The organism is Moorena sp. SIO1G6, assembly GCF_010672795.1.
In the GTDB taxonomy this organism is placed as follows: Bacteria; Cyanobacteriota; Cyanobacteriia; order Cyanobacteriales; family Coleofasciculaceae; genus Moorena; species Moorena producens.
Window position 1 is genome coordinate 141,679 of record NZ_JAAHFZ010000013.1, and the last position, 57,671, is coordinate 199,349.

The 57,671-nt window shown below is 42.9% G+C and carries 49 protein-coding genes and 1 tRNA gene (1 of these 50 running past the window's edge); 35 read left to right on the forward strand and 15 right to left on the reverse strand.

Annotation, left to right across the window (positions count from 1 at the left end; all coding sequences use genetic code 11):
• Nucleotides 1–387 precede the first annotated feature (387 nt).
• Nucleotides 388–711, forward strand: a complete 324-nt coding sequence (locus F6K63_RS14980) for an antibiotic biosynthesis monooxygenase (RefSeq protein ID WP_008190297.1) — start codon at nt 388–390, stop codon at nt 709–711.
• 226 nt (nt 712–937) lie between these two features.
• Here F6K63_RS14980 and F6K63_RS14985 read toward each other — a convergent pair.
• Both F6K63_RS14985 and F6K63_RS14990 read right to left on the reverse strand, forming a co-directional pair.
• A tRNA-Gly gene (locus F6K63_RS14985) sits at nt 938–1,008 on the reverse strand.
• Nucleotides 1,009–1,177: 169 nt separating this feature from the next.
• Complete coding sequence (locus F6K63_RS14990) at nt 1,178–2,035, reverse strand: hypothetical protein (RefSeq protein ID WP_131826881.1); 858 nt, start codon at nt 2,033–2,035, stop codon at nt 1,178–1,180.
• 137 nt (nt 2,036–2,172) lie between these two features.
• On the opposite strand from F6K63_RS14990, the gene F6K63_RS14995 reads away from it, so the two are divergent.
• Entirely contained in the window at nt 2,173–2,349 is a 177-nt protein-coding gene (locus tag F6K63_RS14995; protein WP_287312557.1) for a hypothetical protein, read from the forward strand.
• Nucleotides 2,350–2,740: 391 nt separating this feature from the next.
• Here the strand turns inward: F6K63_RS14995 and F6K63_RS15000 are convergent, their stop codons facing one another.
• From F6K63_RS15000 to F6K63_RS15015, 4 genes are all read right to left on the reverse strand, one after another.
• The gene (locus tag F6K63_RS15000; protein WP_287312558.1) at nt 2,741–3,529 is read right to left on the reverse strand and encodes an ABC transporter permease; all 789 of its coding nucleotides are present in this window, start codon (nt 3,527–3,529) and stop codon (nt 2,741–2,743) included.
• A 253-nt stretch (nt 3,530–3,782) separates the two neighbouring features.
• Nucleotides 3,783–4,784, reverse strand: coding sequence for an ABC transporter ATP-binding protein (locus F6K63_RS15005; RefSeq protein ID WP_008190292.1), 1,002 nt, complete (start codon nt 4,782–4,784; stop codon nt 3,783–3,785).
• 217 nt (nt 4,785–5,001) lie between these two features.
• Nucleotides 5,002–5,241, reverse strand: coding sequence for a hypothetical protein (locus F6K63_RS15010; protein WP_165691821.1), 240 nt, complete (start codon nt 5,239–5,241; stop codon nt 5,002–5,004).
• 489 nt (nt 5,242–5,730) lie between these two features.
• The gene (locus F6K63_RS15015; protein WP_008190286.1) at nt 5,731–5,985 is read right to left on the reverse strand and encodes a hypothetical protein; all 255 of its coding nucleotides are present in this window, start codon (nt 5,983–5,985) and stop codon (nt 5,731–5,733) included.
• A gap of 1,040 nt (nt 5,986–7,025) precedes the next feature.
• On the opposite strand from F6K63_RS15015, the gene F6K63_RS15020 reads away from it, so the two are divergent.
• The 5 genes from F6K63_RS15020 (at nt 7,026) to F6K63_RS15040 (ending at nt 12,110) form a co-directional block, all read left to right on the forward strand.
• A complete protein-coding gene (locus F6K63_RS15020; RefSeq protein ID WP_008190285.1) occupies nt 7,026–7,196 on the forward strand; it encodes a hypothetical protein in 171 nt (56 codons plus the stop codon).
• Nucleotides 7,197–7,605: 409 nt separating this feature from the next.
• Nucleotides 7,606–9,369 carry a carotenoid oxygenase family protein gene (locus F6K63_RS15025; protein ID WP_287312559.1) on the forward strand — a complete coding sequence of 588 codons (1,764 nt, stop codon included), beginning with the start codon at nt 7,606–7,608 and terminating at the stop codon, nt 9,367–9,369.
• A 391-nt stretch (nt 9,370–9,760) separates the two neighbouring features.
• Complete coding sequence (locus tag F6K63_RS15030) at nt 9,761–10,246, forward strand: hypothetical protein (protein WP_287312560.1); 486 nt, start codon at nt 9,761–9,763, stop codon at nt 10,244–10,246.
• Nucleotides 10,247–10,514: 268 nt separating this feature from the next.
• Complete coding sequence (locus F6K63_RS15035) at nt 10,515–11,861, forward strand: IS200/IS605 family accessory protein TnpB-related protein (RefSeq protein WP_287312561.1); 1,347 nt, start codon at nt 10,515–10,517, stop codon at nt 11,859–11,861.
• Between the two features lie 96 nt (nt 11,862–11,957).
• Nucleotides 11,958–12,110 carry a hypothetical protein gene (locus F6K63_RS15040; RefSeq protein ID WP_287312563.1) on the forward strand — a complete coding sequence of 51 codons (153 nt, stop codon included), beginning with the start codon at nt 11,958–11,960 and terminating at the stop codon, nt 12,108–12,110.
• A 148-nt stretch (nt 12,111–12,258) separates the two neighbouring features.
• On the opposite strand, the gene F6K63_RS15045 is transcribed toward F6K63_RS15040, so the two are convergent.
• Nucleotides 12,259–12,519, reverse strand: a complete 261-nt coding sequence (locus F6K63_RS15045) for a hypothetical protein (protein WP_287312564.1) — start codon at nt 12,517–12,519, stop codon at nt 12,259–12,261.
• Nucleotides 12,520–12,805: 286 nt separating this feature from the next.
• Entirely contained in the window at nt 12,806–13,813 is a 1,008-nt protein-coding gene (locus F6K63_RS15050) for an IS701 family transposase (RefSeq protein ID WP_287312565.1), read from the reverse strand.
• 177 nt (nt 13,814–13,990) lie between these two features.
• On the opposite strand from F6K63_RS15050, the gene F6K63_RS15055 reads away from it, so the two are divergent.
• From F6K63_RS15055 to F6K63_RS15085, 7 genes are all read left to right on the forward strand, one after another.
• Entirely contained in the window at nt 13,991–16,117 is a 2,127-nt protein-coding gene (locus tag F6K63_RS15055; protein ID WP_287312566.1) for an alkyl/aryl-sulfatase, read from the forward strand.
• Between the two features lie 299 nt (nt 16,118–16,416).
• Nucleotides 16,417–16,548, forward strand: a complete 132-nt coding sequence (locus F6K63_RS15060) for a hypothetical protein (RefSeq protein ID WP_287312568.1) — start codon at nt 16,417–16,419, stop codon at nt 16,546–16,548.
• A 378-nt stretch (nt 16,549–16,926) separates the two neighbouring features.
• Complete coding sequence (locus F6K63_RS15065; protein ID WP_287312569.1) at nt 16,927–17,292, forward strand: hypothetical protein; 366 nt, start codon at nt 16,927–16,929, stop codon at nt 17,290–17,292.
• Between the two features lie 758 nt (nt 17,293–18,050).
• Nucleotides 18,051–18,845: a phage baseplate assembly protein V gene (locus F6K63_RS15070; protein ID WP_287312571.1), complete on the forward strand. Its 795-nt coding sequence runs from the start codon at nt 18,051–18,053 to the stop codon at nt 18,843–18,845.
• Nucleotides 18,845–19,168, forward strand: coding sequence for a hypothetical protein (locus F6K63_RS15075; RefSeq protein ID WP_287312572.1), 324 nt, complete (start codon nt 18,845–18,847; stop codon nt 19,166–19,168). The genes F6K63_RS15070 and F6K63_RS15075 overlap by 1 nt, the downstream gene beginning before the upstream one ends.
• 51 nt (nt 19,169–19,219) lie before the next feature.
• Nucleotides 19,220–19,414 (forward strand): hypothetical protein, encoded by a 195-nt coding sequence (locus F6K63_RS15080; protein WP_287312573.1) that lies wholly within the window; start codon nt 19,220–19,222, stop codon nt 19,412–19,414.
• Entirely contained in the window at nt 19,415–19,543 is a 129-nt protein-coding gene (locus tag F6K63_RS15085; protein WP_287312574.1) for a hypothetical protein, read from the forward strand.
• A 509-nt stretch (nt 19,544–20,052) separates the two neighbouring features.
• Here the strand turns inward: F6K63_RS15085 and F6K63_RS37840 are convergent.
• Complete coding sequence (locus F6K63_RS37840; RefSeq protein ID WP_287312575.1) at nt 20,053–21,576, reverse strand: GMC family oxidoreductase; 1,524 nt, start codon at nt 21,574–21,576, stop codon at nt 20,053–20,055.
• 56 nt (nt 21,577–21,632) lie between these two features.
• Nucleotides 21,633–22,193, reverse strand: coding sequence for an EF-hand domain-containing protein (locus F6K63_RS15095; RefSeq protein WP_287312576.1), 561 nt, complete (start codon nt 22,191–22,193; stop codon nt 21,633–21,635).
• A gap of 463 nt (nt 22,194–22,656) precedes the next feature.
• Here F6K63_RS15095 and F6K63_RS15100 point away from each other — a divergent pair, with 463 nt between their 5' ends.
• The 9 genes from F6K63_RS15100 (at nt 22,657) to F6K63_RS15140 (ending at nt 36,113) form a co-directional block, all read left to right on the forward strand.
• A complete protein-coding gene (locus F6K63_RS15100; protein WP_071102763.1) occupies nt 22,657–24,309 on the forward strand; it encodes an NAD(P)-binding domain-containing protein in 1,653 nt (550 codons plus the stop codon).
• Between the two features lie 64 nt (nt 24,310–24,373).
• Entirely contained in the window at nt 24,374–25,111 is a 738-nt protein-coding gene (locus F6K63_RS15105; RefSeq protein ID WP_287312579.1) for a hypothetical protein, read from the forward strand.
• 334 nt (nt 25,112–25,445) lie between these two features.
• Nucleotides 25,446–25,655: a hypothetical protein gene (locus F6K63_RS15110; protein ID WP_287312581.1), complete on the forward strand. Its 210-nt coding sequence runs from the start codon at nt 25,446–25,448 to the stop codon at nt 25,653–25,655.
• A gap of 298 nt (nt 25,656–25,953) precedes the next feature.
• Nucleotides 25,954–26,310, forward strand: coding sequence for a GPW/gp25 family protein (locus F6K63_RS15115; RefSeq protein ID WP_287312583.1), 357 nt, complete (start codon nt 25,954–25,956; stop codon nt 26,308–26,310).
• 2 nt (nt 26,311–26,312) lie between these two features.
• Entirely contained in the window at nt 26,313–27,422 is a 1,110-nt protein-coding gene (locus F6K63_RS15120; RefSeq protein WP_287312584.1) for a hypothetical protein, read from the forward strand.
• 231 nt (nt 27,423–27,653) lie between these two features.
• On the forward strand, nt 27,654–29,000 hold the full coding sequence (locus tag F6K63_RS15125) for an IS200/IS605 family accessory protein TnpB-related protein (RefSeq protein ID WP_502708033.1): 1,347 nt from the start codon (nt 27,654–27,656) through the stop codon (nt 28,998–29,000).
• Nucleotides 29,001–29,015: 15 nt separating this feature from the next.
• Nucleotides 29,016–30,458 carry a putative baseplate assembly protein gene (locus tag F6K63_RS15130; protein WP_137985273.1) on the forward strand — a complete coding sequence of 481 codons (1,443 nt, stop codon included), beginning with the start codon at nt 29,016–29,018 and terminating at the stop codon, nt 30,456–30,458.
• Nucleotides 30,459–30,965: 507 nt separating this feature from the next.
• Nucleotides 30,966–35,117 (forward strand): non-ribosomal peptide synthetase, encoded by a 4,152-nt coding sequence (locus tag F6K63_RS15135; protein ID WP_287312585.1) that lies wholly within the window; start codon nt 30,966–30,968, stop codon nt 35,115–35,117.
• Nucleotides 35,118–35,396: 279 nt separating this feature from the next.
• Nucleotides 35,397–36,113, forward strand: a complete 717-nt coding sequence (locus tag F6K63_RS15140) for a baseplate J/gp47 family protein (RefSeq protein WP_071102758.1) — start codon at nt 35,397–35,399, stop codon at nt 36,111–36,113.
• Nucleotides 36,114–36,239: 126 nt separating this feature from the next.
• Here the strand turns inward: F6K63_RS15140 and F6K63_RS15145 are convergent, their stop codons facing one another.
• Together F6K63_RS15145 and F6K63_RS15150 are read right to left on the reverse strand one after the other, a co-directional pair.
• A complete protein-coding gene (locus F6K63_RS15145) occupies nt 36,240–37,046 on the reverse strand; it encodes a Uma2 family endonuclease (protein ID WP_071102757.1) in 807 nt (268 codons plus the stop codon).
• 740 nt (nt 37,047–37,786) lie between these two features.
• On the reverse strand, nt 37,787–39,256 hold the full coding sequence (locus F6K63_RS15150; RefSeq protein ID WP_287312587.1) for an SGNH/GDSL hydrolase family protein: 1,470 nt from the start codon (nt 39,254–39,256) through the stop codon (nt 37,787–37,789).
• Between the two features lie 282 nt (nt 39,257–39,538).
• Between F6K63_RS15150 and F6K63_RS15155 the strand changes: the two genes are divergently transcribed.
• Both F6K63_RS15155 and F6K63_RS15160 read left to right on the forward strand, forming a co-directional pair.
• Nucleotides 39,539–39,718 (forward strand): hypothetical protein, encoded by a 180-nt coding sequence (locus tag F6K63_RS15155; RefSeq protein WP_287312588.1) that lies wholly within the window; start codon nt 39,539–39,541, stop codon nt 39,716–39,718.
• A 702-nt stretch (nt 39,719–40,420) separates the two neighbouring features.
• Nucleotides 40,421–41,326 carry a hypothetical protein gene (locus F6K63_RS15160; protein WP_071102753.1) on the forward strand — a complete coding sequence of 302 codons (906 nt, stop codon included), beginning with the start codon at nt 40,421–40,423 and terminating at the stop codon, nt 41,324–41,326.
• Between the two features lie 95 nt (nt 41,327–41,421).
• On the opposite strand, the gene F6K63_RS15165 is transcribed toward F6K63_RS15160, so the two are convergent.
• The 3 genes from F6K63_RS15165 to F6K63_RS15175 all read right to left on the reverse strand — a co-directional run bounded on the left by F6K63_RS15165 (nt 41,422) and on the right by F6K63_RS15175 (nt 44,601).
• Nucleotides 41,422–41,814: a hypothetical protein gene (locus tag F6K63_RS15165; protein WP_071102752.1), complete on the reverse strand. Its 393-nt coding sequence runs from the start codon at nt 41,812–41,814 to the stop codon at nt 41,422–41,424.
• A gap of 237 nt (nt 41,815–42,051) precedes the next feature.
• Nucleotides 42,052–42,654, reverse strand: a complete 603-nt coding sequence (locus tag F6K63_RS15170; RefSeq protein WP_287312589.1) for an NHL repeat-containing protein — start codon at nt 42,652–42,654, stop codon at nt 42,052–42,054.
• A gap of 843 nt (nt 42,655–43,497) precedes the next feature.
• A complete protein-coding gene (locus F6K63_RS15175) occupies nt 43,498–44,601 on the reverse strand; it encodes a hypothetical protein (protein ID WP_287312590.1) in 1,104 nt (367 codons plus the stop codon).
• A 302-nt stretch (nt 44,602–44,903) separates the two neighbouring features.
• Here F6K63_RS15175 and F6K63_RS15180 point away from each other — a divergent pair, with 302 nt between their 5' ends.
• The 10 genes from F6K63_RS15180 to F6K63_RS15225 all read left to right on the forward strand — a co-directional run.
• On the forward strand, nt 44,904–45,032 hold the full coding sequence (locus tag F6K63_RS15180) for a hypothetical protein (RefSeq protein ID WP_267875526.1): 129 nt from the start codon (nt 44,904–44,906) through the stop codon (nt 45,030–45,032).
• Nucleotides 45,033–45,063: 31 nt separating this feature from the next.
• A complete protein-coding gene (locus tag F6K63_RS15185; protein ID WP_071102749.1) occupies nt 45,064–45,498 on the forward strand; it encodes a MarR family winged helix-turn-helix transcriptional regulator in 435 nt (144 codons plus the stop codon).
• Between the two features lie 1,325 nt (nt 45,499–46,823).
• On the forward strand, nt 46,824–47,450 hold the full coding sequence (locus F6K63_RS15190) for a VWA domain-containing protein (RefSeq protein ID WP_071102748.1): 627 nt from the start codon (nt 46,824–46,826) through the stop codon (nt 47,448–47,450).
• Between the two features lie 125 nt (nt 47,451–47,575).
• A complete protein-coding gene (locus F6K63_RS15195; protein ID WP_287312592.1) occupies nt 47,576–50,173 on the forward strand; it encodes a P-loop NTPase family protein in 2,598 nt (865 codons plus the stop codon).
• Nucleotides 50,131–53,637, forward strand: a complete 3,507-nt coding sequence (locus tag F6K63_RS15200) for an acetate and sugar kinases/Hsc70/actin family protein (protein WP_071102746.1) — start codon at nt 50,131–50,133, stop codon at nt 53,635–53,637. The genes F6K63_RS15195 and F6K63_RS15200 overlap by 43 nt, the downstream gene beginning before the upstream one ends.
• Nucleotides 53,606–54,796 (forward strand): hypothetical protein, encoded by a 1,191-nt coding sequence (locus tag F6K63_RS15205; protein ID WP_071102745.1) that lies wholly within the window; start codon nt 53,606–53,608, stop codon nt 54,794–54,796. The genes F6K63_RS15200 and F6K63_RS15205 overlap by 32 nt, the downstream gene beginning before the upstream one ends.
• A 506-nt stretch (nt 54,797–55,302) precedes the next feature.
• On the forward strand, nt 55,303–55,533 hold the full coding sequence (locus tag F6K63_RS15210; RefSeq protein ID WP_137985269.1) for a hypothetical protein: 231 nt from the start codon (nt 55,303–55,305) through the stop codon (nt 55,531–55,533).
• Nucleotides 55,534–55,596: 63 nt separating this feature from the next.
• Nucleotides 55,597–56,289 (forward strand): Uma2 family endonuclease, encoded by a 693-nt coding sequence (locus tag F6K63_RS15215; protein ID WP_071102743.1) that lies wholly within the window; start codon nt 55,597–55,599, stop codon nt 56,287–56,289.
• Nucleotides 56,290–56,432: 143 nt separating this feature from the next.
• Nucleotides 56,433–56,633 (forward strand): hypothetical protein, encoded by a 201-nt coding sequence (locus F6K63_RS15220; RefSeq protein WP_287251310.1) that lies wholly within the window; start codon nt 56,433–56,435, stop codon nt 56,631–56,633.
• Nucleotides 56,634–57,075: 442 nt separating this feature from the next.
• On the forward strand, nt 57,076–57,671 hold the 5' portion of the coding sequence (locus F6K63_RS15225) for a CinA family protein (protein WP_071102742.1). The gene runs 376 nt beyond the window's last position; 596 of the gene's 972 nt are visible here — the first part of the coding sequence; the start codon lies at nt 57,076–57,078; its stop codon lies off the right edge, out of view.

The following is a 57,671-nucleotide window of genomic DNA, read 5'->3' on the forward strand; positions in this document are numbered from 1 at the left end:
GGTAGGGTGGGCAAAAACATTTTGGTTCAAATCAGTATTAATGATTAGACAACTTTGGCCACCCTACTGTCAAGGTGGTAGGTGGTAGGGTGGGCAAAAGCATTTTGGTTCAAATCAGTATTAATGATTAGACAACTTTGGCCACCCTACTGTCAAGGTAGGGTGGGCAAAAACATTTTGGTTCAAATCAGTATTAATGATTAGACAACTTTGGCCACCCTACTGTCAAGGTGGTAGGTGGTAGGGTGGGCAAAAGCATTTTGGTTCAAATCAGTATTAATGATTAGACAACTTTGCCCACCCTACTAACTCTATTGGTATCTGTGCAGCTCAACCATTAGTTGTTATGATTGGGAACTAACCCAAAAAATCCCAAGGGAGGGAAAGTTGACCGAATTTCTAGATTTTCTTAAGCACAAATATGCTTATGTTGCCATTGGTGAATTCAAGCCAGGCAAATTTCAAGAAGCTCAGGATCTTTACGAGAAAGCTGTATCTACCTATATCCAAGGGTTCAAAGGCGCTTACCTACTGCAAGAACCGGGAACCGATAGAGGCATTGCTGTGATCTTTTGGGAAAGCATAGCAGACATGGAAGATCATCAAAGTGAAGCCTATGAGGCAATCTTAAACCAAATGTCTCACTTGTTTACCAAAGCTCCCACCACATCGTTCTACGAAGTTTGCAGTGAAATCCAGCCTCCCAATTAGCTGGAGAATTGAGAATTGAGAATGAAGAATTTAGAATGAAGAATTTAGAATGAAGAATTTAGAATGAAGAATTTAGAATTTAGATCGCATTAGCCGTAGGGTGCGTTAGGGGCGGAAAGCCTCTGATTTTTTGCCTCGTTGCCAGGGTTGACATAGCCAGCCCCGTAACGCACCACCTGTCCAGTGCGATCGCATTCAACAAAATATATACAAATAATATCTCAAGAGCGGATGGGGGGAATCGAACCCCCATCATCAGCTTGGAAGGCTGAGGTTTTACCACTAAACTACATCCGCACTGTTTCCAGCACTTCTAGCATCATAACATAAGAAAATCAAAGTGCCACATTTTTTAGATCAAAAATCTGAACTCTTGCCTCTTGCCTTCCCCTCCTGGGAGGGGTTAGGGGTGGGTTCCTCTTGCCTCTTGTCTGTTGCCTGTTCCCGACAACTGCCACGAAGTCTACTAATGACTAATGGTCAGTTGGAAGCGATAAGCTTGCACAACTGCCTGACCTGCCATGTAAGTGGGGGCAAACAGCCAATCGCGAATCACTTGCTGTGCCAGTTGCTGAGCCTGCTCAATACTAATATTGCCTTGCCGCACTTGAATATAGTCCGGTAGCAGTTCCGGTTTACCATTTGCATAAATTAACACCACCACCTTCAACACTAACTCTTCCGATAAATCAATACCTGTCAAATTCAGCTCCTGAGCGGAAAATTCCGTTTGGTTAGCTGGTAGCGGTAGAGCCAATTGGTCTGGAATATCGTGATTCGGATTAGTCAGACCAAAGTTACTCATCTTAGCCAGAAAGCTATCTTTTGATGCCGACTCTTCCGGGATGCTGGAAGCCGGTGGCTGAATCGGTGGTGGCAGAGGTAAGGGTGAAGGTAGGGGGGTTTGGATTACTGGAATAGGCTTAACAGGAGTGATCGGAGTTGTTGGTTCAGGTGCGGGTACAGGTATAGTTAATTGATAATCTGTTGGCAGTGTTAGGTCTTTAACTGGTAAGCTTTCCTCTGTTGGTGTTGGATCTAAGTCAGGCTCAGTGCTATCAATGGTAGAGTTAGAGAGAGTTTGGTGATTAAGATTCCCCTCTGACCTAGGACTGGTGAGAGCTAAATCAGTGCTTTGATGGATTAGAGCTGTTGATCGGTCTTCTGGTGATGTCTCTTGCTCAGCTATGTCTTCCGGAATGATATCAATCAGATCTATGGCAATCAAATCCTGACTGGGTTGCGAACTCTCGAAGCGCCCCATCAAGAGCATATACAGTATCCACAAGAAGCATAGATGAATGACAATAGATGCCAAAACCATTGCCAACCATAGCATTGGCCGGTGGCAGTGAGGTGGTTCAGGTAAATTAGGGGGATTATTTGGGGGCAAATGTTTTGGCGTTGCTGATTATGCGTATGGTTTTGCCCCCCTAGCCCCCCAATTCTGCGGTGCGACCCGTGGCGAATTTAATTCGCCGACGGAAAGCGCACCGGTGGGGGAACAAAACTATGAAGCGATGCAGCGCGGTCTTGGGGAGGCAGCGCGGTCTTGGGGGTTCCCCCCACTCGCTATTGCCGTGGTTTCCCCCACTCGCTATTGCATCAAGACAAGTCCCCCAGAATTGGGGGATTTAGGGGGCTTTAAGACAACCAAATTATCGCACATTCATTCCTTAATTCAGCAACGCCAATGTTTTAGGGTCATTCCTAGCTAGAGCGTTGATTGAGAAATGCAATATAAGCATCAGCTATCAGCTATCAGCTATAGCAGTCGCCAGGGCAGTTAGGACATGACAAAAGTCTCAAAGCTAAGTATAGCAATAGTTTTACTTCTGACTTCTGACTTCTGACTTCTGACTTCTGCTATATCAGCTTTGGGCCTGTGGCCACGCTACACCGAACAGTTTATGCCCATAGCGCACGCTACTGTTCGCGCAGCGTGCGCGTAGCGCAATCGGTGCTTTTAGCTGAGGGCTGAGGGCTGAGGGCTGACGGCTGAGGGCTGACGGCTGAATGCAAGATAAGATCAAGCTCCCATCCCAGAATAATGCTTTAACCCCTTACGCCATAACCAGCGGTTGACTAGGAAAAATACCAAACTCCAACCTAGAATTATCAAGATTCCCCCCACCACATTCACTGGTAAACCAATAAATAGTGCTGCTGGGAAGTGCATCAAATAAGGGAAGGGTGTCCACTGGGCAATTTGCCGTACCAAAGGAGGAAAGACTTCCAACGGAGCAATTAACCCAGAAAGAAATAAGTAGAGCAAAAATGATAATTCTTCAATAGCACTAGCTCGTTCTGTCCAAAAGGCGAACATGGCAAAGGTATACTGCATCAAAAAGCGTAGGGCAAAGCTCATTGCTACCACCAGGCAACCGAGTAACAAATTGCCAAGATTCGGTAGCCAAGCTGCTTCGGGATACAGCAGAAAAAACAAACCGATTAGCCCTAGGTTAAACGGCATACGGATAAATCGTTCTGCTAAGTGAGCGGCTACGTGATGCCACACTGGATCAATTGGCTGTAGTAATCGTGGGGAAAGTTTCCCTTGCAACACTTGTTCTTGAAATTCAAAAATAACCCATACCAAGTTGAACTGGCGGATAAAAAACACTGAGATAAAGTAACGGGCAAATTCTGTAGAATTCAGACCAAATTCTGCTTCTTGGGATGCCTTGATCCAAATCCCCATTAGAATCAGAGGTAACAGATTCGACAGTACCCAAAAAAATATTTCTGCCCGATATTCCATCATATGGGCGTAATAAACACTCAGGAAGGTTTTAACGATTCTTAGGACGCGCTTCATTTATTTTAGATAGTAGGGAGTAGGGAGTAGGGAATCGGGAATCGGGAATCGGGAATCGGGAACTTCCAATCAAAAAAATCTAAATTTTACAGTCTAAATTATTAATTATTAAGGCTGCATTATTAAGGCTACATTATTAATTTTTAATTCTTAATTCTGCCTTCTAAATTCTTAATTTTTAATTCTTAATTTTTAATTCTTAATTCTGCATTATGACCGACAACCTTTAACCAGCTAACCTTTGCAGCAAAGTTCACTCTACTACTCCTGCCTGGAAAACACGACCAATAACTTCTTCAATGGGAGGGTCAGTTACGCTTAAATCTATCACCTCCAGCTCAGCGAGAATCCGAGCCACAGTCTCGGTAAGCACTTCCCGACGCACTAGGAAACGCACGTGGTGACCATCTATTTCTTTGAGTTCACCATAGCGCTGTAAAGACATTTCCTGGCCATTCTTTACCTCAGGTAAGGGCTGGGCAAGTTCTACCGTGATCTCACGATAGGGAGCAAAGCGGTCAAGTAATCCGTCTAGAGAGCCATCATAAATCAGCCGACCTTCATGGATTAATAGCACCCGTTGGCAAAGAGCAGTGATATCGGCCATGTAGTGACTGGTTAAGAGTATTGTTGCTCCTGTGCGTTGGTTGTACTCCCGCAAGAAATCCCGCACCGCCAGTTGAGCATTGACATCTAATCCTAAGGTAGGTTCATCTAAAAATAGAACTTGGGGTTGGTGTAGCAGTGCTGCTAGTAGTTCCGCTTTCATGCGCTCTCCTAGGGAGAGTTTTCTTACTGGCTGAGTGAGTTTCCCTTCTAGGGAGAGCATCTCAGTAAGTTCCCCAACTCGATACTTATAGTCAGTATCAGAAATACCATAGACAGCGGCATTGATTCTCAAGGAATCTAGGGCTGGTAAGTCCCAAAGCAACTGTTGCTTCTGCCCCATAACTAGGGTAATTTTTTTCAAAAAGCCTGGTTGACGTCGTTTGGGAATGTAATCCACAACTCTGACTCGACCCTTAGACGGATGAATCAGTCCAGTGAGCATCTTGAGAGTAGTGGTTTTGCCAGCACCATTAGGCCCTAAGAATCCGACCACTTCTCCAAAGCCAATTTCAAAGGAAACGTCTTGGACAGCTTTGACTGAACGGTAGGTACGGCGGAAGAAATGGTTTAAGGTACCTTTTAGTCCTGGTTGTTTGATTGCTACTGGGTAGATTTTGCTGAGGTTTTCGACAATAACAATAGACATGAAGGACACAGGGAGTAGGGAGTAGGGAGTAGGGAGTAGGGAGTAGGGAGTAGGGAGTAGGGTTAAGGTTGTCGAATTTTCCTTGTTACATCATCTGCTAAGCAGATGATGTAAACCTGCATGGTCTTTTTTGATTGGAGAATAAAACTGAGGCTCTCTTGCCTCTTGCCTCTTGCCTGTTGCCTTTGAGAGTATCTTCACAACCCAGACACAAAAGCTATATCTTATCAAAGATACCCAGCTTGAGATGATGTCGGGGATGATTGGCTTCAGCTTCTGCCATGGCAGCTTCCCCTTGGCTAATCGCTTCTGGGCCTACCGACTCATCTCCAGCTAATTCTTGAGCTAATTCTTGCAAACGCGATCGCAAGCAGAACATTGCCGCACTCAGATGCCGTGAATTATTTTCCTGCCATTCACCCATGCTTGACCTATGCTCACCTTCACCAGAATACATTCCACACTATCCACACCAGCTTCCACAGTCAAGACCAGTAAGCTATCAGCGGTCAGCGGTCAGCGGTCAGCGGTCAGCCTAATGCAGACGTAACTCATATTAAAAAAATGGTTACCTGTTTGATTCAAAAGCACCTCAAGTAGCACCATCTGTAGCGCATTAGCTGAATCCTGATAACTGATAACTGAAAGCTGAAAGCTGAAAGCTGAAAGCTGAAAGCTGAAAGCTGAAAGCTTACCAGTCAAGACCAAAAAAAATAGCCGTGGAAAATACTTCCACGACTACAAACGTAAACCAATTCAAGGCAATGACTACAAACGTAAAGCAATTTAAGGCGATGTAGCATCTACTGATTAATTCTAGTTTACGAGGAATTTAGGCTAAACCCCTCTGTGGCTCTGACCCCTCATAACAAGGCATAGTACAAAACCAATAAACTAGTCTTAACTGTCGCACCTGGGGGGAAGACCCCCCAGCTACGTTATAAGTTTAATCTAGAATCAGATTGCGCTGCAAAATACAAATGTATTCCCCAGGATTGTAGGTCCGTTGGAGTGGACTCCACTCGCTGACTGTGGCATAGCCCAGAGTCTGCAAATTCCTGATTGTGATATAAATCGCCCGCTTAGAACCAGTCAAGGTATGTTTAATTGGTTCTTGGTAGGGATAAAACCCATGAGAAGCTGGGAGAATTATTTCACTAGATTGATTCGGAAAAGGTGAAACAATGAAATTGGTGTACATCGCCTTAAAATTAGGACGTTAGTGTTCATTAATTATTTAAACATAAAAATAAACTTTGTGCAAATTCTTACATATATTTTAATATAATTGTAAGCATTCAGCCTTCAGCATTTAGCATTTAGCATTCAGCATTCAGCATTCAGCATTCAGCATTCAGCATTCAGCATTCAGCATTCAGCATTCAGCATTCAGCATTCAATAGGCCAACGGCTGACGGCTGACGGCACCTCAAGTAGCGTGGCCAAAGGCCAACGGCTGACGGCTGAATGCTTACATATAATTTAATCATTAATTTTGTTAAATGCTAATTTGAGGTAACATAGAATCGGGAATCGGGAATCGGGAATCGGGAATCGGGAATCGGGAATCGGGATTTTCGGTAAGGGAAAAAACGGTAATTATTTTTGATAAATAAGTCTACAGTTATAGCTCCGCTTGACAGAGTTATTTGACAGAGTTAGGATAAGTAAGGATAGCAAAAGTGCTGAGATTAGGGTCAGCAAATAATTAAAATTAGATAATTTGGGATAGTTATATCTAGTATTTATTGATTACCGTTTTTTTTACATAACCCAAAATCCCTCTATAGTTGATTAACTCTTGCCTCTTGCCTCTTGCCTCTTGCCTTTCCCTACTCCCTACTCCCTACTCCCTTTCCTTAATATGAACATTACCATTAAAATCCCAGAGCTAAGCATAGAAGGAATGTAAGTATTCAGCCGTGAGCTTTTAGCTCACGCTATGCGAACAGCTGTCAGCTGTCAGCCTTCAGCTTAAAATAAACCTCTTTTGTAAACTTCTTTTGGTAGAATTTAAGGTAAGCATATGCGCTACGCGTACGCTACTTGAGGTGCCGTCAGCTGTCAGCCGTCAGCTTAAGATCAACCTCAAACGGGAGAATTTAATAGTTCGAGATTTTGTAAGCATATGCGCGTAGCCGATAAGCTGAAAGCTGACAGCTGAAAGCTGATAGCTGACGGCTGAATGCTTACGAAGGAATTGACCTGAATCGACTAGAACGGGTACGCTTACAAGCAGCGGTGGAAGCAGAATTATCCCGTTTGCTTAAGGTGAAGGGACTACCTCTAAATTGGCAAGATAGTACCAAAATTCCCACTGTACCAGTGAATTTAAACTTAACTAAAACCCACAATCCTACAGATATGGGTAAGGAAATTGCTCAGGCTATTTATAGAGGTATGGCGCAATGACAAATCTAGGAGTAAGTCGGACAAATCAGCTAAAACAGAGGAAGATATTACCTCTTTTCTCGACCACTTTCTGGCAGTTGTCCGACAATACAGTATCATCATTGCCTTGAAAAAAACCTAGTCTAAACCCTGCTATAAACTAGTTTTGGCGGACAGTTACACCGAGACTAGTGTTCAGTGTAAGACCCATTACACCCTTCGCGACTGATGGGTCTTACCCCAATTATTTTTATAAATTTTTATTAAGAAAATTCCGATTATTACACTTAAGAGACTAGTTTACTCTTTAATAAAATAAGATATGAAAATCCTAAGCATCCAGCCGTTAATCCCTCAACCTAAAAAACTGAGTGATAGCTGACTGCTGAAAGCTTACGGCTTACTAAAATTATTGACTAAGTAAAAAAAGATGGTAGCCCAATCAAGTTCTACATCCAAGGTCAATGTCAAAAACTTTAGCCGCTCAACACTGGGAGAGTTTGATGCCCCAGTAATTGAGGGGAGTTGGCCAGAAAATTTATCCGGTTATGTTTTTATTGTTGCTCCTTATCACCGAGAGAAAGAGCGTCATCTATTTGCCGGTGAAGGGGTAATTATTAAATGGGATCTCAAGAGTGATAATGGCAAAATCAAGGTTTACAGTAAAAGACTAAAAACCTGGGATAGTGTTTGGCATAAGATCCTCCCCATATACAATTTATCAAAAGGATTTTTTCCCGCAGTCATCAGTCCGTTAGGGGTGTCAGAAATTGCTAACACAGCCATTGTCAATATGAACGGCAGGCTGATATTGACGGCGGATGCAGGACGTTATTGGGAAGTCGATCCAGTCACCCTTGATACTATAACCCCAATCGGGTATTTTGACGAACATGTGGTTTCTGTTCCCCTATCATTCTTCCCAATGGTAGCCAATACAGCCCACCCATTAGTTGACCCTAAAACCAAACAACTGATTACTTGTGAGTTAAAATCTAAACCCAATCCAGGGGATTTATTCACTGATATGATCAGTGCTGTTTATATTACAACCTGGGATGGGGAAGGAACCTTAAAACACTGGGAATTAGAAGGAACAGTTCTGGAGGGGAGTCCTCATTCAGCGATAGTAACTGAAAAATGTATTATGATTCCAGATATGCCATTCCAAATGGGATTGGCAATGCTATTAGGAGTCAAGATTCCGCCTCTGAAAGCTTATCCAAAAACACAGATTTATATCGTTGATCGTGATGAACTCAAACCAGACCAGGAAACTGTTCCATCCCGTTTAGTCACGTTTGATGGGGATAGCTATCACTTCTTATGTAACTATCATCATATCGATGGCAATATCCATTTAGTTGGGATCCAGCAAGCAACAATTAGCCTCACTGAAGCCTTGCGACCGGATGATGTGAAACACTTTAGTGGTGAGAAGTATGATAAAGACTATTATGGTATCCCTTGGATGTTTGGTTTCGATCCTGGCGTTTTGCGCAAAGTGGTGATCCAAGATACTCAAGTGATTAGTGAAGAAACCTTTGTCCATCCAGGATGGTTTACCACAACCCTCTTCACTGCTGATCCACGAGAATTCTTGGCGGAAAAGGGATACTCTGCTCTCTATCAAGTTTATGCTGGATATTACCAACAGTTTATCTGTCGTCGTCAATATCTTAGTTTTCGGGATAGTAAAAACAGAGTTCTAAGGGATGATCAACTTCCTCAACAGGACTTACCTTCAGTTCTCGCTAAAATTCCTCTAGACACGAATTGGCAAGAACTGACTGAGCAGATCAAACAAGAACAGGAACAAAACCCTGACACCCATGTGTGTGATTTAGGCAAGGGATTGCTTGATTTTTATGTGTATCCTGTAGGAAGTATTTTAAATAGTATTCAATTCATTCCCCAAAACCAAGGGTATCTTTTAACTACTGTGTTGACCCCAGATAGCTTGGAGGCTTGGCTATTTACTGCTGATCATATCAGCAATGGACCAATTGCTAAAATTCGTCTCCCAGACAAGGTAACTTTTGGCTTCAGCTTACATTCAGACTATTTTGAGGAGGTGACTCCTGCTCCACGTACCTACAAAGTGAATAGACTAGAATCCGATTTACGGAGTATAATGGTAGTTCCTTGGGAATTTTTATTCAACCAACGCAAGGATATTTTTAAGAGAAAGTAATATAGTAAAGGGAATAGGGAGTAGGGAGTCGGCAGTCGGGAGGTAAGCTATCAGCGCGTCGCGTATCAGCTATCAGCTTATGGGTTAAGTCCCAGCGTCGAAGCCTGTGCCACGCTACTTTAAATGCTTTTGAATAAAACAGGTAAGCTTTGGCCTATGGCCACGCTACGCGAAACTTTAATCTGAGTTACGGAAGGCTGATGGCTGAATGCTGAATGCTTACATATCCTGCTCCCTATTCCCTACTCCCTACTCCCTACTCCCTGCTCCCTTGCTATATTGACTTTGACCATTGACAATTAACAATTAACAATTAACAATTGATGAGTTAGCTCAATAATAAGTATTCAAACAGACTTGAGAACAGCAGTTTATTAACCACAAGGATTTCATGGCTACATCTCCCCTTTCCCCTCGTTGGTTGAGAGGAGCAATAGTCGCTCTAGACCCTGCTAACCCCCTAGCTAGTGTGATTCTTTTCCAGTACAATCCCGAGACGATGACGCGATCGCTTACGCCCCGGACAGCAGGAGCAGATTTGTCTGCACAGGGTAAATCTGACCTAGACCCGACTGAAGCGAAACGAATTAGTGGTCCTCCAAAAGAGAGCATTATTCTAAAAATGGCCATTGATGCCACTGACCGGTTAGAGCAGGCGGATACCATGGCGGTTACCTTGGGCATTCATCCCCAAATGGCAACTCTGGAAATGCTAATGTATCCCAAAACCTTGTCAGTGCTGACGAATAGCGCTATGTCGAAAGCGGGAACTTTGGAAATTGTGGCGATGGAAGCTCCTCTAACTCTGTTTATCTGGGGGGGTAATCGGATTCTACCGGTTCGGGTAGAGAGTATGAGTATTGAACAAACCGTGTGACGCATTCCCCCACCTCGTTCAGGTGGGGGTTAGTCCACGCCAACAGCAATCGCTAAAAACCTGGAACAAAAGATTAGTATCTTGCTGTTTAATATTTTGTGGGTTAAAATGTTGACTAAGGATATTTTGTTAGACCGGAGACGAAACCTTAGAATAGGGTCGCCTTATTACAAAAGACTTAAACCTTTTATGCAAGACCGTTCGCGGAGCGGCTCGGAAAGAGCATCACCCATAAAGGCGACCCTATTCTTACGGTAACTTCAAACCAGTGAAATCGCCAGCAAAAATCATACGAACTGACAAATGGAAGCTTAATCCGTCTCCCGAACAGAAAGTGTTGTTTGGAGAGACGGTTAGACTTTACCGTCAGGCTTGTAGATACTTGGTTGGCATTATTTACACTCACTGGTCTGAGCTTGGCGAGTTGACAGCAGATCAGTTAACTCCTGCTGTCGAAAAGTTAATGCATAAAACAGCTAAGCGGCCAAAAATCAAATATCCACAGTTCAACAATACTTTTTATAAGTTCCCTAGCTACTACCGTCGAGCTGCAATTGCATTTGCAGCTGGACAAGTTAGTAGCTATGTAACCAGATATCGCGAATGGCAATCTGGTTGTCGAAAAAGAAAAGATAGCAAGCCACCAAGATTAAATGCTGACACTGGCTGTTATCCGGCGCTATACAAAGGTCAGTGTTATAAGCTGTATGGTTTTGACAAGATCGAGATTAAGGTTTTTGACGGCTTTGACTGGATTTGGACTACGGTTAAGATAACTAGTCTCAGAGAGCGTCATGAAATAACTACAAACAAGATGATGTCCCCTTCGTTAATTTTCAACGATAGGTATTGTCATCTGTCTGTTCCGTTTGCGTGTAAACCAGAAAAACGAAAACCAGAGGCTAATGTAACTGCGGTAGATTTAGGGATAAATACTACCGCCACCGTCGCAGTTGTCACCCATGACGGCACTGTAATCCATCGTGATTTTATTCATCTTGGAAGAGACATAGACCGTCGGGACAAACGACTAAAATCTGTATCAACAAGAGCATCTAAAACGATGGGCAAAGGAGGAAGACTACACAAAGGTTTTTGCTCCAAGACCTATCAAAAATGCCAAAGAATTAACACCCAAATTGCCCATGTTGTTTCCCGGCGAATTGTTGAGATTGCTGAGAAATTTAACTCGGAAGCAATTGTATTTGAGAATCTTAAAGGGTGGAAGCCAAAAGGTGGACGAAAGCGGTCTAACCTGAGGCAGAGATTCCACGGATGGCTCAAGGCAAAAATTCGCGATTTAACGGAAATGAAATGGGCTGAGTTGGGTGGAAAAGTGATAGAAGTCGTCGCTGCTTATACTTCAAAATTGGCTTTTGATGGCTCTGGTAAAGTGAAGAGAGATTCTAAAAAATACTCCAAAGCAACCTTCCCTTCAGGTAAGCAGTTTAATGCAGACCTAAACGGCGCTTACAATATCGGTGCTAGAGGTGTGTTTAAACTCACTCGCAGAAATGACAGTGAGGGTCTCTCCAGCAAAAGATCTGGACGACCGCCTAGAAGCTGGGCTTGCCTTTGTGACCTGTGGACGCTTCGTAGTTCCAGGTTAGCATAGGACACCACCACCTCGTTCAGGTGGTGGAAGCTTCATGAACTGGCTTATGATGTTAATCTTAACCCGATTCGGGCTGATGTTAACCTTACTCTAGAAGTGCTCAGCTACAAGGACCTGAAGCTGGCTAGCCTCGGTGGTGCTCTGTTTATGGCTCACCAAGTTAGCAAAGAACTGATGGCAACTATGGAAAGTCTTAAGAATGTCAGCAGCATTGCTAAGGGAGCAGCAGGAAGTATTCCATTGCTTTGACCTAAGCATATGCGCTACGCCCACGCTGCGCGAACAGCCGCGTAGGGTGCGTTAGGGGCGGACTTGCCCTTATTTTTCGCTTCGTAGCCAGCATTGGGATAGTCCGCCCCGTAACGCACCACCCAAGGGCTCGCCCTAATTTTCCACCTCAACGCCCGGGTTGGAACAGTCCGCCTGGGAATTGTAACGGGCAAGATGCCCGTTCCACGCCTGATGCCCGTTCCACGCCTGATGCCCGTTCCACGCCTGATGCCCGTTCCACCCACCGGGTCAAACAGCAAATATTTAGATGCACCCAAATGTAGAATAGAATGGGATTCCGCTTCGCCGACGCTACGCGATGAAGCGTTCGCAAAGCGTGGCCTACGGCCTCAGCTTCCGCTAAAAGCGATCGCATTAATAATCCCATTAATCACAGCAGTCATTTTGATTGGGTCTAGAAGGCATCCCCTGATCCTCATAAGCTGTACTTATAGTGATCAACTGTACTGATTAGATCATTTAAAGTTTCCACAAGTTTAAAAAACTAGGCTTCTGATAAGCTAAGCGGTGGTGTTAAGGATTTAGTGGTGTAGGCGTTGATATGATTACCACTACCGAAAATACTCCGAAAATTAAACTGCGAATACTTTACATGGATAGATGCTAAAAAAACAGGACTTACGCATTGACACCAGATATGGAGTAGATTCTGATCAGACTAAATTCATAACTAAAGAAGGTTTTTTAAGTTCTTTAGTTAAATATGAATATAAACTTTGGTGCTTAATTTTATAAACTGTACATTTAGTCAAGTAAGCTAGTCTTTTCAGAAAATTCCACACCAAAATAGCACAAGCAATATGGTTTCTTTGGATTCGAGATTTACGACACTGACAAGATTGTATGCCAGTCAATTGTTTAAGTTCCCGGTGAAACTCCTCTATTTTCCAACGGTAAGAACAAGTGGATTTTACCTGTTTAATATCTGAGGCAGTTAGTTCATTTGTGGCAATGTATTCCGTTCTATTGGTAGAAATAGTAACCCGAAACAACTTGACCTTTTTCTGGGAAGGAAACTTTTTTATTTTAATCAATTTCCCTTGTTTGACATCTAACTCACTCCACTCCAATGAGTCAATTCTTTGGGATTTTTCCTTACCTCCTGTTTCATCCACCAATCGATTCTTTTTTAAGGGACAGTAGTAGATTTTTTCCCAGTTATCAATTAAGGCCATTAGTCTTTGAGTGGCATACCAACTATCCATTAATACTCTTTTAAAGGGGAGTTTCTTATGAAATACAATATTTCTGAGTATGTCTTCTACATGGTCTAGTTTGGTTTTTCCATCCTGTTCTGGAGCATATATCCGGTAATCTATCACCCAAAACTTACCGGTTTTACTATTAACGTATATACAATTTACTACTCCTATTCCTCGAACTACACTATGAGTATTTCCACTGTATTGTTTTCGCACCAATTCTATTTTCTGGGAATGGTTTTTATCCAAAACTGTATCGTCAAATACTAGATAGCCATTTTCATCTACTTCAATATATTCTTTGACATTTAACCACAACGTCTTAGGAGTAATTTTTTCGTTTTTTAAATATCGGTTAATTTGATCATGACTTATTTTTGGTAGATGCTCTGCCAAATTAGTTATGGTGTAATTGTTTTGGCTACTCAACAAATATTGACAGTAATCTAGCTTGTCCAATCTTTATTCCCATTATTTTTTTAGTTGGTTTCTCCCTTGATCTTATCATTTACTTTATCGGTTTTTACCCTTTAGGGATTAATTTGGTTTTTCCTCGACTTTACACGCTATATATAGCGTAATTGCGTAAGTCCTGAAAAATTCACAACTAAGCCTTGGAAATGGCTGGGAAGTTTGGTGGCGATCGTTGCTACCTTTGTGATCGCTTGGATCCAAATGAGTCCGATTGCTACCGCTGATGCTATCGCTGATTGCCAAGAAGCTATGGGGGTTATGGAATATCCCAAAGAGGTTTTGGATCATTTATGCTCTACATACACCGAAGATTTTGAGCGTGCAACGAGAGGATTTATCGATAAGCTTGATCCGGCTCTGATTCCACCAGAAGGAGAAGACTCAGGTAAGGTTTGGAATTTGGATCAGTATGATAAGTTCCTCCTGGAAGGCGAAAGCGTTCCCTCTTTGCCAGAGAAGTTACCTCCCTCTCCAGAAACCGTAAACCCCAGTCTGTGGCGCATGGCTCAGCTCAATATGCAACACGGGCTGTACGAAGTTGTGCCAGGTATTTATCAACTTCGGGGCTATGACCTAGCGGAAATAACTCTGGTTGAAGGAGACACAGGCTGGATCGTGATCGACCCCTTAACGTCCCAGGAAACAGCGAAAGCCGCTCTGGAGCTGGCAAATAATAACATCAGTAAGATCAATGATACCACCAATGATATCCATGTCTTGCCTAAGCACCCCGAGCTCACAGATCCTTTACCAGTCTCTGCTGTTATTTACACCCACAGTCATGTGGATCATTATGCCGGAATCCAAGGCATTGTAACGCCAGAGGAGATTAAGTCAATAAACAACCCTGAGGGGATTCCCATCTATGCTCCCGAAGGATTTTTGGAAGAAGCTGTCAGTGAAAACGTTTTCGCGGGCAACGTCATGAGCCGTCGCGCCTCCTACATGTATGGCAACCTGCTTCCGAAAGGTGAAACAGGACAGGTGGATGGCGGTTTGGGTAAAACCACATCTGCAGGTACCACGTCTCTAATTGCTCCCACCGATATCATTGATCACACCGGGCAGAAAATTAAGGTTGATGGTATTAATATCATTTTTCAGAACGTGCCCGGTTCTGAAGCCCCTGCCGAAATGATGTTTTATTTCCCGGAGTTTCATGCCCTCTGTGCTGCTGAGGACGCAACCCATACCATGCACAACCTCTATACCTTGCGTGGAGCTAAAGTGCGGGATTCCCTTGCTTGGGCCAACTACCTGAGCGAGACGATCGAACTGTTTGGGGATGAAGTAGAAGTGGTGTTTGCCAGTCACCACTGGCCTACTTGGGATGATGGGACTACCCCTGAGAACGAAGTGGTGGAGTACTTAAAGAAACAACGAGATTTGTATAAGTACATCCACGACCAAACCCTGCATCTGGCTAACCAAGGCTATACCATGCTGGAGATTGCTGAGATGTTGGAACTGCCGGATTCTCTGGCGAACGAATGGTACAACCGGGGCTATTATGGCTCTCTTAACCACAACGTCAAAGCAGTCTATCAGTACTATCTCGGCTGGTTTGATGGCAATCCTGCTCACCTCTATTCCCTCCCTCCGGAACAGACGGGTGCCAAATATATCGAATATATGGGTGGACCGGGGCAAGCCATCAAGCTAGCCAAGGGCGATTTTGACAAGGGTGAATACCGCTGGGTGGCACAGGTCATGAGTGATGTGGTCTTTGGTACCTGCAAGGACAATCTTCCCCCTTATGATTCAACGACTCCCTCAAACCAAGACTGTTTTGATGCAACCCAACTGGAAGCTGATGCCCTGGAGCAACTAGGCTATCAGGCAGAATCAGGCCCCTGGCGCAATTTCTTCCTCACCGGTGCCCAAGAGTTACGAGATGGTGTTAATAAAAATATTCCTACCCCCGCTTCGGGTAGCGGTGATACCATCCGTGCCATGACCACAGACTTGCTCTTTGACTCCCTAGCTATTAGGCTCAAGGGTCTCGAGGCAGCTCAGAACCAATACACCTTCAACATGATCTTCCCTGACATTAATGAAGAGTACTTGCTCTCCGTTGAAAATGGGGTGTTGACTTACACTGCTGACAAAGTGAGTGTCAAGCCCAATACCACCATCATCATTAATCGTAGCGACCTCGATGATGTCATTCTGGGAGAGACAGACATTACAGAGGTGGACTTTAGCTATGGTGGCGAACTCGAAGACTTCAAAAACTTCCTGTCCCTCCTGGACGACTTTGAGTTCTGGTTCAACATTGTCCTTCCCTAGGATTTTGTAGTCCTGACTTCCAGTTCCCCTCGTGGGAGAGGCTAAGGGTGAATTCTCAGCAAGTTATATGGCTGAGAATTCACCCTTCGGCTTCCAAGCCTGAGGGGAATCCGAGCCAAAACTCAGCACTGTTGGTGATCATTTCAACACTTTTTTTTAGCAAGAGGCAAGGGGTAGGGGGTAGGGGGTAGGGGGTAGGGGGTAGGCAAGAGATAATCAAGTATCTAGGAATTTTTGCAGAAGTGTTGAAGGTTTTAAATCTTCAACACTTCTGGTAGATGAGGGGAATGTAGAAAAGAATGCGATTGGGCGTTCGCAAAGCGTGGCCTACGGCCTCAGCTTCCGCGCTTGTGCGATGGCTCGAAGAGCCCGCCAAAGGCGATCGCATTAATAATCCCATTAATCACAGCAGCGATAGTGATTGGGTCTAGAAAGCATTCCCTGATCCTCATCAGCTGTAGTTATCGTGATTAACTGTACTGATTAGATAGTTTAAAGTTACGTTTTTATTTAGTAGTTTAATTGAGTAAACTTTAAAATACTTCATAGTTTCTTGACACTCCGGCAAGTTATGAGTAACCTACTAAAGGGAAAAGCAATTCACCTCTAGTTAACAGTGGCTCCCAGGTCAGCTGAGACTTTTACCGTGTAGAAGGGCAAAGCAACCAGTCAATGGGAGCCAAGTTACTGAATCACTTAGTAGGATTAGTTTTTACAGAATACCAGTTAAATCAGTCTCGATTACTATACTGATAAACAAACCTAAGTACTGTCGAATACAACTGACAATTACGGAAAAGGAAAGACAAATGAAACGTATTATGCAAGCCATGTTGGCAATAGTGTTTGCCCTAGTCGCGGTCTTGAGTTTACAAGTTGGTCATGCTTATGCTCAAGATGCTTCCCCTCAAGAGGTAGAGGTTGTTTATGAATACGATTGGTTTACCGTAAAGGCTGATGAATTCAAGGAAGTAAATGTTACTCAAGATGTCCCATTTGATATCGAACTTGTAGACACAGGTGATGAAGGATCATACGTTTTTGTTTTAGGCTGCAATGTTTATGTATTAGGAGGTCATGATTATATCGGTGAAACCTGTGAGACTTCATCTTCAGATATCGCTATTCTAAACCGTGGCCCTGATGATGTAGACATTCATATTTTGCCACAGTAAGTTGAGTATATAGACTAAACCTTTAGACTTTATACACTGAGTTAGGCAGAGAATGCTTCGGCAATATCTCTGCCTAAGCAAAAGGCAAGAGGCAAGAGGCAAGAGGCAAGAGGCAATAGGCAATAGGCAAGAGGCAAGAGGCAATAGGCAATAGGCAATAGGCAATAGGCAAGAGATAATCAAGTATCGTAAGCTATCAGCTAATGGGCTACGCGCAAGCTACGCGAACAGTTATCAGCTATCAGCTAATGGGCTACAGATGGTGATTTTGAATAAAATAAGCATTCGAATAATGCTGAGTTAGGCCACAGGCCAGAAGCCTGTGCCAAGCTGATAGGCTTTTCCCAAGACTTTCAATTCTGATTAATCTCGAACTATAGCAATCCTATCTGATTCGTGAAATAAATGGGCTGCTTTAAGGCATTTGGCAGAAGGCACCCACCCCTAACCCCTCCCAGGAGGGGAATGGCAGATGATACAGGAGTTGGAGCTAGTTTTTAAAAAGTCCAGTGATTTTACAAATGGTTTAGGATTGCTATATTAGGCGCGACAATCGCGCGAATTTAATTCTTAATGGGTCAAGCGCACCTTTAAATTCTACGGTTCGCGTAGCGTGGTCATAGGCCAAAGAGGTTTATGTTAAGCTGACGGCTGACGGCTGATAGCTGAATGCTTAAATGCTAAGCTATTATGCATTTAAATTGGAAGTTTTGAAGCTATGTTCCAAGCCACTAGCCGTTACTACAATCTAGAAACAGGTGAGTGTACCAGCAGTACTAGGGGACGGTCGCCAAAGCTGGGCAATGCCCTGTGTTCCCTATGCTGGAGCTGATGTGGGCTTTTTTGCGATTCCGCCAGTGGGAGCAAATGTCTGGGTGGAATTTGAGGGAGGCGATCCCGATTACCCGATTTGGACTGGTTGCTTCTGGGGCAAGGGTGAGCTACCGGCAAATGCGAAAGTGCTTGACCCAGAGAAAGTGCAAGTCTTTAAAACTGATGGAATTACCTTCACTCTCAGTAATTTTGCGACTACCAAAGGCTTGACTATTGAAGTGGCTAAACCGGTGGTATCTAACCCCCTGACTTTAGTGTTTGATGATAATGGCATTGAAATCAATAACAATAGCAAAACCATCGCGAAGTTAACAGCAGAAACCATTGAGTTAAGCAATGATGCCTCTACGGTTACTCTAGCTGTTGATAATATTCAAATCAAAGAAGATGCGGTGGAAATTAAGCTAACTAAAGACAGTATTGATTTAAAAAATAGCTCCTCTACCGGTAAGTTAGCCAAAGATAGTATTCAATTAAGTAAAAGTCCAGCAGTGATCAAACTATCCTCATCAGGGGTAGAGATTAATAACTCTCCAGCAGCGGCAAAACTATCCTCATCAGGGATAGAACTTAGTAATTCTCCAGCAACAGTAAAGCTAGCTCCTTGGCCTTTGGGCCACGCTACGCGAACGGGAATTGAACTGAGTAATGGTGCTGCTAATGTTAAACTTTCACCCGCTAGCGTGAATATTAATAATGGTGCGTTGGAGGTGATTTAATGCCCGGTTTTGTGTTATCCCTTGCTAACAAAATCTTGTGTGCTCATGGCGGACAAGTCCAACCGATGGTTCCCAATCCCCGGGTCAAGGTCATGGGTCAACCAGTGCTTACCCAAGCTCCCACCTATGTGGTGGCCGGTTGTGCCAATCCTCCTCCACCAGCCAATGTTGGCCCTTGCTTGATCGCATCCTGGATTACTGGTTCAGTGCGAGTCAAGGTGATGGGAATGCCAGTGCTGTTGCAAGATGCTCAGGCAACTTGTGTACCTACGGGTACTCCAGTTACTGTTATCCCGATGCCAGGTCGGGTTAAGGGAATGTGATATGTCTTGGTTTGGTTGAAAGTTGTTTGGTTGTTCGCGAAGCGTGGCCTTTTGGCCAAGGTTGTTTGGTTGTTCGCGAAGCGTGGCCTTTTGGCCAAGGTTGTTTGGTTGAAAGTTGTTTGGTTGTTCGCGAAGCGTGGCCTTTTGGCCAAGGTTGTTTGGTTGAAAGTTGTTTGGTTGTTCGCGAAGCGTGGCCTTTTGGCCAAGGTTGTTTGGTGGAAAGTTGTTTGGTTGAAAGTTGTTTAGTTGAAAGTTGTTTGGTTGAAAGTTGTTTGGTTGTTTCTTGACGGAATAATCGATTGGCCTTTGGGCCACGCTACGCGAATGGTCACGTTCGCGATGCTCGGACCGAGCCGCTACGCGAACGCATCCTAGTCATCGAAGTCAATAACAACTATACCGATGCCGTCTAGAGAAGTTGACTACTAAGAGCCGAGTGGAATTGGTTACGCATCTAACTTATCGCAGTCATCAACAACTATTCCGATGTTGTCCTACAGCAGTTAACTACTAATAGAATAGTGGAATTAGGTACCCATCGAACTAATCGCAGTCATCAACAACTATTCCGATGTTGTCCTAGAGCAGTTGACTACTAATAGAAGAGTGGAAATGCGATGCTCGGTACGAGCCGCTACGCGAACGCATCCTAGTCATCGAAGTCAATAACAACTATACCGATGCCGTCCTAGAGAAGTTGACTACTAAGAGCCGAGTGGAATTGCGATTGACTTTCAGTCACGCTAAGCGATGCTCGAACCGAGCCGCTACGCGATGCTCGGACCGAGCCGCTACGCGAACGCATCGAACTTAAATTCAGCAACGCCAGCTGTTAAATAAAAATGAAAAGGCTATATTATAGTCAAAACTCCAGGCTACTCCTCCTAATTCTTAAAATTCTTAATCAAATCCGCTGCCTTTTCGGCAATCATAATCGTCGGCGCATTCGTGTTTCCCGTAGTGATGACTGGCATAATCGAGGCATCTACGACTCGCAATCCATCAATTCCATGTACCCTGAGTTGGGAGTCAACAACTGCCATTGGGTCAGTCCCCATTTTGCACGTGCCGACGGGGTGGTATGTCGGAGCGCAGATTTGTCGGATGTAGGCTTGAATTGCTTCGTCGCTAGATACCTCGGCACTTGGGGCGACTTCCTTACCTCGAAACTGATCAAATCCCTCGAAATCGGCGAGCTGACGGGCAATTTTAATGCCTTCAACTAACACTTTGAGATCGGATTCATCCTGGAGGTAGTTCACCCGGATCAGCGGTGCTTCATGGGGGGAGGGCGTACTCAACCTGACACTGCCGCGACTCTGAGGGTGGTTGTTTATGACTTTAATACTAAATCCTGGACCTTTGTAGGCAAAGTCAGGATTTTTAGGTATGAGCAAAGTATAGATAAACTGTAGGTTGGGTGCAACCTCTAAATTGCTCTGAGTATGCAGGAACAATCCAGCTTCCCCAATATTGCTAGTTGGTGAAATGGGCAGTTCCTGAGTGGCTTGGTAGCCTACAAATACAAGGGGGTGATCGTGGAGGTTCTGACCGACACCCGGTAGATCGAGCACCACAGGAATGCCTAACCCCCGCAGGTGTTCTGCTGGACCAATCCCAGAAAGCATCAATAGCTTGGGGGAATCGAACGCTCCAGCACTGAGAATCACTTCTTGGTTGACCTTAACGTGATGCTCTGTCCCATTTTCAACATAGGCGACCCCAACTGCACGCCTTCCCTCAAACAGTATACGAGTAACCAATGCTCCCGTTTGAATGGTTAAATTGGGGCGAGAGATAATCGGATGCAAGAACGCCACTGCCGTACTTTGACGTTTGCCATCTTTCACGGTCAGTTGGTAAAGCCCTGCGCCCTCTTGCTGCTTACCATTGAAATCGGGATTGTGCCCATAGCCCTTGGAGATGGCGGCTTCGACAAAGCATTTCGACACTGTGCTCGGAGCCAGTGGATCGGTGATGTCAAGTGCTCCTGATACTCCGTGAAACTCCGAAGCTCCCCGCTGCTGATTCTCCGATTTCTTGAAGTAGGGTAAAACATCCTGGTAACTCCAACCCTGATTGCCTAACGCCTGCCAGCGATCATAATCCTGGGCATTACCTCGAATGTAAACCATGCCATTGATCGAACTGCTGCCACCCAGGACTTTGCCCCGTGGATGAAAGAGTTTGCGCCTGTTCAAGTAGGGTTCTTCTTCGGTGAAGTATGCCCAGTCCACCTCGGAGCCTAGTAGTTTCAGCCACGCCATGGGAACCTGGATTTCTGGTTTGGTATCGGGACTACCTGCTTCGAGTAGCAATACTGTCGTTTCAGGGTTTTCTGTAAGACGGTTAGCGACGACACTACCCGCTGATCCCGCACCAATCACCACATAATCGTATTGAGTCATGACTGCAACATAGTCTTCAATCAGGACAATCTCTGTGACCCAAACCTTGTAATGTTTTATATCTTTTTAATAAAGAGCAAATTACCAGGTGATTCAGAATCATCACTACGGAAGAACTGATCGATCAGCTCCATATGTTTTTCTTTAGAGATGTAGTCATCATCATTTAAATTGAGCCGTTTGAATACCTCGTTAGCAGAATTTTCATCAAGGTTATGGACTCGAAAATATTGTGTGTATTCCTCTAAATCAAGTTGATCGTTCCCATCAACATCAAATACGCTAAAGGCGAAAGCTGCAATGCCATGTAGTTGCGCCTCATAAGCTTCTGGGTCATTGAGTATATTGTCCATATATACCAGCCATTCATCCAAAGAGATTTTGTTGTCACCATTAGTGTCTGCAAACTTTTGCATACTATTCCAACGAGACGTTAACTTCGATTGAATGGAATCGTACTGGGGTGAGCCCGGTGCCCAACTGCGAAACTGCGAGTAGCTTTTTAGGAACTGGTCAAAATCGGCTGACTCAATGAAACCGTTATTGTCTGCGTCATACATTGCAAACAATCTTGGTAATCTTTGCTTCTGTAATTCACTTAACATTAATCTATCCAAAAAGCAATCACCAAGTAATACTATACGACTAACCCCATTTTTGCAACACTACCCTCTGGAGCTACCCTGGAGGGGTGACATGCAAGCTTAAATCCTTACTGGGTAATAATTTAAGCCCATAAGTTACAAAAGTGATGCAGTGGCCTCACGGGGGTTTACCCCACTCGCGCTTGCATCAAAACAGTGAGATGCACCCAGTATTACTGGGTACCGAAGTATTAGTGGGTACCGAGTCTTAGATATTGCGTATTTTTAAAAACAACGTGCCTTATGGCGTGGGCTTCTTGGCGACATTATGGTAAAATCAACCTGATGCAATTTGATTTGTAACCGGGTTTACTGAAAAGAATCAATAAGCATAGCCAAAATACCTGAGTGTGAACTTCACCCAATACTTCTTCGGCTTATTCGGCTTGTCCTGTTTTCGATAAGAAATCGCTGGCTCAAAGGGAATTGCTTGAAAATGAACAAAACCGCAGAATTAGATTACTTGATTGTTGGTGCAGGTCCAGCGGGATTGCAACTGGGATACTTTCTGAAAAAAAGTGGCAGAAACTACCTGATATTGGAGGTAGGACAAAAATCCGGGAATTTTTATGAAAAATTTCCTCGACATCGCAAGTTAATTTCAATTAACAAGGTCTATACTGGCTACAAGGAACGAGAGGCGCAGCTTAGATATGACTGGCATTCCTTGCTGTGTGATGATGATCAGATGTCTTTCACTAATTACAGTCGCCGTTATTTCCCCGATGCGGGAGATTATGTTAAGTATCTACAAGATTATGCCGATCGCTTTGAGCTTAATATTAAATATGAAGCCAAGGTGGTGAAAATTAGCAAAACAGATCGGTTCACAGTGGTAGATGAAGAAGGTGACAGTTATGTCTGTGGTTGTTTGGTGATGGCAACGGGGGTTTCCAAACCCTATATTCCCGATATTACAGGAATCGAAATCACCGAAAACTACTATGATTTCGACCTTAATCCTGACAACTTTATTGATAAACGGGTGTTGATTTTAGGGAAATCAAATTCTGCCTTAGAAACTGCTAATTCTTTGGTAGAAACTGCTCGGGCCATTCACTTATGCAGTCCTGAATCTATCAAAATGGCGTGGAATACCCACTATGTTGGTCATCTACGGGGGGTCAACAATGAGTTTATTGACACTTACCAGTTGAAAGGTCAAAACGCCATCCTAGATGCCAAGGTTCATAAGATAGAATGGAAAGACGGAGAGTATTGTGTTCACATTGAATTTTCTCATGCCCAGGGCCAGAAAGCCATTTTAGCCTATGACCAGGTTCTGGTTTGTACGGGGTTCCGGTTCGACGCTTCTATATTTGATCAGACATGCAAGCCAGAACTAACCATTAATCATCGGTTTCCAGCTCTTACCAGCGACTGGGAATCCATTAATGTGAAGGATTTATATTTTGCAGGCACGATTATGCAGTGTCGGGATTTTAAGAAAACCATGTCCGGTTTCGTCCATGGATTTCGCCACAATATCCAGCCTCTAAGTCAGATTCTCGCTCAGAAATATCATGCAGTGCCTTTGCCCTATTATTCGATTCCAGTGAATCCACAAAGCATTGTCAAAAGAGTGATTGAAAGGGTGAGTTTAAGTGCTGGCCTCTTTCTTCAACCGGGTTTTCTCTGCGATTTACTGGTTATTCTTAAATCTGGTGCGACAGGGTATTACTACGAAGATCTGCCAGTAGACTATGTCCATGACACTGATTTGGGTCAGCACAATCACTACTACATAATTACGATGGAGTACGGACATTTTGAAGGTGATTCGCTGAAGGTAGACCGGGAACCTGATCCAGATAAGGCTTATAACGATGCTTATCTCCATCCAGTGATTCGACGCTTTAATGGCTCAACCCTGGTACAGGAATATCATCTACCCGAACATTTGGAGAACGATTGGCGACCGGATGGGTATCCGGGGGATCGGCCTCTGATTCAATCTTTGGAATACATCGGTGAATCCGATCCGACTCAGGCTCAGAAGCTCTATACCCAGAGATTACAGGCGTTCTTTGAGCAGGAAATTGACAAAGCAACAGGAACAGGGAATTCCCTCGAACTGGTTGTTACCTAAAATTGTTAGACTCTTACAGATTTTGATAATTTGTTCTGCGTTTTCACTGAGAGTTCAAGACAAAATGAAAGAAGTGTTAGGGTATATTCGCAAGCGCACAAATGAAGCAAAACAGAACCCGTTTATTCTGTGGCTAGATGACGATTCAATTAGTGCTCACGATCGGCTCAGTTTGTGGCTACCTCACATATCCGCGTTTGTGATGGGTTTTATGGACTTAAACAAACTGATTTTTCCCTATCCCTCCTCCGAGGCAGCCACAGACGAACTCAAAAGGTTAATTAACGATCATTGCCGACAGGATGGTACCCACTGGGAGTGGTATCTACGAGACCTGCAAAAACTAGAGTTGAACCGAACCATGAAATTATCGGAGGGGCTTGAGTTCATTTATGGTGATGAGAGAAAGCTAGACCGTGGCTTCATCTATGGCATGGCAGCATTAGCCCACGAAGCACAAGATCCCCTATTGCGCTACAGTCTGATCGCACCTCTGGAATTCTTTGCTCACCTCCTGTTTGACAAGACGGCTCCCATTGCCAGGAAATTCGCCGAAGAGACAGGAATTCAATTGGAGTATGTGGGCGACATTCATTCTGGTGTGGAACCGGGCGGTCTTGTTAATCAACAGCATGAGATTATTGACGAGGACTTGTTTACAGAAGCAGTCCTCGACGAGCAGATGCGTAAAAGAGGACTAGAAATGGCTGAGTATATGTGCGATCAGATCGAACTGCGTTGGAAAGGCAATTTGGAATTTGCGAAAAAAAGAGAATGGGCTACGCCGATTGCGGTTGTTTAAACTTTTCCTAGCCAGAATTAACAACTATAGCAATCCGTGTAGGAATTGTGATAATTTTTGTTCCCTGTTCCTTACGGTGCGCTTTCCGTAGGCGAATTTAATTCGCCACGGGTCGCACCGCTCCCTGTTCCCTTTTCCCTTTTCCCTTTTCTATAGTTGATAGCTGACAATAAACCGGGTTTTCAGCGTGAGTAATAAGACATGATTTTTACTTTTATGTCCAATTTTATTATTAATTATTATGGATAGTTAATTTCAGCTAGCTATGATGATAATTAATCCATAAACTCCTCATGGATTGAGCCTCAAACTATATATTAGGAGAATAAACTGAATGAGTAATATCAAGATTAATGACATCAAACCCAGTGGTGCTGAATTATTTGATGACCCGGAAAGTTTTCTGGATGAATTGACTAATAATTACCTACAACAAATTATGGGTGGATTGAGGATAGCCCTGCCCCCAGATGCACGTTATATTGAGAGATTTTTATATAAAATTAGGGGAAAATTCTTGTCACCTCAAACGCCAGTTATTTAAAAGGGAGTAGGGAGTAGGGAATAAAAATTATCACAATTGATTTAGGTACCACTTAGGGCACAATTGAATTGTCTAGTAGCAGCCAATTAATCGATAAATTATTAAGATTTGTGAATGCGATCGCTAAATCTAAGGATTTTCCCTAGGGAGTCCTGGAGCAGTAACAAAACCCAACCAAACCATTACCAGGGTTTGGTTTCACTATGTTCAACCTAACTCAACCCAATCTCCATTGCGAGATAAACTCACTTAGGGAGCAGGCTATAGTGAATTAGTTGTCAGAGCTATCTATGTAGCAATGGAAATTGGCTATCCTTTCCAAATCGATGGGCGGAGGCGGACAGCAGAGGCTACCTCTGAGGAACACATCCCCCAGCTGATGGAACAATTACTGTTTACCTCCCCAGGAGAACGGGTCAACCGCCCCACCTTGGGCTGCAGTCTGATGCAGCTAGTCTTTGCTCCGAATAGTGAGGAACTCAGTACTGCGGTTCAGTTTCTTGTTCAAGGGTCGTTGCAGCAGTGGTTAGGGGAGTTAATTCAAGTCGAGAGGGTGCAAGTGGAGAGTGAAGATACTAAGTTGCGAGTCACAGTCCAGTATGTGATTCGGCGTAATCAACAGCGTCAGGTAACTGAGTTTGAGCGAGGTTTGTAATTATGACAGACTTGGTAACAGCTGAACACATGTTCCGATACCAACGCCGGATTTCTCTTAGTCGTCAAACTAAACAGATCGGGCTGGATTACATTCAGGTGGAATCACAACAGACACCGAATGAACCGAATAAGTGGGCGCTAAAGCTTCATTTTGTACCAGCTTCCACACCAGCCACCCAGGACGTGCTCTCAAACCTGACCTCTAGAAATATTCGCATCACTAGAGGTACGGCGGTTACAACTACTGATGTTAGGCTCCTGGAAATCCAACCACCTAGTGGGAATGTGCTGACCCTGTTGGTGGAATACAAAGCTCCTGCTAAGTCCCAGGTTAGTGATCTATCTACCTATACGCTACAACTGGTTAATATTAGCAACCTCGATCCGTTTTTTGAGCGGGTCAATTTTTCCTTCAAACGTCCAGACCAAGTTACCTTTGACCCACAACCAGTACCTTCAAGTGATATCGAAACCCTGTCGGTACCGGAGATAGATTACTTAGCGAAAGATTATACCAGCTTTCGGCAATTAATGCTTAACCGCTTGTCGGAAGTGATGCCTCAATGGCTAGAGCGAAATCCTGCGGATTTAGGGATTGCGCTGGTGGAAGTATTGGCCTACTCTGCTGACTACCTCAGTTACTATCAGGATGCTGTAGCTACTGAAGCTTACCTTGGTACGGCTCGCCGCCGCACCTCTGTACGCCGCCACGGCAGGCTGGTAGATTACCTGTTGCACGAGGGCTGCAATGCTAGAGTCTGGGTGCAGGTAGCAGTAAATAGTGATCAGGTGCTGCTACAAAAAGGAACTCTTCTACTAACCCATGTTTCTGGTCAAGGGTCGGTAATCGATCCTGATTCCTCTGCTAAGAGTGAGGTCTTGGCTCAAGGGGCAAAAACCTTTCAAACCTTACATTCCCAGGAACTATTTGCTGCCCACAATGAGATTAAATTTTATACCTGGGGAGCAAGGGAATGGTTTCTGTCGAAGCAAGAGACAAAAGCAACATTACTTGGACATCTGGCTTTGAAACCAGGGGATGTGTTGATTTTTGAACAATTTCGCGACGCATTCCCCCACCTAGTTCAGGTGGGGGTTAAGGAGCGCTAGGATATTTGACTTCTTCCCCAACGCTCTATAAACTCTCCAACACTAGTACCTGATTCCTTTGCAGACACTTGCAACCATTTCCACACAGTATCGGTAAGCATGATAGTATGTGGTTTTTTTAGCTCGTCGTAATGGACGGGAACACCTCTGATCCTTTTCTTATTTTCCTTGTCTGTATTTGACATTCCTAGAATACACGTATATACTAAGGATATAGTAGCAAAGGAACTGATTAAAACGACAACCAAGGTAATTCGCACAGATAAATGGACTCTTAACCCGACGACTGAGCAGCGCGTACTGCTAAGTGAAACGGTAAGAGTCTATCGTCGTGCTTGCCGGTACTTGGTTGGAATAATTTACACTCATTGGGGCGAATTGGGGAATCTAACAGCAGATCACTTAACTCCAGCTGTCGAACGGTTAATGCACGAAACTGCTAAACGACCCAACATAAAGTATCCCCAATTCAATAAAACTTTTTACAAGTTTCCTAGTTATTACCGTAGAGCCGCTATAGCCTTTGCGGCTGGACAGGTTAGTAGTTTCGTCACCAGATATGGAGAATGGCAATCTGGGAATCGAAAAAGGAAGGACAGTAACCCACCAAAGCTAAATGCTGACACTGGGTGCTATCCTGCCTTGTATAAAGGACAATGCTATAAATTACATGGTTTCGACCAAGTAGAACTCAAAGTTTTTGATGGCAAAAACTGGGTCTGGACTATAGTTCAGATCACCGGATTGAGAGAAAGGCATCAGGTAGCTACAAATAAAATGATGTCACCTTCGTTGATCATCAAGGATAGGTACTGTCATCTCTCTGTTCCTTTTGCCTGTAAGCCAGAAAAACGAAACCCAGAAACTAATGTAACGGCGGTAGACTTGGGTCTAAACACTACGGCTACCGTAGCAGTCGTAACTCATGACGGCACTGTAATTCATCGTGATTTCATTCACCTTGGAAGAGACATAGACCGCAGAGACAAGCGACTAAAGTCCGTATCCAAAAGAGCCTCAAAAACGATGGGTAGAGGAGGGAAACTACACAAAGGGTTTTGCTCTAACACTTATCAAAAGTGCAAAAGAATCAACAATCAAATTAGCCATATTGTTTCTAAGCGAATTGTAGGGATTGCGGAGAAATTTAATTCTGAAGCAATTGTCTTTGAGAATCTTAAAGGCTGGAAACCAAAAGGTGGACGAAAGCGATCTAATCTAAAGCAACGATTCCACGGATGGCTTAAAGCAAAAATCCGCGATTTTACGGAGACAAAATGGGCTGAGTTAGGCGGAAAAGTAATAGATGTTGTTGCGGCCTATACTTCAAAATTAGCTTTTGATGGCTCTGGTACGGTAAAACGAAATAAAAAAAACTACTCTCTGGCCACATTCCCTTCAGGTAAGCAGTTTAATGCAGACTTAAATGGGGCTTACAATATCGGGGCCAGAGGCGTGCTTAAACTCACTCGCAGAAATGACAGTGAGGGTCGCTCCAGTAAAAAACCTGGACGACCGCCTAGAAGCTGGGCTTGCCTATGTGACTTGTGGACTAGTGGTAGTTCCAAATTAGCATAGGACACCCCCACCTCGGTGATAACCAGGTGGGGTGAGCTTCATGAGGTAAGAGACCCAAACACTGGCTTAATGGCTGGGGCTAACCCCCAACACCGTCATCCAGTACGGTTAACTAAGGTAACTACCACAGAAGACCCCCTTGGTGGTCAATTTCATCATCCCCCAACGGATCAGCCAGTGTTGATTACTGAGATTGAATGGCACCCCCAGGATGCTTTGCCTTACCAACTATGGCTAGCAACTCTGAGTAGCACTGGCCCAATCACAGATATCACCGTGGCTCGGGGAAATATTGTTTTGGCTGACCATGGCGAACCTGATCCTAGAGAGGGGACAGAGACACTGCCCACTATCCCAACCATTGGTCGTTATCGTCCCAAGTTGTCTCGCACTGGTCTAACCCACAGTGTGCCTTACAACCACCAGCAAGCCATTCTGGAAGCGGTGGCAACAACGGTTGTTCAAGACCCGCGTTCGGCAGTTCCTCAGATCAGTTTACAATCGGATACTGGTGAAACCTGGTTGGTGCACCGTGACCTATTGAATAGTGACCGATTTGCGGCGGATTTTGTGGTGGAAATGGAGAGTGATGGCACTGCTTATCTGCGCTTTGGTGATAGTGTTCAAGGCAAACAACCTAGTCCAGACTCCCAACTGATGACCAGCTACCGGATTGGTAATGGTTTGGTCGGTAATGTGGGACTTGATGCGATCGCTCATCTGGAACCAGTCACTAGTGAAGCCTATGGTGAATTGGTTAAACAGGTGATTGGAGTACGGAATCCCATCGCAGCTCAAGGAGGTATTGACCCGGAACCGATTGAGCAAGCAAGGTTATACGCTCCCCAAGCCTTCCGAACCCCTGAACGCTGCGTGACCGAATCGGACTACGCTACTACCATCCAGCGCCATCCAGAAGTGCAAAAAGCAGCAGCTCAGTTGCGTTGGACAGGGAGTTGGTATAGCGTATTTATTGTTGTGGATCGGTATAGTGGTAGACCGATTGATGCCCAATTTAGGGAAGAGCTACTGGCTTTTATGGCTCCCTATCGGTTAATGGGTCATGATATCGAAATCCAGGCTCCCTATTTTGTTAATCTCGATATTGCTTTGACAGTACATGTCAAGGCTAACTATTTCCAGAGCAGTGTGAAGCGATCGCTTATGGAAACCTTCAGCAACAAAGACTTAGCTGTCGGTCAACGGGGTTTCTTCCATCCCGACAATTTTACCTTCGGTCAACCGGTCTATCTTAGCCAAATTGTTAACCAAGCCATGGAAGTGCCTGGGGTTGACTGGGTTGAACCAACCCGCTTCCGTGAGTGGGGACAACCGGATCGAGGGGAATTGGCAGCAGGTCAAATCTTGATTGAGCCATTAGCTGTTGCTCGTTTAGATAATAACCCCGATACTCCTGAAAATGGCAGAAGTGAGTTTTATTTACTAGGGGGTTTGTAATCGGATGGTACACCTTTTTCTTGTAACTCAATAACTCAAGGGAGTGTGAGAGGGGAAACCCATCTAATTTTCGTCAGTCCTATATAGCAATCCTATATGATTCGTGAAATATAGAAATATAGTGGCAGAAGCGATCGCGAACGCCCAATCGCTATCACCGTTGCCCACCAAGGATTTCAGATTTTGCAGATTTTACAAATTATTTAGAATTGCTATATATAGTGTTTGATAACTGTTAAAAAACACTATATGTGTAAAATGCCTTGTCAACAAGCACAATAAGGCAGGGTTTATTGAGAACTATCCCCGGTTTATTCACAATAGGCGTTTGCCCTGTGATAAAATCGCAACTGTCTTTTTGTATTTGATGACAAGTAACTCATTTATAGGAAGTTGAATGGCAAAGCCAAGCAACTGATCCACTATTTTCAAGGGTTGGGGGTAAGTAGGTAAACAACTGTAAGTAATTGGAAAAGTACTCTCAAATTTTTATTGCATAGATTCAGAATGCAGAACCAATTTCGAGAAAACGATCAGTATTTTTCCCATCTCTCACAGGGACAGCAAGCCTTATGGTTCATATACCAGAAGAATCCAGAAAGCGTAGCTTACAACATATTTATAACCACTCGTCTGGCGGTCGAGTTGGACCTAGAGGCTTGGCGGAGGGCATGGCAGAACCTGGTTGAACGACATTCGATTCTGCGAACTACCTATACGACTCGGGACGGCAAACCCGTTGCAGTAGTTAGTCAAGACTCCAAGATTGAGATTGAGGTAATAGACGCTTCTGGATGGGACGAGGACGAGTTAAAGACGCAAATTATGGTAGCGGTAGAGCGTCCCTTCAATTTAGAAACGGGCCCGGTCCTGCGGCTGGGGCTGTTTGCCCGCTCAACCCAAGAGTTTGTCCAATTAATCGCCCTGCACCACATTGTAGGCGATGGGTGGTCCTTTGACTTGCTTCTCAAAGAATTCCAAATTTTATATGCGGCAGAAGTAGAGAAGTTCCCAGAAGCAAAAATTGCTAACTTGTTGGCAGATTTTCCTTGGCAATATGCCGACTATGTGTCCTGGGCTACCCAGATGCTAGAGTCTGCCCAAGGAGAAGAACTTTTTCGTTATTGGCACCAAACACTGGCCGACTCCTTACCGACTTTGAATTTGCCAACAGACAGAACGCGACCCAAGGTTTTGAGCGGTCGGAATGAATTCCATATTGTCCAACTTGATGGAGGACTGATCAAGAAACTGCGACAACTGGCTGCCGAGCAAGGAGTCAGTCTTTATCGGAGTATGCTGGCTACCTTCTTTGTCCTGTTACATCGCTTATCAGGCCAAGACGACATCCTGCTAGGAAGCCCAATGGCAGCGAGGTGGAGCGTTGAGGAGTTTAAAAGCATTGTCGGTTACTTTGCCAACGAGGTGGTATTGCGGGCAAATCTAGCAGACAATCCTACCTTTGCAGAATTTCTCGCCCGCATCCATCGAACGGTAACAGAGGCACAAGCTCATCAAGATTATCCCTTCGATTTATTAGTACAACGGCTCAACCCTCCCCGAGATGCCAGCCGAAATCCCCTAATTCAAGTCGATTTCACTTGGCGCAAGCATCGCTGGTACAACCCGCAGACACCCGAGAGCCTCGCAGGGGAAGAAGTACTGTCTATGGAGCCATACTTAGCCGTACACGAACAGGGTTCGGAATTTGATTTGAGTTTGGGAATTGAGGAAATTGGCAAATCTCTCCATGTCATCTGGGAATATAGTGCCGACCTGTTTGATGCCAAAACTATTCACCGCTGGGCAAGACAGTTTATTTGTTTGCTAGAGTCGATTGTCGCCAATCCAGAGCAGCAAATTGCGTTTTTACCCCTGCTGACGGCAGAGAAAACACATCAATTGTTAGTGCAATGGAACAATAATTTCACAGACTATCCCCAAGATAAGTGCATTCATCAGTTATTTGAAGAGCAGGTAGAACGAACGCCTGATTCGGTGGCTGTAGTTTTTCAGCAGAAAAAAATTACCTATCGAGAATTGAACGATCGCGCCAATCAATTAGCTCACTATTTAGAATCGATCGGAGTCGGTCTGGAGGTAATGGTAGGGATTTCCACAGAGCGCTCCATCGAAATGATGGTAGGCTTGCTGGGCATTCTCAAAGCGGGCGGGGCTTATCTGCCCTTAGACCCGAGCTATCCGCGCGATCGCCTGGCTTATTTACTACAAGACTCCCAACTGTTTTTGCTGTTGGCTTCAGAAAAATCCGTGGCTCGACTGCCAGAAAGCCAGGGGCGGATTGTTTTTTTGGATAAAGATTGGTCTGTCATTTCTCAGTATAGTCAGGAAAATCTCGGGCTTCGTGCCAAACCGACTTCTTTGGCTTACGTCATCTACACTTCAGGCTCGACGGGAAAGCCAAAAGGGGTGGAGGTCGAACATGAAAGTCTGGTGAATGCTTATCGAGCTTGGCAGCAAGCCTATCAACTAAGTCCAGAAAACAGCCATCTGCAAATGGCGAGTTTCTCCTTTGATGTTTTTACAGGAGATTGGGTGCGAGCCCTTTGTTCAGGAGCCAAATTAGTTCTCTGTCCGAGAGAGTTTTTGTTAGAGCCGGAAAAGCTGTATCGGTTGATGCTCCAAGAGCAAGTCGATTGCGCCGAATTTGTCCCGGCAGTGATGAGGTATTTAATTGAGTATTTGGAAAACACCCAGCAAAACCTGGATTTCATGGGATTACTGGTGATCGGTTCTGATAGTTGGTCTGTCAAAGAATACCAAAAATTTCGGCAGTTCTGCGGTGCCCAAACTCGATTAGTAAATTCTTATGGAGCGAGCGAAGCAACTATTGACAGTTGCTATTTTGAAAGTACCGAGCTTAATCTACCCCTAGAGTTTCCAGTTCCCATCGGCAAACCCTTTGCCAACATACTTCTCTATATTCTCGACGATGCTCTCCAACCGGTTCCCATCGGCGTACCGGGGGAACTGCATATCGGCGGTGTGGGTCTAGCCCGAGGCTATTGCAACCGTCCGGAATTAACCGCGCAAAAGTTTATTGCCAATCCTTTCAGCCAAGAGGAAGGAGCACGTCTTTACAAAACGGGGGATAAGGCACGCTATCTCCCAGATGGTAACATCGAACTTCTCGGTCGCATCGACAACCAGGTAAAAATTCGCGGCTTCCGCATCGAACCAGGAGAAATCGAAGCGGTACTGGCGACCCGCCCGGAAGTTGGGCAAAGTGCAGTCATCGTCCGGGAAGACCAATCTGGTCACAAGCGCCTCGTGGCTTATGTGGTTCCCACAATAGTTTGCCATCGGGGTCCCTCTCTATCTCCTTGGAAGAATTGGAGCGATTTTGCCAATAACCCTTTGTATGGGAAGCAGGGGCGAGAACTGACAGCGAAACTGCGGGATTTTCTCAAGCAAAAGCTGCCGGACTATATGGTGCCTTCGGCTTTTGTGATCCTAGATTCCCTGCCCCTGACTCCCAATGGCAAAATTGACCGCCGGACCCTTCCCGCACTGGAGGGAACTAGCGGTAGCAATGCTAATTTTATTGCACCTCGGGATACCCTTGAATTACAACTGGCACAAATCTGGTCGGAGGTTTTAGAGGTTTCTCCCGTAGGAGTCCGAGATAATTTCTTTGATATAGGCGGTCATTCGTTGTTAGCGATCGCTTTAATCCCTCGGGTTCAACGGCAGTTGGACAAAAATCTGTCTTTGGCCGCGCTGTTACAAAGTCCGACTATCGAGCAGCTTGCTACTTCTATTCGCTCTGACCCAGATTCTCGGTCAATGTCTACCCTGGTGGCAATGCAGCCCGATGGAAATTTACCACCTCTGTTCTTAGTCCCTCCCAGCAGCGGTACCGTCTTATTTTATCTGGATTTAGTCCGCAATCTGGGGACCGAGCAACCGATTTACGGCTTGCAAGCCCCCGGTCTCAATGGGGAACGGGAACCTTTTAGCACTCTCAAGGACCTCGCTATTCACCACATCAAAGGGATTAAAACTATTCAACCTCGGGGTCCCTACTATTTAGTTGGTTTTTGCGTGGGCGGTCACTTAGCATTAGAAATGGCACAACAGTTACACCAACAAGGGGATACCTTAGCATTCCTAGCACTGATACAATCCTCGGGTCCAGAACACCACAGGCTTCTAGTTGACAGCACGCCTGGAAGAAACTTGGGTCTGGATATTTACTATCCGAGAGAATTTGCTCAGGAAATGAGCGCTCCTCGGGGGAAGGAAGTGCCGGTATCTGTCGATCAACTCCAACAACTGATGCCAGAGCAGCGATTGGGATATGTCCTGGAACGAGCTAAAATGTTTGATTTGCTGCCGGAAGAGGTAAAAGTGGAGGATGTTGAAAGCTTGTTCGAGGTTTTTAAAACTACCGCTCTTGCGTCTTATAATTATGAAGCGCAACCTTATCCGGGGAATATTGCCCTGTTCAATGCCAGTGAGCAGCCGATAGACATAGCTGGTGATCCCACTCTAGGTTGGAGCAATTTCATTGGTGGGGAAATAGAAATACACGAAATTCCGGGCGACCATTTCTCGATTATCCGGGAACCCCAAGTGCGGGTTTTAGCTCAACGGCTGAAGCTTTGTCTTGATCGCTCTCTGGCAGTGATCAAATAATATCATGTCGGGATAATTAGGGCTCTACCGTACCTGTTACCTTTTCTATTATATAGGATAGGATGCGCGGATAATGAACCTTAATAAAAATCCCCCCATCTCACGATTTCCCGATCTCCCGATCTCCCCACACTCCCTGTTCCCTTTTATCTTATATAGGATAAGATGTCCGGATTATTATATAGGATAGGATGTCCGGATAATGAACCTTAATAAAAATCCCCCCATCTCCCCATCTCCCCATCTCCCCACCCTCCCCACACTCCCTTTTCTATAAATATGACATCCCACTACAATTCCCCTGGCCTAACCACATTAGCCATCGGAGCAGCTTCTGCAGAAACCCGTGACCAAGCTCGGTCTCAAGCTCCTGTCAATATTTTGCCGATGGAGCGCATTGTCTCAGTGCAAGATTTTGAGACATTTACCCGTAGCTTTGCTGGTATTGGTAAAGCCAAGGTAGCTACTTTAGAGATTGGGCAAAACTTACCCTTGATTCACCTTACCATCGCAGACCGTAATGGCAATCAAGTCAGCCCTGATTCCATATTATATACTAATCTGGTGAATGGAATTAATGCTGCTCGTGACCCAGATCAGCAGCGCCGTCTGGCGGTAGCGTCTAAGGTTGAAATTGATAGTTATGAAGCCCTTTACTTTAATCTTCAAGCAGGGATATGGGTGGATTCTCGTTATCGCAGCGATCTGGTTTTATCTGAGGTTAAAACACTATTAGTGTCTGCTTTTGCCTTTGAACAGCGTACCTTTGGTCAAGGGGTAACAGCGGCAGAAGTAACAGCATTAATTCAGGCCGTTGATGGCGTACAAGCGGTTAATTTAGAGGCGCTATATTTGACTGGAACCACTCAGGAGCTGAAGTCATCCTTAGAAGCCCGTTTAGCTATCTGGAATAGTGAAACTAAACAGGCTCTACCGGCTCAGTTATTATTGCTTAATTCTCAGGATGGAGTTAATTTACATCAAGTTATTTCTTGATTAGCGGTCAGCGGTCAGCGGTCAGCCGTCAGCCTTGGCCATTCGCGTAGCGTGGCCAAAGGCCAAGGCCACGCTACTTGAGGTGCTGATAGCTGATAACTGACTACTTATAGCTTATAGCTGAGATTATAGTTCAAAATCCTCTGGATTTATCCCTTTCGCTTGTAATTGTTCCAGTAAGGCTTTCATCCGACTTCGTTCCAGCTCCAAAGCTTCCTGGGCTTGTGCTTTTTCCAGCCTTTGTTGCTCTAAAGCTTCCTGGGCTTGCTCTTTTTCTAACCTTTCTTGCTCTACCTGTTGTTGAGCGATATCTCTTTGTTGTTGAGCGATATCTCTTTGTTGTTGAGCGATATCTTTGAGCTCAATAATTTCCAGATAAGTAGCAAAAGGCTCACCATTAGGATAATACAGTAGCAATTCCGACTCTACTAAGTCAAAGGTAATTCCTAAACGAGGACTAACCCAACCAAGCATCTGGGGGATGGGTTCTAAGGTTTCTGATGAACGCAACCAGCCTTTTAGTTTTGTTCGATTTGGGTCAAAAAGATAGTACTCTTCTACTCCATGGGTCTGGTAAAACTTGAGTTTATCCTCTTCTAATTCTTTGATGGTGTTGGTGTGTGAGGCTATTTCAAAGGTCACCTGGGGATTAAGGTTATCTTCAACCCAGGTTTTGTAAGAAGGCCGATGCCCTTTTGGTCTACCGATAACTACCATGACATCGGGGGCTTGGTTGATTTTTGGTTGTCCTTGTACTGGATACCACAACAAATCCCCGGCGACAAACACATTGGGGTCATCTTTGAATTGGGCTTCCAGGCCAAACTTAATGGTGGTAATTAGTTCAAATTGAAGGGTATTGTCCGCCAATGGCTTACCGTCACTTTCGGGATAAAAAATGTCATCGGTGGTGGGCTGTAGCTGCTGAACCATTGGAAAAATTGTCTGGGTTGTAGGGAACAGGGAACAGGGAACAGGGAACAGGGAGCAGAAATATGTCTTAACCTTTACTTCGACTGCTATAAGTAGTCAGCGATCAGCCGTCAGCCTTGGCCATTCGCGTAGCGTGGCCAAAGGCCAAGGCCACGCTACTTGAGGTGCTGATAGCTGATGGCTGATGGCACCTCAAGTAGCACCATCTGTAGCGCATAAGCTGATACCACCTCAAGTAGCACCATCTGTAGCGCATAAGCTGATAGCTAATAGCTAATAGCTGAAAACTGATAGCTGATACGCGACACGCTGATAGCTGATAACTGATACGCGACACGCTGATAGCTTACGCTTAAACTTCGGTCCATCCCTCAATCGTAGCCATCAACTTGCTTGGGAGTGCTTTTGTAAATTGGATTGAACCTTATTCCAAATTAGTCGAGGCGTTAGCTGTTCAGAGTTTAAGTATAGCGCTTTTTAGCCTAATGAGGTACACAGGATTTTTTCCGTGTTACCTTTTGTCTGTTCCCTCTTTTATCTTCCCTGTTCCCTGTTCCCTGTTCCCTGTTCCCTAAAACCCAGGACTCTGTACCTCACCTAATTTAAAACCGCTATAGCGATTCATTAGACATAGTTATCGAAGATGAGAGATCAAGTCAATACCTCTCATCTTCTGACACCAAGAGGGAACCTCTTTTTTATTCCTTTTAGTCTAAACTCCAGTTCTCAATAAACTTGAATTAATCGAGGTGTAGATTTCTATCGCGATAGTCTTCCAGGTTAGGGAGAGAGCTACTTATTAGTCCAGCCTCTTTCATCCAATACTGAAAAGAATACGCAATCAAGGAATGAGCGTATGATGTTGGGTGTACATTATCCCAAAATGTCGATAGAAAGTTAAAAGATCCGTCTTTTCCTTTACTTGTATTATTCGAGGCGTAGGCTCTCCAGTCTGAATTTGTTATTCCTTCGGCAGTATAACCTCCTTGGAAACACTGTTGAGGTATTTTTATCTCACTACTTCCTGTAGATTGGATGTCGTAATAGTCATTCTCGAATTTTGCGTCAAAAGAATCTCCTGTGAAGGGATTCTTATTCTCTAGGAGTGCGTCGAAATCAGAAAATAGATCTATGTATACTATCTCCAGATATTTCCCTCGTTCTTCTCTCAGAGAATCTATCTTCATTTTTAGCTTCTTATTGTGAAGATTGACTATGTTTGTTATAGCAGCAGAAAGGTCTTCTCTGGTTTTCACCGAACCTCTACTGAAATCATAGCTTACAGTTGCTATTATGGGGGTTTTACCTACATTGGGGAGGTTTGGAATGATAAAATATTTTGCCTCTTTGTCATTTAGTTTTTTGATATTTGTGATTATGTTATCAGTCGCTCGATCTGAAACTTTTTCATAGCCTCCTAGATCGTTAGGATATTCGATTAAATTAAATAGTGTTTCTTCACTATCGAATTTTTCAAGATAGTCATTTGCTCCAATCCACAGGGTATAAGCTGTCTCTTCTGCTGCTGTTAAATCAATCTTTTTACCACTCAGCCATCCATTATCAAGATAACGATTTATTGTTGTAGTCATACTTCCAGTAATAACATTCCGTCCCCCGGATTTTACGTAATCCAGAATCTCTTCAGAAGTGAAATCATTGATTAAATCAGACTTTGCTCCACCATAAGCCCAGTTGAACATAGTAATTCCTGTTTCTTTAGACAGATATTCACTCCATGTTATTCCATTCGTGAACCTGCCATACCAATAGGGATATTCGGGCATTAATTTAACCCAGTGCTTGAGATTTCCTGTATCAGAAAGACTGTCACCGAATATGACCATCTTTTTAATAGTCTGATTGCCTTCGTCTTTCGTGAAATGTATGGGATACTCATAGGGATTCAGAGCACTTGTAGCTGCCGAATATTCAAGCAATTTATAGCTTGGCTTGTCTTGATGCTTTTCAAAAATAGATTTTATGCACCTTTCCTCTAACTCGGCTCTAGTCAATTCTGTTTCTACAAAAAAACTATCAAGCAACTGACCACTCAGTTCCGTATATGACGGAAACCAATCATGATACCCCTTGTCTATAGACCAAGTCCAGTTTCGCTTACGAGGATTTTGCCACATAAGTGATGGATTATCCTCTTGATACTTACGTTGAGAATCATAAAAGTATGCTGCTACATAGTAATCCGTCATTTGATTTACTCCTAAACATTGTTTCTTGTTAATTTGTATTATTGGAACTTTAGCATAAATTAAGCCCAAATCAAGCCTAATATCAAGTCAGGTTGAATACCCATAATTAGAGGGAGGGTGGTAAGTGTTGTAAGGGTGGTAAGTGTGGGGAGATGGGGAGATGGGGAGATGGGGAGATGGGGAGATGGGGGAGATTTTTATTAAGGGTAATTATCCCGAGATGATATAAAAGGGAGTGGGAGAACCTGGTTGACTGACAAAAGGTAAGCATATGCCCTACAGATGGTGCTACTTGAGGTGCCGTTAGCCGTCAGCGGTCAGCCGTCAGCCGTCACTTCTACCGTTGCGTTGGAATTACTCCAGCAAAAACCAACATCCCAATTCAAACGCGATGTTCCGTTCGCGCAGCGTCGGGCAAAGCCCGAAAGGAACCGCTTCGCGATTGGCCGTAGGCCACGCTAAAAGCGATCGCATTTGGCTGCGCGTAGCTCATCGCTCAGCAAAACGTTTTCATGGAAACCAGGTTTATTTTAAGCTGACAACTGACAGCTGACAACTGACAACTGTTCGCACCTCAAGTAGCCCATAGGCTTACTTGCGGTTTTCCTTGAAGCCAGGCAAATTAAGCTTTTTGGTTACATAAATTAAAATAATTAGTTACAACTCTAATTGTGTAGATTAATTTACTAGTAAGCCTTCAGCTATCAGCCGTCAGCCGTCAGCTTTTAAATAAAAGAGGTAAGCATTAGTTTAATCTCTGTTACGGAAAGCTGATCGGCTTTTCCCCAGACTTTCAATTCTGATTAATATCGAACTATTAAATTCTCCCTTTTGAGGTTTATTTGAAGCTGACAGCTGTCAGCTGACGTGCAATGGCAAATTTTTGTATAAAAAATGTCGAGCTTTGAGAATTTAGGTGTAAAATGATTTTACTTCAGCTAGGTTTTACAGTGTCCGATCTGAATAAAACAATCATCAGCCATCAGCGATCAGCTATCAGCCATCAGCTTATGCGCTACGCCCACGCTACGGGAACAGCTTATGGGCTACAGATGGTGCTACTTGAGGTGCTATCAGCTATCAGCCAAAGGCTCACGGCTGACAGCTGACGGCTGAATGCTTACAAACAATCAAAACTATTGAATTACATGCACAGGGATGTCAATGAAACAACCAAGGAACACCAAATATTCCACCAAAAACAGTAAACTACATATAAACAAGATTGCCCCACTCTTGTCAGTATTACTCGCCCTGGTCTGCGTAGTAGCACTAGCCTTACCGGTCTCAGCACACAAACAACCGATCCCAAAGGGTTTCACCGATAACTTCCTAGTACTGATGGGAACAGGTGTGGTGGACAATAACAAGCAACCAGGCAAGCCCTTCATCAATTGCTCCAATGGTTTTTGTGATGCCGACTACTTCCAAAAAGTAGTGATGAAACGTAGTAACGCAGAAATTAAAAAGCTAGAACAACTCGCCAAGGATTTCTATTATCAGCGCTTTGGCATCGATGTCGATGATCCAGCAAATTCTGGTCGTATTATCTTTAGACAATGGCTCCTTGACCCGCGAGCGAACTACCGCGCCTATGTCGCCGCTGGGCAACAAGTTCCACCGGAAGGCTGGTTCTTTTATGATGGGGGCTGGGTAGTCCAAGTCATCGATCCCGAAGGCTATACCCTCGGTGGTGAATGGAACGGTTTCCATACTGAACCGAACACCCTGATATTTTTCGGAAACTACCAATTTTTAAAGACTAACCGTTCAGGTAAAGTCGTCAATAGATTCAACATTTTCTACCGTGCTGGAGGTCCGATGAACTTTGATACCAGGGGAGAAGCTTCATTTCGATGTGAGCTGAGCTTGGATGGTCAAGACTTCCCCACCGGTGTCCAAGGACAAGCTCAGGGCATAACCTCTCTAACTCCCATTAGTGACCATGAGGTGAAGTTCAACATTCGCAATGTAATTACCTTCGGCCCAGCTACGTTGCAACCTGGCTTTGGACCCGATAACATTTCAGGACCTGTTCCGCTGATTCGGCATCGAGGTCGATACAGGTAAAGTCGTCAAGAGATTCAACATTTTCTACCATGCTGGAGCAGGGCTGTTTCTTCCGTCGGACTAAAATTTGAAACAGCCCTGATCAGATGCACCCTCTAAAACTTCCCAAGTTCTACCACACGAATAGCGGCATGATAATTATTCAGAGGGAAAGGAAATCCAGGCTCAGGGGTCTCGTCATGTGGAAACGGAGTGCCGTTTGGATCACCGTTAAGCCAAAAGAATGTATCCAAACTTCCATCAGAGATATAAAGTTTTTTGGCATTTTTGCGACTTACACCAAATTTAAAACCACTAACCACATCCACTGCAGTGCCTAGATTAATATCCCTAATTATTTCCACAGGAACAGCACGGCGGTATTTTTTCAGCTGTTTAATGTCAATAGCCCATATCGCTCCAGCTACTTCTACTTTATCCTTAGCTACCTGTATGCCATTTTCAAAATTTTCCCATGGTACAGAAAGATATATCGTTTTCCTTTTCATATCAAAGGAAATCCCATTGAAAGCAAGGTTTGGGATATGAGCTAATTCTTTCAGTTTTCCTGCCGAGCCATTTCTCTTAATTTTAATAAGATAGATTATATGGGTTTATTGAGTTCCGAAGTAAAGAGAGCGTCCTTTGGAATCAATGGCTAAATCTGTCACTCCAAAACCAATTCCAAATAAATTATTTTAAGGGAGGACATTTGGAGCTAAAAGTGCTGGATCGCTGAACCATTTTTAGGCTTTACCTGTGGCTATATCAATCTTATAAATGCTACCGCCAAAAATGTCACTTAGGTAGAGATTTCCTTTGTTGTCGGCTACAAGACCCATAGCAAACTGTAAATCGGCAGGTAGATCGGCAATCTTGGTATTGGGTGCAGGCAACTTGCCTCCCAGATCCCTTTTACGGATCAGATAAATCCCTGTGTTGTTAGAAACATACAAATTACCTAACTTATCAAAAGTAATACCAATGGTGAAGTCATCATCAGGGATTCCTCCCGCGTTAGGAAGAATCGAGACGTTTTCAAGCACGCCCTTTTCATCTATCCGATAAACAACAGCCGCCGAGGAATTAAAATAGATTTTTCCTTGCCCAATGGCCATTTTTGTCGGGTGTATTCTTGTGGATACTCCAGTGTCCTGGAATTCAATCAGTGGAGTACCTTGGAATGCTATTTTACCGAAAATAGGTGGCCTCTGTGCCGCAATCGATGTTCCCCATAATATCGTCAAGCTGGCGCTGATCAAGATTATGAATAATAGCCTGGTTAAACTACTGATTTGCTGAGTAGATTCCCATATTCGGGAAACTATGGTGCGAATGGCATCTTTCATCAGAAACCTCCAGGAGCTTGGAGACCCAGCGTCAGCGCAAGAAAAATTGAGCCAAAATGTGATACGGGCCAAGGATTATGACCATATTAAGCCAAGATTGCTGAGCACTATTGCATGTTTAGATCACATGTTTAGATCAATAGTGTTGGGAATAATGCCGCCTGATTGATTCTTGCCCTTACCCTGACCCTATAGCAGTTCTCAATTGGATAATGGACTTCGTCTAAAATTTTACCTAACAGCGAAATTGATTTGTAATACTTATAGTAAAATAAACGCTTCTTGTCAATAAACTGGAAATACTTCTTAATAAACCCTGCCTGATTGTGTTTATTAACCAATATACTGTTTGTGACAGACATCCAGGGATAGGTTGTCGTAGCTGAAATCGACTTCTAGCGTTGTGTTGGAATTACCCGAGCAAAAACCAACATCCCAATGCAAACGCGATCGCATTTGGCTGCGCGTAGGGCATCGCTCAGCAAAACTTTTCCCCAGATTTATTTTAAGCTGACAACTGACAGCTGAATGCTGATAGCACCTCAAGTAGCACCATCTGTAGCGCATATGCTTACTTTTTGATTACTGTGGTGTTTTCCAGGTACATGGATTTAGAATGGGTGCATCTCATTAAAGCTGTTTGACCCGGTGGTGCGTTACGGGACGGAGTGTCCTAACACTGGCTACGGAGAAAATGAGGACGAGCCCGTCTTATCACGCACCCTACGCAACTGCCCTTCTTGTTTACAACTATGAGATGCACCCGATAGCAACCACTAACGATGATGTAGCTTGGTATCAAAGAAATTGTAGATGCAATCGGATATCTATTCCTCCGATACATCATCTATCTAAAGAGTAGACGCTTACTTCTGATTTACCAAAGTTATCTCCATAAGTGCCAGCAATATCACCAATTATAAAATGCATCGACCCTCCATGGGAACCAATAGATACAACCTCACTAGTCATGCCTTTAAAGAAAGAAATAATCTGAGGGACATGGTTTCCATCAGGTCTGTGATGCCAAATTAAAACATTTAATGCCCCTAAACTTATCCTCTTCGAGGGTATGCCAAGGGGCTCACCATCCGTTACCCCACTACCATAATACCGATCATAGGATTTTCCTCCATTAAGAGTGTAACGACTTTCTCTTGAAGGTACTATCCTATATCTAGTATTTCCTGGCAAACTGAATCCACTATGCCATTTAGATGTTGAAGCATTAACCGTAACCCGTTTATAAATACTTTCCTGTTGCTGCTCTGCTCTCTCAGCTTCACGTATGAGAGATAAAGCTCTTTCTCTTACTGTACTTAATTGACTTGACGCTAGTTGAGGTGTACCTACATATTCTCTGTAGATATACAGATCCACACCAAAGGATCCTCCTTGCCAGTCTAAACACCCAACAGGTGTACGGGCTGTACATCGTCTAGATGCACTAACATGAGCTTCAACTTGGGCACGATTTGTACTGACAGAAGCTACAGCACTAAGATTATTTCTAAATTCACTCAGCTGTTGATTGATATACTCGTAAGCTCTGCTTTGCCCAGTATTAGGATCAGTTCCTTCTGCTCTTGCCCTCAAATTCTCTAGCTCTTGAACAGCTCTTTTCCAAGCTTCATATGATTTTAATCTTGTACCAGATTCATAATATCGAATGTGTGGCCCATCAGTATTTCCATATCTTGTAAATACTCGTGGTTCAACCTGCTTAATTACCCAAGAGTCAGGATATGTTGAGCGAAAAGAATCTGTACTATTGTCTCCCCTTGCATGAATTTTCTGGATATCTATACATACTGTGCCAATTGGAGGATTTGAAGATACTTCTCTACATAATGGTTGAGCTTGGGCTTTTTGGGCCAGCAATATAGTCGAAAGTGAAGATACAACAGCTAGCCAAGCTATTTTTTGGAAAAGATGCTTTCTTTTCATAATTACAACTCCAATGATTATCTTAGGGACTTGCCAGAAAAGAAGGCTCCAATTGCCTAGAGTTATTCAAAACAGCCTATAGACAAAAAGAGTATTTTTGCTCATTTACTCCTATACCTCATAAGTAGCGATCGCTTGCTGTCAAATTAGTCTAAACTCCCTGAGGGGGCGATGAAATAATGTAAAATCCAGACTCTATAAGCGACCTAGCCCTTAGACAAATTTGATAATACTTTAGTGTATTCTAATTTAGTTTAGAAGTGTTGAATCCAGTAATAAAAATTAACCAAAATAGCTGATATTTGTCTATCGTTGATGTCAAGGGATGGAGCGCTGTTCCCTACTCCCTACTCCCTATTCCCTATTCCCTGTTCCCTATTCCCTTTGCTATGGTTTTGAGTAAGCCAATGTTGGCTAAGCCTCACCCTTGACAACTTCAAAATACGTGTATATACTTTAACTATGCAGTTATCTACAACTCAACTTAACCTAGAGCAGTGTACCTGCTTTAACCTACGCAAAGCCACCCGTGTCGTCACCCAAATCTTTGACGATAAGTTGCGGCCTAGCGGTTTACGAGCAACCCAGTTTTCCATCTTGGCTGTGATGACGGGGGCTAAATCCTCCACCATCAACAAACTTGCTCAAACCCTAGCGATGGATCGGACCACCTTGACCCGCAATCTCAAGCCCTTAGAAAAGCAGGGACTAATTGAAATTAATCCTGGAGAGGATCGGCGGACACGATTGGTGGCACTAACGGCAAAAGGCCAGGAAAACCTGACCCAAGCTATTCCCCTCTGGGAACAAGCTCAAACAGAGGTGATTGAGAAGCTGGGTGTGGGTCCGTGGCACAATCTATTGGAGCGCTTGACTGAAACGGTTTCCATTGCCTAATTGGCCACAGACTCCTGATCACAAGCCCCTCTTTTTTTATTTATTTAAATAAATGTATATACATTTAAGCGTCAGCATTCAGCTGTCAGCTTTCAGCTCTCAGCCTAATGCTTCAAATAAATCTCATTTGGGAGAATTTAATAGTTCGATATTTTACAGAATTGAAAGTCTGGGGAAAAGCCCTTGGCCTATGGCCATGCTACTGTTCGCGCAGCGTGCGCGTAGCGCAATCGGTGCTTTTGAATAAAATAAGCCGTTCGCGAACGGCTGACGGCTGACGGCTGACGGCTGAATGCTTACCAAAAACCTACCTTTATGAGGTTCCCTCTTGCCCCTCTTTTTATCATTAATTAATAGAGGCATATTCCCGATTGGGTAATTGACAAATGGTTTCCAAAGTCTTATTTGTATTAGTATAGCATAATCTGATCATTGGTAACACATTCACTAAAATAATTATCACAAACGTTGAATAAATATAAAAAAAGATTAATTAATTTTTTATAAATTTTAAATTTTATTAATTATAGTAAAAATCTTAAGAAAGTATAAATTCCACCATTTAATATTAAGTATATTTATATACTAACAAATTTAAGTAAAATCACTGAGATTTCACCCTAAGGATCAGCTACTAATAATCCCCCTTACTTGGTGCAGCTACCGGGGCACTTTTCCTAGGCATAATAAAGATTTTACCCTGCTTTCGGTAGGTTTGATTTGTCTAGTGTCAGGCAGATATCCGTGGGAAAATCCCTAGCCCTATTTCCTAAATATATGTATTTTTTATTACTTTATTAGTACGGCGGAATAATTTCTACCGTTTGTTAAAACTAAATATGTATTCTTGGAGTTGATAAAAAGAGTTGATAAAAACCTCAAAAGACTCCAAGCAACCACTCAATAACTCAGTTTGTACAGGAGAATGAACAGGAAATTGATCAAAAATTGGAAAACCTTAGAAACCGCTGTTTGTCAGTGCTACTAGGGCAATTATTCCGGAAGCGAAGGGCCTGTGATCAGTTAGTTTGACAGAAGAGGTATTGTAGAGGTATTGTAAAGTATCGGGAGCAAGCCGAGATACCGTGGAGGGATTTGCCGGAGAGATTTGGAGATTTCCGTTAAGAGCTATTTGGAATTTTATTCATAACTACAATAAATGTTTGTCGGGTAGATTATGCCATCACTACATGTTTATCAATACCCTGACTATATAAGTCGGTTATATAGAAGCGATCTAGGATTTTTGATCTGCTACATTAATTCATATAATGCTATCAAAGCTTGAATTGTTTTTTAGCAACATTTTCAGAGTAATCAGAATTATGTATGTCCCAGAAGAATTAAAAGACCGTGATTACACCATCATTATTGATAAAAGTGGCAGTATGACCATTAAGGACGAGAAAAGGGGGACAAAAACTAGATGGGAGGTTATGGAAGAAACTACAGAGGCTTATGCTAGATATTGTGAAGAAATCGACCCCGATGGGATTACTGTTTATGTATTTTCGAGTAGATTTAAGCGATACGATAATGTTACGACAAATAAGGTAGAACAAATCTTTAAAGAAACATATCCTATGGGTGGAACATACCTTGATGAGGTTTTGCGGGATGCTCTCGAGAATTATTTCCAACGTAAAGCAAACGGTAGTGCTAAACCAAATGGGGAAATTTTCTTAGTATTTACAGATGGAGCACCTGATGATAAGCCTCCAGTAATTGATGTACTTGTGAACGCAACTCGTCGAATCGATAAGGATTCGGAAATTGGTATTTCTTTTATTCAAGTTGGTTCAGATCCCCAAGCAGCACAATTTCTACAAGAATTGGACAAATCTTTAGAAGAAAAGGGAGCAAGAACTGGTATTTGTGACACTCTAACTTTAGGAGATTTAGAAGAAATACCTCCACCAGAAGTACTCTTGAGAGCTATTAATATAGGATAAGAAGCGAAAAAAATCTGTTTTTTTTTATGAACAATATTATTTTAAAAAAATGTGATCAGTTTCCTTTAGATACGCTTACGTAAATTTAAACAAAGTCATAATTAGTGGTCTCATCTTAAATTATCATGTCAAAGGTTGAACAACTGCGTGATTTTAATAATTTCGCTGAATCTATACTTAATAAACTTGAGGAATATGACTCTGTTATTCAGACTCAATCCCTTCAGCAGGATAGGATTTTAACTGAAATTAGCAATCAAGTTGAAATTGTCCGAAAGCAAGCCGAAGAAGTAGTTAAATCTTCTTCTTCACCAGTTAAAATTGCTGTTATGGGAGAATTCAAAGCTACAAAAACTACGGTCTTAGGTAGTTTACTTGGTTATGCAGGAATGTTACCAGACAGTCGAGTGGCAGCTACTGGGAATGTGACTCATCTCAATATCGTTCAGGTAAAAGGCTCGCAACCAACTGAATTTAAGTTTAGCGTTAAATATTTTAATCAGAACGAAATTGATAAATGTCTTGACTTTATAGTTGAGGAGTTGGTTGTACAGGCTGAAGCACAATTACCTAGTACGCAAATCGCTAGTTTAAAAAACTTTACTTCCAAAGATCCTGATGTTTGGCAAAACATTATCAAATGGTACGATGAAGTAAAAAATTATGACAAAACTCCTGGATTAGAAAACGCAATTCAAGAACTAGTAGTGTTTGTTGAATCTTATCTACGTTATGGAAATAATTTATGCGGTCAATCCTTGCCTATTGATAATTCTACTCATGCTTACGCAGGTCTTCAGCTACCTAATGACCCCCGTTCGATCTTAGATATTAAGAAGTTTGAACAGTTTCCTCCAGAAGACGAGGAGCAGTTTCCTAAGTTTTTGCAAGCCACCTTTCCTCTAATCGGACGAATAAATGTTGAAGTCAAAGTGTCAGATAAAATTTGGGATCTTTCATCTCTTCAAGAAGCAAACAAGTTAGTTTTACTAGACTTGCCTGGATTAGGGGCTGATAAATCTGAGCTTCGAGATCGATTTGTAAATGTCCATGAAATGGAAAATGTACAGACGATTTTACTATTGACCTATGGTCCTCGTCCAGGAAGTACAACAAACAATGAAATCATCGATCTGCTCCGAAAGCAAAGAAAAAACCAAAATCTCGATGATTTTATCCTTGTAGGTGTGGGGCGATTTGATGATTTGCCTGGGGCAGAAGTTGGTATTGACAAGCTTCTTAGTAACACAGAGCAACTAACAGAGCAGAAAATTTTCGATGAAATACCAGCTTTGCGTAAGGTTATTGAAAATTCCCGTAAATTGACGAAAGGGAATGATGAGCAAAGAATCGTTTTTATGTCAGCATTTGCTGCTCTTGAGTATTTGATAAAAAACCTAGACAGCACCATTAAAATTGCGACACCAACTGTACTAGAAAACCTCAATATATTTCAGAAGCATTTTCCTGATCTAAACGAAAAATGGCAGCAGTTAAGCGAAAGGTTAAAAAAATCTGAACCTGATAGTATTTTAGTAACTTGGCTAGATGCTTTCACAAAAGATGGTGGTCTTTCTAGACTACGGTATCTGCTTGAAAATCACGTGGCAACTCATGGTCTTGAACAATTATATAAAGATGTCAACGTTAAAGTACAAACTTTGGTTAAGGAACAACAAAATTTAGCACAGAAAGTTAATAATCCTTCACTGGCTAAATTGCTGGCTTCTGAGAATCCCAAATTACGAATCCTGCGCCAAGCACTCCGAGAATTAGCAGATAGCTATCAAGCGTTAAAAACCCATTTAGAAAAAAATCCATTGGAATTGGGAGTAGGAATAGATGAAACAAGAAGCAAAATTTCCCTTCGAAAAGAGGTTGAAGAAAAAGTCAATTCTGAAATCTCTCGCTGGAGTGAATGGAGAACCCTATTTCTCAAAATTGAAAACGGAATCGTCAATTTGCAACCTAACAGTAGAGGGGAATTTTCTTCTCGAAGAACAACTCGAAGAACAAAGAGAGAACGAAAACCTTTTACTAGAAGCGATGAATTTTACGATCGTTTTAAGGACGCTTGCGATAACATAGAGAAATTTACTCAGGAGCGTGTTGACCAGTCTATCAAAGACTGGTTAGATGAATTATCAAATAACCTAATTTCCTTAAAGGATAATCAAAGGACAATCAATATCAAAAAAATACGGTATGAAATTGAAAATTGTGTTGTGAAAAAAGAAGAAATACAAGAATATATACAAGAGTTACTTGATGATTTAGCATCTCCGAGCGAATGGGAATCAGAGCTACTCGAAATAGTCAAAGAAAATAGTTTTATAACTATAGACCCAGAAACTTTATTTCCTTTACCCCGTGAAGACAAAAACAGTAATGAACCTGCTTTGATATTCGGGTGGTCTCCAGACCATAAACAAGCTAATCAAAGAATACCACTCTACGAAAACCATCTAACTTTTATACTGGGACTTCGAGATACAATGATTTTTAGCGTTAGTGATAGCTTTATTCAACTTTTAAGCAAAACAAATCAAACAGTCAATAAGGAACTCCAAACATCATTTTTAGAAGATGCTATTGGAAGATTGGAAGAAGATTTCTTAGCAGATAGAACGTTGCTAAAACAAATGGTAGGTGAAGAGCCAACTGAAAAAACCACACCAGATTGGTTATTAATTCTACAGGAGCTAGTAAATATTCCTCTTTAAACTTTGCCAAAGATGTTGATATGCCTGTTGGAATTAAGATTGTAAATAAATTTCTGTTGAACCAAAACCAAATTAAAACAGTAAACAATACTAAGTGGTTAAAGCTTCCTGTAATAGACCTGATTCATGAGCACGACGATCCAGCTAATCTTATAAGGATTGATCATATCAACTGTACTATAACAGGAAATCCTCTAGAACTTAGAGATAAAATTCAACAGGCTTACAATAATTCTTTTAAGAATTATCCAATACCATTTTATCTGGATTCGCTATTACGTTTTTCTCCATACTGCAAACTCGATAGATCTCTGCCCATTTCTGCCAATTATTTTTTAGGATTTAAAATAGATTATATCGAGCAAAATAGCAACGTAAGTGAATCGCACACAAAGTCTCAAACCTGTAATTTATTTTACAAAAAAACAAGTAAGGGGGAAAAAATGCTCTCACATGGTGGATGGATTGCTATCGATTTTGGTACTTCAAATTCTACTGTTACTTTTTACGATCCTAGAGAAGCAATAGAACCAAACGAATTATCCTTGGAACAAAAAGACCTATTATTTAAACTTTTTAACGAATGGTTAGGCTCATCTGACTCAAAATTACCAGGAGTTGGTGATGATGAATGGCAGGAATATATCGAACAAGTTGAAAATAATTTGGGAAAATCTTGGCCAGAAATTATCGACAATAAAAATAGCTCGCTCTTGTTAGAGGGAATTCGCCAACTAGAAATTTCCTTAGGTACTAGACTAGATGATCCAATCTACCCGGTAGTTAGTAAAAAACTTAACGAAATTTACCGTCAATTATTTCAGTTACCACCCTTACAAAAGGAACGTATCGTTCTGGCAAAAATAGATAAAAATCTACCCCAAGATACACAAATTACTAGCGAACTGGAACTGGTTGGTGTAAATGGATTCTTGGAAGTGGAAATGGGGGAAATAGCTAGAAATAATCGATTGGCAGCGATGTCCCAAGAGACTACTGATGAAAACCAGGAAGATGAAAACCAGGAAACATTTTGGCGAAAAATAGAAAGTAAGTTTCATCATTCTCCGAAGCGTTACCTTAATAAAACCATAAAAAAAGGAGAAGAAGATAAAATCAAGATATATTGGGAAGGAGAAGAGAAAAATATTGAATATAGTGAGCTAATTCAAGCAGCAATGAAATGTCTGATTGAATTAACAGAAAATTTTAAAGATAAACCGGAAAACAAACAACGTTATGATAGCGGTAAATTTTACAGAGTAATAGTTACTTATCCGACGGTATCTAAGCCAGAAAATCGTCGTAAACTGGAAGACTTAGTAAGTCAAATTCTTGAGCAAAAATTTACAGATACAGATGTCAAAGTAGACGTAAAAAAAGATTTTGATGAAGCAATCGCTGCTGCTATTTTCTATGTATGGCGAGAATTTGGTGGAAACCAAACTATCGGTATAGAAGCTTTTAAAACTCGCTGTCGTCGTAGCGGTCAAAAATGGGCTCAAAACCTAATGGTATTGGACATTGGTGGTGGAACGACAGACTTGGCTTTAATTCGTTTACTTCTGAGAAATGATAGTCCATTTGACCCAGGAGAAGATCGAGGAGCTGGTGGACGTTACTATGTTCTGACTCCAGAGTTGATGGGGTCTTCTGGACACTTATTTTTAGGGGGTGAGTTAATTACTCTACGACTCTTTCGCGTGCTTAAAGTAGCGATTGTTGACAATTTGTTAACGGCATTTACAGAAGGAAAATTAAAGGATGATAAGTTAGACCTGCTGATCAGAGGATTAGAGCCAAGATTTTTGCAACAAGATAATCACAACAAATACCGCACTCGCTCCCTATTAGAGTGCATTGACAAAGAAAACCCAGAAAACGATCCATTTTATTCAACAGTTTTAAACTATGCAGAAGAAATATTACCAACTCGATGGAAAGAGGATCGAAAAAAACTACAAGCTTTTTACACCCTTTGGCGATGGGCTGATGATGCTAAAGTTGAATTAAGCAAAAGTAGCGTTGAATATGATGAATATGAAATTCCGCCGAATCAATTAGAACAATTTATTCGCGTTCAACAAGCTATTGAGCTTGGTGAATATAATCCTGGCATCAAGCTATCTAAACAACAACTTGAAACAGCTGCTTCAAAAGTGGTTGGAGAAGCAATCAATATTGCTAAAGAATTGCTAGAAAGCCGATTGCCTAAAGACAGTTTAACTGGTAAAAAAGAACCTTTGGATTGGTTAATTTTATCTGGACAGACTTGCCATCTAGATTTAGTCAGGCGTAAAATTAATGAAATCTTTAGCAATACCAAGAACGATTTCGAGTGGAACCCAGCCAGGATTACTTTTGTACCTGACTATGCCAAATTAGCTACGTCAATCGGGGCTTGTTATGGCATGAGCCGACAGCAGTTCACTTATTCTCCGAAATCAGCGAAAGACAAGCTAAAAGAAGGTAAAAGCGAACTCTATATCGAAGTTAATAATTTACTTTACACATTGCCTTGTGCTTTCTTGAGGCAAGTTGTAGGTTCTTTAGAACCAGTTTTTCAAGCACGACAGCCATTGTATAAATTTAATCCTAATGAGGAAGCTAAAGCTCGAAGTGAATGGTTCGGTGTTTTACCAACTACGAACATTTATCGTCGAGACTTTGAAAGTCAAAGAGAAATTTTATGGGCTAAATTTAACTTTGAAGAGATTGCCAAACAAATCGGAATATTTTCCCAGAATAATAATCAATGGTATGAGGGATTCCAAGCTCAGTTTGAAGTTAACCAAACCCTAGAAATTGAAATGGTAGTTTGTCGGGGCAAACCTCATTATTTAGTAGGGGATCAGGTGGATGACAATAACTCTACCTTAACAAATATTAACCAAACAATATCGGAAGAGCTAAAAACACGAACAGAAGAGTTGGAGAAAGCAAATATACAAGAAGAAGTTCCTCAAGCTATGATTATCGATAGTGTACTTCAGTGGGATATTGCTATTGGGATCAATGAAGAATCTCCACACCTAGTTTTCAAGGCTGGGGAAAAACTTGATGATATTTTTCACAATGAAGACGAAGGAGAACAAACAACTAAAGAAACTAAAGGAGCTATCAGCAAAGATGAGAACCAGAAGCCTCGACCTCTCCCAGCATTCCCCAGAAGTGGCAGACACACCTTCTATGCTTACTATCCCAGCTTAGAGAGCCCAAAACTGAAGGAAATATATCTTGGTACATTAGGATTTGAGGAAAATCAGATTAAGGATAACTGCAGATACTACATTACAATTGATGACCAAAGTAATCTGCGTATTCATGAAGGGGAAGTTCCTTATTGGATATCGGATCAACCAGAAGTTTTAAAAGAAAAAGATGGATGTGTACTTAGAGTTAAGCGTAGTCCCATAGAAGAAGAGAATAACGATGAGCAAAACCCCTTTAGTGGAGTACACTGATGGTGATGGATTGAGTCAACTGCTCAAACAGTTGTTAGTAAGAGACTCGGAGCTAGGGCGATATCTACGGCATACTCTCAAGGGACTGTATGCCTCTTTGGAATCAGCCCGTGCAGAAGCTATTTCATTAGACAATTCAGAAGAAGCTACCCTTTGTGGTCAGCTATCCGAACTACTAGATCAGCTTTTAAAAGAGAATACTTCTAACGAGGCTCTCTCTAACAAAGATACTTCCAAGAATACAAATTCGGAAAATTTAACTGATTTTAAAAATCCAGGATTAATTCTCCAAGATTTCTGTAATGACTTCTTCACAGATAAGAAACTTTACCCTTATATTGGTGATTCAAAACCTCGAAGCACTAATGACTCAGACTTATGGGACGAAATTCAAAAGCTTTTACTGCGTGTTCCAGGGTCTATGGCTCAAAAGTTGCAAAATAAAGCTCTACAGTCAGCTAAAAAAATCAAGGCAAAGGAAGATGATACGAACAACAACGAACTTCCTTTTTCAGAAAATAAACTTCTCTATCCTGGTTTAACAGGAACAGTTAAGGCTCAAGGGTTGTGTTTATCAACTGAAGCTTCCTTAGACTCAGAGATTAACGATAAAAATCTAGATGGGGATCTGAAATTTCTTGCCCAGATCGTATCTATCTGCATATATTTTATTCAAAACGACCCCTCCCTACATCATTGCCTGAAAAGTATTAAATTTTTTGGTATAACCCGTTTTAATTCCCAGCATAGAGAGGATTATATCAAAACCTTGATACTTTTTTTCAAAAAAGTCAAAGACCATGAACAAGATCCGATTAAATCCTTAAAGGCAAGGCTGGACTTAGACGAGGCGATTAACTCATTAGTATATCAGCCTTTAGCTGACCCAAATTCCTGGTGGTGTAATTTGCAGAAAGATGCAAGAAAAACCCTTGACAAAGCAGTGGAAAGAGTTAATAGTATGGAGGGTTATCAAGCAGGATGTCAATGGCTTTTAGGTGTTCGAGATGATATTATTAAATATACAGAGAACAAAGATGACGTAATCGATAAATTACAGGTTAGAGGTACTCCTGGTAAAGTCTTAGCTTGCTTGCGTGTTTACGCTTGGATTAATCAAGAAAAAATGCCTGGTCGAGTAATCTTTTACCCAAAATAGCTTATCCTTTGTTTGACCAAGGCAAGATACTCCTTGAAGTGTGGAATTCCATAACTCCTGAAAAAAACTGACCTAACCGAAAAATCCGCCCATCCCAACTCATTCTTGACCTGCTTAAATCCCAGAAGTGTTGAACGTTTTAAACGTTCAGCACTTCTGATTACACCCATGGAGCAGTCTTGATTGATCTTTACATTGACCCCGCCTATCGCTGACGAGGCTTAGGTGCAGCGTTGATTTATGCGATCGCAAACGAAATGACCTGCATAAACTGGACAGTTATGGGAGGGCTAGGCCGTGTTTTCAAAGTTTTCCGCAAGATTTAGATCCCCCCCAACCCCCCGCGCGGAAGGGGGGAGCCATTCTCAAAGTCCCCCTTTTTTAAGGGGGATTTAGGGGGATCTCCGAGTTTGAAAACACGCCCTAGTACCAGTTAGCTGAAATATAGTAAAAACAGAAAGTTTTTGAGCTATCCTTAAAAATACGATTGATCAAACAATTCTGCGATGAGTATCGGGTGCATCTCATTAAAGCTGTTTGACCCGGTGGCTGGAATGGGCATCTTGTTGTGGAACGGGCATCTTGTTGTGGAACGGGCATCTTTTGTGGAACGGGCATCTTTTGTGGAACGGGCATCTTGTTGTGGAACGGGCATCTTGCCCGTGGGAATCCTGCCCACCCCACTGATATTCATCCGAAGATTCAGCAATGCTAAAAAATGTACCTCACCCAATTGAAAACTGCTATAACTAATAACTAATAACTTTAGTACAAACCCATCAGGAAACAGTAGAAAAGTTATGAGCGCTCCCATCACTAACAGACAGAGAACTCTTCCAGTCCTAGAAAATGGAGATCTGCTGTCTCGTGGAGAATTTGAGCGGCGTTATCAAGCCATGCCCCACCTCAAAAAAGCAGAACTAATTGAAGGAATTGTTTATATAGGATCCCCCTTACGGTTTGAAGCCCACGCTGAGCCCCATGCTAATTTACTCGTTTGGTTGGGCAACTATAAAATAGCAACTCCTGGTGTAAGATTAGGTGATAACCCTACAGTGCGGCTGGATCTGGATAATGAACCCCAACCTGATGCGGTTTTACTCATTGATAGCAATTGTGGTGGCCAAAGTCGTCTGGACGATGATGGTTATATTGAGGGCGCACCAGAACTAGTGGTAGAAATTGCGGCAAGTACTGCTTCCATTGACCTGCGAGATAAAAAACGAGTCTATCGTCGCAATGGAGTAAAAGAATATCTGGTCTGGCAAGTAATTGACCAGCGTTTTGATTGGTTTTCTTGGCAAGACGGAGAATATGTTTCTCTTGTAGCTGATCAAGAAGGAATTATCCGCAGCCAAGTTTTTCCGGGATTATGGTTAGCAGTTTCGGCACTTTTGGCGGGGGATATGCTTGAGGTGATGGCAACCTGGCAAGCTGGGTTGGCGAGTTCGGAACATCAACAGTTTTTGCAGCAGTTGGCAAGTTTTTCTTAATTAATTGTGGTTATTTAGTACTTTAGCAAAGGGAGCAGGGAGCAGGGAGCAGGGAACAGGGAATAGGGAACAGGGAACATTTGAGAATAATTGACGCCAACACTATCAGAAAAATACTTTGGCAAGAGGTCTATTAATGAATTGTGATAATTTTTAATCCGAAGTTTCCGACTCCCGACTCCCTACTCCCGACTCCCTACTCCCTTGCTGTCAAAACCATTAAATTTAACAAAACTCGCGGAATTCCCCAACCCTGCGACCGGTGGGGATGGATAGCGAGACGACAAATTACAATAATTTTAATTTGTGTTATAATAAAGTTGGTTGCTGACCCGCCTGACTGACTAAAATGCTACCTTACAAACGGTCTGATATCATATCAGTTTTCAGACCATTAGGTCTACAAAGTACTAGCTCCAGCTCAGGGAAGAGACAAGCCCCGGCTGGTTGACCATAGAGTCGTAATTCCAAGGTGAGTCTGTCGAAAAAAAAACTATACGTCCTTAGAAGGCGGATGTCTGCCTGTGGACGCTGAGTAAGACCAATTCCAGCAGGCGCGCGCCTCTGGTAGAGGCGTCGGCGGATGAAGCGGGAAGCCCAAAAGACGAATAAGACCGTCCCTGAACTGACCTGAGAATTGGAAGCCCCAACCTCAGCGAACGCGCCCCGCGTGACCAAAGGTCAAGCAGGTTGGGGTACTTCACATAAAGACCAGCTAATACAACCCAAGAATTGATAGTGTAATCAGAGTGAATTCATCTATCTTTTGGAGAAAGACAGTCGAAAATGTCGAAAAATAAGGTTTTGATGGTACTGGTCTCGCTCATCCTACCCTTTGTGCTTGGTGTCCAACTAGCAATGGCCGATACCAGCAACTCGGCTCAAACCTGCTTACGAGGGTTACTGTACCTAAACAACGGTTGCAGTACAGTAGATTATATGTCCATTGATTACACTCCTCTGATGAATGACAAAGCTGAAAGCTTTTTGAAAGAAATTAAGGCACGGCAGCTCAATGTTGTCACAGCGGAGTCTCTGACCAGTGGCATGATTATTTCCACCATCGTCAACATTCCCCTCTATGGCTCCTACACCTACGGTGGATTTTCCACCTATGATAGTGATGCTAAGCGCAAGATGCTCGGGGTCAAGAAAGGCGATGTTTATACCGAAACCACGGCTCGACAAATGGCTGCCGGTGCTTTGAAAAATAGTCGGGCGATGGTCTCCATTGCAGTTACCGGAAACGCCGGACCGGTTGACAAAAATAAATTGGACGACCTTGGTGTTGTCAACGCAGCAGTTTCTATTCGCACCATCTCTGAGAGCCAAGACAGTGACATCCACGAGCAGCCCATTGTCTTCAATACCAGGCACCGGCG

Excerpts from the sequence above, each read along its gene's own strand:
- F6K63_RS14990 (WP_131826881.1), bottom strand. The coding sequence starts at position 2,035 with ATGGTTTTGGCATCTATTGTCATTCATCTATGCTTCTTGTGGATACTG.
- F6K63_RS15000 (WP_287312558.1), bottom strand. The coding sequence starts at position 3,529 with ATGAAGCGCGTCCTAAGAATCGTTAAAACCTTCCTGAGTGTTTATTAC.
- F6K63_RS15005 (WP_008190292.1), bottom strand. The coding sequence starts at position 4,784 with ATGTCTATTGTTATTGTCGAAAACCTCAGCAAAATCTACCCAGTAGCA.
- F6K63_RS15010 (WP_165691821.1), bottom strand. The coding sequence starts at position 5,241 with ATGTATTCTGGTGAAGGTGAGCATAGGTCAAGCATGGGTGAATGGCAG.
- F6K63_RS15015 (WP_008190286.1), bottom strand. The coding sequence starts at position 5,985 with ATGTACACCAATTTCATTGTTTCACCTTTTCCGAATCAATCTAGTGAA.
- F6K63_RS15025 (WP_287312559.1), top strand. The coding sequence starts at position 7,606 with ATGGTAGCCCAATCAAGTTCTACATCCAAGGTCAATGTCAAAAACTTT.
- F6K63_RS15030 (WP_287312560.1), top strand. The coding sequence starts at position 9,761 with ATGGCTACATCTCCCCTTTCCCCTCGTTGGTTGAGAGGAGCAATAGTC.
- F6K63_RS15045 (WP_287312564.1), bottom strand. The coding sequence starts at position 12,519 with ATGGGATTATTAATGCGATCGCTTTTAGCGGAAGCTGAGGCCGTAGGC.
- F6K63_RS15060 (WP_287312568.1), top strand. The coding sequence starts at position 16,417 with ATGCGATTGGGCGTTCGCAAAGCGTGGCCTACGGCCTCAGCTTCCGCG.
- F6K63_RS15065 (WP_287312569.1), top strand. The coding sequence starts at position 16,927 with ATGAAACGTATTATGCAAGCCATGTTGGCAATAGTGTTTGCCCTAGTC.
- F6K63_RS15075 (WP_287312572.1), top strand. The coding sequence starts at position 18,845 with ATGCCCGGTTTTGTGTTATCCCTTGCTAACAAAATCTTGTGTGCTCAT.
- F6K63_RS37840 (WP_287312575.1), bottom strand. The coding sequence starts at position 21,576 with ATGACTCAATACGATTATGTGGTGATTGGTGCGGGATCAGCGGGTAGT.
- F6K63_RS15100 (WP_071102763.1), top strand. The coding sequence starts at position 22,657 with ATGAACAAAACCGCAGAATTAGATTACTTGATTGTTGGTGCAGGTCCA.
- F6K63_RS15105 (WP_287312579.1), top strand. The coding sequence starts at position 24,374 with ATGAAAGAAGTGTTAGGGTATATTCGCAAGCGCACAAATGAAGCAAAA.
- F6K63_RS15110 (WP_287312581.1), top strand. The coding sequence starts at position 25,446 with ATGAGTAATATCAAGATTAATGACATCAAACCCAGTGGTGCTGAATTA.
- F6K63_RS15115 (WP_287312583.1), top strand. The coding sequence starts at position 25,954 with ATGGAAATTGGCTATCCTTTCCAAATCGATGGGCGGAGGCGGACAGCA.
- F6K63_RS15120 (WP_287312584.1), top strand. The coding sequence starts at position 26,313 with ATGACAGACTTGGTAACAGCTGAACACATGTTCCGATACCAACGCCGG.
- F6K63_RS15135 (WP_287312585.1), top strand. The coding sequence starts at position 30,966 with ATGCAGAACCAATTTCGAGAAAACGATCAGTATTTTTCCCATCTCTCA.
- F6K63_RS15140 (WP_071102758.1), top strand. The coding sequence starts at position 35,397 with ATGACATCCCACTACAATTCCCCTGGCCTAACCACATTAGCCATCGGA.
- F6K63_RS15145 (WP_071102757.1), bottom strand. The coding sequence starts at position 37,046 with ATGGTTCAGCAGCTACAGCCCACCACCGATGACATTTTTTATCCCGAA.
- F6K63_RS15150 (WP_287312587.1), bottom strand. The coding sequence starts at position 39,256 with ATGACGGATTACTATGTAGCAGCATACTTTTATGATTCTCAACGTAAG.
- F6K63_RS15155 (WP_287312588.1), top strand. The coding sequence starts at position 39,539 with ATGGTGCTACTTGAGGTGCCGTTAGCCGTCAGCGGTCAGCCGTCAGCC.
- F6K63_RS15160 (WP_071102753.1), top strand. The coding sequence starts at position 40,421 with ATGAAACAACCAAGGAACACCAAATATTCCACCAAAAACAGTAAACTA.
- F6K63_RS15165 (WP_071102752.1), bottom strand. The coding sequence starts at position 41,814 with ATGAAAAGGAAAACGATATATCTTTCTGTACCATGGGAAAATTTTGAA.
- F6K63_RS15170 (WP_287312589.1), bottom strand. The coding sequence starts at position 42,654 with ATGAAAGATGCCATTCGCACCATAGTTTCCCGAATATGGGAATCTACT.
- F6K63_RS15175 (WP_287312590.1), bottom strand. The coding sequence starts at position 44,601 with ATGAAAAGAAAGCATCTTTTCCAAAAAATAGCTTGGCTAGCTGTTGTA.
- F6K63_RS15185 (WP_071102749.1), top strand. The coding sequence starts at position 45,064 with ATGCAGTTATCTACAACTCAACTTAACCTAGAGCAGTGTACCTGCTTT.
- F6K63_RS15190 (WP_071102748.1), top strand. The coding sequence starts at position 46,824 with ATGTATGTCCCAGAAGAATTAAAAGACCGTGATTACACCATCATTATT.
- F6K63_RS15195 (WP_287312592.1), top strand. The coding sequence starts at position 47,576 with ATGTCAAAGGTTGAACAACTGCGTGATTTTAATAATTTCGCTGAATCT.
- F6K63_RS15205 (WP_071102745.1), top strand. The coding sequence starts at position 53,606 with ATGAGCAAAACCCCTTTAGTGGAGTACACTGATGGTGATGGATTGAGT.
- F6K63_RS15210 (WP_137985269.1), top strand. The coding sequence starts at position 55,303 with ATGAGTATCGGGTGCATCTCATTAAAGCTGTTTGACCCGGTGGCTGGA.
- F6K63_RS15215 (WP_071102743.1), top strand. The coding sequence starts at position 55,597 with ATGAGCGCTCCCATCACTAACAGACAGAGAACTCTTCCAGTCCTAGAA.